This window comes from Allorhizobium ampelinum S4 (genome assembly GCF_000016285.1).
Taxonomy (GTDB): domain Bacteria; phylum Pseudomonadota; class Alphaproteobacteria; order Rhizobiales; family Rhizobiaceae; genus Allorhizobium; species Allorhizobium ampelinum.
The window spans coordinates 1-57,671 of sequence record NC_011984.1; the positions used below are offsets into that span (position 1 = coordinate 1).

A 57,671-nucleotide genomic window follows, 5' to 3' on the forward strand; every position below is an offset into this window, starting at 1 on the left:
TAACTATTGGTTAACTTTAAATATCTTGCAAAACACGATGGAATCGGTTGACCTATCCACGGTAAATAGGTGTGTTTACGAAAATTACCGTGTGTACGAGAGGAAGTCGTGGAAAATCCGGCTCAGCTTCAGAAGGCTATTCATAAACTGATCGGCGCTCATGCCCGAGACCTGTCGGGGGCCTTGCATGAGCATCGTGTGAAGCTGTACCCGCCGGAGGCGCGCAAAACCCTGCGCTCCTTCTCGTCGACGGAAGCCGCCAAACTTATTGGTGTCAATGACGGATACCTTCGCCACTTGTCAATTGAGGGCAAAGGTCCGCAGCCCGAGATCGGAAACAACAATCGCCGCTCGTACACCATCGAGACGATCCAAGCCCTCCGCGAGTATCTCGATCAAAACGGAAAGAACGATCGGCGCTATTCACCCAAGCGCTCGGGTAAGGAGCATTTACAAGTCATCACCGTCGTCAATTTCAAGGGTGGTAGCGGAAAGACAACGACCGCAGCGCACCTTGCTCAATATCTTGCTTTGAATGGCTACCGTGTTCTTGCAATCGATCTCGATCCACAGGCCAGTATGTCGGCACTACACGGCTTTCAGCCCGAGTTCGACGTCAAGGACAACGAAACTCTGTATGGCGCAATGCGGTACGACGAAGAACGTCGTCCGCTAAAGGACGTCATCAAGAAGACCTACTTTACGAATCTCGATTTAGTCCCTGGGAATCTTGAGCTCATGGAGTTCGAGCATGACACGGCGAAAGTTCTCGGCTCCAATGATCGCAAGAATATCTTCTTCACCCGAATGGATGAAGCCATTGCCTCCGTCGCCGACAGTTATGATGTTGTCGTTGTCGACTGCCCTCCCCAACTAGGCTTTTTAACGATTTCGGCACTCTGCGCTGCGACTGCAGTGTTGGTAACCGTTCATCCTCAAATGCTCGACGTCATGTCGATGTGCCAGTTTCTTCTTATGACATCTGAGCTGCTCAGCGTCGTTGCCGATGCTGGTGGGAGCATGAATTACGATTGGATGCGCTACCTCGTCACGCGCTATGAGCCTGGCGACGGACCGCAGAACCAGATGGTGTCCTTCATGCGGACGATGTTTGGAGACCATGTTCTCAATCATCCAATGTTGAAGAGCACCGCCATCTCCGATGCGGGGATCACCAAACAAACGCTCTACGAGGTTAGCCGCGATCAGTTCACGCGCGCGACCTACGATAGGGCGATGGAGGCTCTTGAGAACGTCAACTCTGAGATTGAACAGTTGGTCCACAAGGCGTGGGGAAGATCGTCATGAAACGGTCGGCGAAAATAGAAAGTTGTCGGGCGACAACTTTTACCCCAATGCCCAATCAGTTTCTCCTGAAAGGAGCCGTCTAATGGCTCGCAAGCACCTTCTGTCGGACCTGGTTCCTGCGAAGTTGTCGGCCGACAACTCTCCGACTGAAACGCCTCCATTGCCAGAGCAAAGCACCTTTAGTGCCCGTGGTGCTATCGGCGCGGTTTCACGATCAATCGAAATGCTGAAATCGCAATCTATCAGCGAGATCGACCCCGATCTGATTGATGCTCCCGATGTCACCGATCGCCTTGACGAAAGCGAAGAGCACTTCGAGGAATTCTCGGCGCAGATCAAGGAACATGGGCAACAGGTACCGATTTTGGTTCGGCCGCACCCAGCGACCGAAGGGCGGTACCAGATCGCTTATGGGCGCCGCCGACTGCGCGCTGTGAAAGCCGCCGGGCGGCTTGTCAAAGCGGCCATTCGGCAGATGACTGACGAGGAGCTTATTCTGGCGCAAGGCCAGGAAAACAGTGCGAGGAAGGACTTATCCTACATCGAGAAGGCTCTGTATGCCGCTGAGCTTGAGAGCCGAGGATATTCAAGGCAATTGATCATGGCGGCCCTCGGTGCGGACAAAGCTGCTGTATCCCACCTGATTTCCACAGCTGCCCGTATACCAGCCGATATTATTCGGATGATTGGCCCTGCGCCTAAAGCTGGACGCGATCGCTGGGTGGAACTCGCGAGCCGCTTTGAGCGGAAGGGTGTTTTGGAAAAAGTGCGCACGCACCTGCTAGGGCCACTGAAGGAAAAATCTTCTGACGAGAGGTTTGTGCGAGTGTTTGAGGAACTCGCTCCAGCTAAGAATTCCGCGCCGCGCGCCCGCGTATGGACGGCGGAGGATGGGGTGAAAGCGGCAAAGGTCAGAGACGACGACAAGTCTCTTACGTTGATCATTGACAAGCGTGCGGCGCCGGAGTTCGGCAGCTACGTGATGACGATGCTACCTGAACTCTATCGATCCTACGTGAATGCCCGCAATGGCACCAACGGCGAAGAAGGGAGCAACTGAGCAAAGAAAAAGCCCTCCGAAACAGCGTTCCGAAAGGCCTCTCTCAGTTTGGTCGCTAAGAGAATCGCATTTCCCGGAATCGCAGTCAAGACATAACTGTCGTTTCGACAGGCGCTTTTGCTTTGCCTTTTGAAAGGTGAAGACAATGACTGCTATAAATGTAACGACGCCCTTTGGGCGGCGGCCGATGACGCTCGGCCATATTGCAAGCCAGATGGCCGCAAAAGCGGTCGCGCCGGACACTGTCGCCCACAAGTGGCAGGTCTTCCAGCACATCCGTGAAACCCGAGAACTGATCGGCGCCACGGACCGATCGCTCACGATCTTGAACGCGCTGTTGACGTTTCACCCGGAAACGGCACTGACCGGAGATGCTGAGCTCATCGTGTGGCCGTCTAACGAGCAACTGACGGCACGGGCCAACGGCATGCCCGCTACGACGCTGCGTCGGCACATCGCCGTGCTCGTCGACTGCGGATTAATCATACGTCGAGACAGTCCCAACGGCAAGCGGTTCGCTCGCAAGGGCAGAGGAGGGGAGGTCGAGCAGGCCTACGGCTTCGATCTGTCGCCGATCGTCGCCCGAGCGGAAGAGTTCCAAGACCTCGCCCTAGCGGTTCAGGCCGAAAAAAAGGCCTTCCGAGTCGTGAAGGAGCGCCTCACACTGCTGCGGCGTGACATCGTCAAGATGATCGAAACAGGCATTGACGAGGGTGTCCCTGGGAACTGGGGACGGGTCACTGAGACCTATCAGGGCATTATCGGCCGGTTGCCTCGCTCTGCGCCTCGCCAGCTAGTAGAGAGGATAGCGCAGGAGCTTCAGGAGCTCTGGACGGACATCCGTGACGTATTGGAAACATTCACAAAAACACAGAATCTGGATGGCAATGAGTCCCATTCCGGTCGCCACATACAGAATTCAAATCCAGACTGTAAGTTTGAATCTGAATATGGCTTTCGAGAAAAAGATGAAGCGGGCGGCGACGCTGCGGAAACCGACAATGTGCGGAGCTTGCCGAAACGCGAGCTGCCCTTGGGGATCGTGCTAGATGCCTGCCCCGAAATGCGGGAACTGGCGCAAGGAGGGATAATCCGGCATTGGCGCGACTTGCTGGCAGCAGCGGAGCTTGCCCGGCCGATGCTGGGTATCAGCCCGAGCGCTTGGCGAGAGGCGCGAGAAACCATGGGTGAGCAGCACGCCACCATCACGCTGGCGGCGATCTATCAGCGGGCCGGCCAGATCAACAACGCTGGCGGTTATCTACGCAGCCTGACCGATCGGGCGAAGGGCGGGAAGTTTTCGACCTGGCCGATGGTCATGGCGTTGCTCCGGGCGAAGTTGGACGAGCGGAAACACGCGGCCAGCGCCGGAAAGCCGCGAACGGATGAATATCCCGAAGACGATAGCCGTGTCCACGTGTCGGAATCGCTTCTGAGAAGCCTTCAGAAGCCGAGATCGTGGTGACCTCGCTACTCAGCGCCGGTCAAGTCGACGTCGGCGATCAATCCGGAACGTCGGGCGCGATCGATGAGGTTCTTCACGGAGGAGGGCGACCATTTGGAGCCGCCGCGTGGGGTGCGCTCATGCAGCTTTTCCAGCTGGGTGCCGATTTCGCGCAGCGTCAGGCCCGTGTTGGAGGAATGGATGCCTGCGACCAGCGTCATCAGCCGGTCCTCGGGCAGACGGGGAGGGGACTTGCGAAGCAAAGCCGGATCGGCCATGCGTTCCGCCACCAGCCACCTCACCGCGCGACGAAGACGTTCGGGCGTCCAGTCAAGGCCGCGCTGCTTGAGCATGCGGGCGATATCGTCCCACGTGTGATCCGGCCGCATGCGCCGAACGGTCGGAAGCCATTGGTTTGCGGAGGCCTGGACACGCTCGCCGTAAGCCGCTTTCTGCGCTGCGGTCATCCTCGCCAGCATATCAGGGCGTTTCTCGCGGATGCCGGGGTTGCCGGGCAACTTCCCCTTGGACTTCGCCGCTCTTATGCCAGCCTTCGTTCGTTCGGAGATCAACGCGCGTTCGAGCTGCGCCACAGCGCCGAGCACCTGCAGCGAAAACATTCCCTGTGGCGTCGATGTGTCGATGGGATCGTGCAGAGATCGGAAATGCGCTCCTCTCTCAGTCAGATCCTCAATGACCTCGAGAAGATGGCTGACGGAACGCGCAAGGCGATCGAGCCGTACCACAACGAGCGTGTCGCCGGCGCCGATCTCGCGAACGAGTTTGGAAAGGGTAGGGCGGGCACGCGAGGCGCCGGATCCGTGTTCCTGGACGATCACATCGCACCCGGCCGATCGCAGGTCGATCTCCTGGGCTTCCGTCGCCTGCTCGTCCGTAGAGACGCGTGCATAGCCGATCAGCCGGCCCTGTGGTGGACGGGAAGCCCGATTGTTCGTGTTAGCGACCATTTGCAGCGCCTCAGGAGTGTGAAGGGCAGTTTTCCAAATGCAGAGGATAAGGATAAACGATCATTTGTGGACGTCTCTATTCAATGGGGCGGAATTTTTCGCATGCGGCACCGTCCCGTGACGTCTTCCTCGTTGCCGTATATCTTGGGGCGGCACACCGCGAATTGGACCGCCGCTTGGAGGGTCAGTTCGCCCTCAGCCGGAACGGATCTAGGAGATCTCAGGTAATGGGAAATGACGGTATGAAGCAAGTTGCGAAATGCTCATGCGGCAAGTTGTCGGCTGTTGCGACGGGCGAACCGCGCAAGGTTTCCGCCTGTCACTGTAAATCCTGCCAGCGCCGGACAGGCTCGCCATTTGGGGTGGCTGTCTTTTTCGAGCGTTCTGAGGTTGTCATCGCGGGGGAATCGCGAACATACGTCCGATCCGGGGATAGCGGAATGAATTTGACGTTTCACTTCTGCTCAGACTGCGGATCGTCCGTTTACTGGCTGCCGGAGTTCCGACCCGGCCTGGTTGCCGTTGCCTTGGGTGCTTCGAGGATGCAGAGCGGTTCGAACTGGACCAGAGCGTCTACAACGAGTCTGCTCATCCCTGGGTAAGTCTGCGAACCAAATAGCATCGCCGGATAGGGGAGGGCCAAGCGATAACCCCTGCAGCCTAGGTTAAATTCATGCGAGAGCGATCCCGCCGTCGTTGATATCTGCGGGCCATCTCCGGAGACGCATGTCCCAGCTGCTTCTGGACACAGCGCTATCGACTCCGGCAGGGGAGGCGAGACGCGCCCGGAGCGGGTGAGATTCGACCGCATTGAGTGGAAGAGCTCACTCCATTTGGTCCAGCTTCTCCAACAAACCCTAAAGCATCTCGGCCGAGCCGTGGGTAAACGAGCTCGTCGTGAAGCTTCGATGACGCCATCGACCATGATGCACCCGGATCGCGGAGGATAGCCCCGAACACGTCCGCCCGGTTGTGGAGAACCGGGATAGGCCTCAAACCGCCTCGTGAGAGGTTGGCAAAGGCAACCTGGTTGGCGAAGGTGGTCTCGCCCCCACCCCGGGTGACCCTCGATCATGTAGGACGCGTCCTCGACAAGGACGCCTCCAAGAATGCTGTCCAGACGGGAAATGCCGGTTGATATTTTGGAAATTCGTTCATCGCGAAGGTCGTCCAGGATGTGGGGTTCGGCCGCACCGTAAAACCGGACGCGATTTTGCAGCAGTCGGGCCACACAAAAGGCTTTATTTCTTGACGTGGGGAGCTAAGGTTCCCACGAGGGTAGGGCTCTTTCCATTCATTTTTATCAATACCATCCCGGGATTTGTGATGCCGATGACAGACAAAAACGAAACCGGCGATGGCGATGGAGCCGACGGTCACTTCCAGCGACCCGAAGCGGTCGTCGGAGCGGATAAGCCGGCGCACGACCCAGCCGCGTTCCTGGCTGCTATCATCGAATCGTCCGAGGACGCCATCGTCAGCAAATCCCTTCAGGGGATCATCACCACCTGGAACAAGGGCGCCGAGCGGCTTTTCGGATACAGCGCCGCAGAAGCTGTCGATAAGCCGGTTACGATTCTCATTCCGGAGGATCGGCTTGACGAGGAGCCGGCGATCCTGGCGCGGATTCATGCCGGGGAGCGCGTCGACCATTTCGAAACAATCAGGCGTCGCAAGGATGGCACCTTACTCGACATTTCGCTGACGATCTCGCCGATCCGCAACGGCGACGGCCAGATTATCGGAGCCTCGAAGATCGCCCGTGACATTTCGGACCGAAAACGCGCAGCCGAACGCCAGGATCTTCTGCTTCGGGAGATGCATCATCGGGTCAAGAACCTGTTTGCCATCACCGGCAGCATCATCACGTTGGCGGCCCGCACCGCGCAGACGCCGGGCGAACTCGCGTCCTCAATGAAAGACCGTCTCGTGGCGCTCTCGCAAGCGCACGAGATGACACTTCCGAGCTTCACAGGCGACGAAGCATTTCAGGAGCGTTCCACGACCCTCTTCGAACTTTTGTCCAGCCTGCTTTCACCATACGGCGAGGGTGAGGAAGGGCGGTGGCGCCTTCATGGTGAAGACGCACCGATCAGCGCTGAGCGCGTAACGAGCCTTGCATTGCTGTTTCATGAATATGCGACCAATGCCGTGAAATACGGATCACTCTCCAGTGTACAAGGTCGATTGGACGTGACGCTCGGCGCACGCGAGGAGAGCTTCGAGATTTCATGGTTGGAATCGGGCGGACGATCTTCCGGCAAACCAGAACCAACAAATGCGGGGTTCGGCACGAGGCTGGAACAGATGATCATCTGCACCCTCAATGCAGAAGTTTCCAGAGATTGGCAGCCGCACGGCCTCCTGATCAAACTTTCAATGCCCCGCGCCGCTTTCGCCGCGCCAGTTTAGGCTTAGGCCTACGCAGACAGGTTGGTCACAGTGGAGTGGCCGATAGCAGGCGTGAGGCCGATCGTCTGCCAAATGCTGCGCCGCACAATATCCACTTGAATTTTTGTGCGATGCGGCCTATGTTGTTGTTACAAGGCCGCCCACCTCCTCCCGGGCCGCTTTGTCCGACTGGCAGCACTCCTCCTCCCAAGTTGTCAGTCATAATCGAAAGCCCGGTGCACCTCCTCCCGCACCGGGTTTTTTCGTTTCCTCGGGAGGCATGCTGGTCACCGATCTGATCGAGCGAGGGGAGGGGCCACGCTGGTTTTTAAAGCCCCGCGGCCTTCGTTAGGTTGACCCTGAAGCGGTCACGCCGCCGCTGATATCTGCGGGTCATCTCTGCAGACGCGTGACCCAACTGCTTTTGCACATAACGCTCATCGACTTCGGCCGAAGAGGCAAGACCCGCCCGCAGCGAATGGCCGGAGAACTTGAAGCCGCGCTCGATCTCACTGAGGTCCCCGCGAACGCCAGCGGCCATTGCCGCGCGTTTCACCAGTCGCGCCACTTCCTTGTCGTTGAGACGCTCGGCGCCGACGGATTTGCCCTGACCCGTCACGCGGCGGAAGAGGGGACCGTGTGCAAGCTTGGCGAACTTGACCCAGGTCTCGACCGCGGCGACCGGACAGGTGGCCTCGGATGAGCCACGGCCGACCTCGACCTCGCGCCATCCAGTTTTACCGCGCAAGGTGACAAGCATTCCTTTGTCGAGGATTTCGATCCAGCCGCGGCCATCTTCGGTTTGGTCCGGCTTGAGGTCGAGACCAACGATCTCTGAACGCCTTAGTCCCCCGGCATAGCCGATCAGCAGCATGGCGCGGTCGCGCAGGCCGCGGAGTGAGCCGCGATCGAGCGTCTCGATCATGGCGATGATATCCTCGGCCATCACCGCCTCCTTCTGCAGGGGTGGCCGGGCATGGCTATTGCGAATTCCGGCCATCACGGTTGCGATATGCCTGTCCTTGCGATCAATTGTGAGGCCGCGCTGCGAATAATTCCAGGAAAGCGAGGAGAGGCGCCGCTCGATAGTTGAGACGGAGTTGGCCTTAGAGCCTCGCTCAGCTGTGCCGGAAGCGCAGGCTGTGATGTAAAGCCCGACCGTTTGTGGATGCGGAGGGAGGGGGACGAGGTTCGAACGTCGGCACCACGCGGCAAAATGCTTCCAATCCGAGGCATAGGCTTTGCGGGTGTTGGCGGAACTGGCGGCTTCGACATAGGTCCGAGCCCGATCGGCGAGGCTGACAAGATGGGCTGGTGGATGATCGTCGCCGGCGAGGGAGGGGAGGGGGCTTTCCGCCGAAACTTGCGGCGCGGAAACATCACGGCCGGCCCCCGTGCTGAGAGACGGCGCTGAGGTCTCCTCGACCTGAACTTCGGTGTTTTGCTCGATGATGTGGGCCATTTCTTCATAATGAGCATAATGTCCGATAATGCAAGATTATCGGACATTATTTCTCACCGACAGGGCGTGCGGTTTTACGCGATATATCTGGCATAAACCGCGCTCATGGTTTATGCTCTGCCGCATGGATTCGCTTGCGCCAGCCACCGCGCCAACTTTGACATGGTCGCCCCGCCTGCCGAGCTGGACGCGGCCGCGAACGCACGATATCACGGAATCTGACGCCTCCTTCGCCGCCGGTATCGCGCTGAAATCCCTCGACGATTTGATCCGCACCGAGCCGCCGTGGCTCGGCTGCTGGCGCGACCGCCTTGCCTTGAAATCAGCCGCTGTCGCGGCCCGAACGCTCGGTCGCAACGAGGAAGAAACCGGTATCCGCGACGCGGTTTTGTTGACGTCCGCAGGTGATGATCCAGGACCAGCTGGAAAGCTGTTTCTGGCCACACGAATGCTGGCGCGTCAATCCGGGACTGTCACCACACCGTTCGTTAAGGAGCTTGTCGCGCTGCTGGGGATGAAGTGGGACGACAGCCTTGCTTCGATCCCCGAGATCGTCGATTCTGCAAATCAGTCCGGGCGAGCAGCAACCTTCGCGGTGGCGGACCTGATAACGGCGATCTATGCCGTTCGCCCGGACGCCGAGGTAATGGCCCTTAGCCTCGCCGAACTCGTGCTGGCGAACAAGCTGAAATGGCCGAAACCCGTGCCGCTGCTGTTGCCCGAGCGGTTTGGCCCGGCGTTCCGCACTATCGGTGGTCGCGGTCGCGTCCGGCCGGGTGAGCCAGCCTATCCGAAAGCAATCTGCCTGGCATTGGTGGACGGCGTTGAGGCCGCGCTACGGTCTGCAGTGGACATCGACCGCCGCGCTGCGCGGTTGTTGACCGTCGCTCCGAAAGTACGAACCAAAGGCGCCGAGCCGGTCATCCGCCGATTGCTGGCCGACGATGCGATCTCAGCCTCGGCGCCTGACAGCACCCTGTCGCGCTGGGCAGCCAACCGGTTGTTTGAGCGGCTCGAAAGTTTCGAAGCGGTGCGCGAGCTGTCCGGCCGCTCCTCCTTTCGAATATTCGGGTTATGACGATGGCCGGATCAGCTGCACTCAAATCATCACGCCGAAAGGCGAACGCCGCGGAGGAACCTCTTTATGATCGTGAACTGGATCAGTTCCCGCCGGAGATGCGCTGGCGCGAATGGATGCTGCGGGTCGAGGCGGTGATCTTTGCCTCGGCCGAGCCGATCACGCGCGAGAACGCTGGCACGGGTGGTCGGACAAGACTGCAGCATCGATCTGCTGATCGACGATCTGCGCGAGGAGCTGAGTTCCCGGCCTTACGAGCTGGTGTCGGTCGCCGGCGGCTGGCAGCATCGTACCCGGCCGCGGTTCGCGGAAACTGTCCGCGCGTCTTCGGCGCCGACCAGGGGAGGGGCCGCCGCGCTGTCAGAGTTCGAGGCGATGGTGCTGATGGCGGTGGGATATTTTCAGCCGGTCACGCGCGGCGAACTGTCGAAGATTTTTGGCAAAGAAGTCAGCCGCGATACCATCGGCAACTTGCGCGGTGCAGGCTTTATCGGCTCCGGGCCGCGTAGCCCGACGCCGGGCGCGCCCTATACCTATGTGACGACGCCGCACTTTCTGTCGGCGTTCGGTATGGAGACGCTGCGCGACCTTCCGAATATCGAAGCGCTCGAGGACGCCGGCCTGCTGAGCCGACATGCGGTTCAAAAAGAAATCGCCGCCTCGGAAGGCGGCGAAAGCGACGCGGACGAAGGAGCGTCCTTTATTGAATGATACCGGTCGTCTGCAGCCGCTTCGTCATCGCAATCGGGCTGACGAGCATTGCCGTCGAAGCCAGCGCCATCGACAGGCCGAGCTTCATTGGAAGAAGCAGCAACTGGTCGAGCAATGCTGTATCTGGATAGGCGCCTGCCGCGCTATCAATCGTCCGCTCGATCGGCCGGACGACCGCCTTGGCGGCATCTTGTACTTCCGTGCTGACCGGTTCAATACCGGGAATGCCTGTGGGGATCGGTTCACCAAGCTTCAGGTCTGACATGGTCGCGTCCTTTCGCGGTTGACGATCCATAAGTGCTGCAGCGAACAAAGGTTCCGTGCAGCATCGACCTCCAGGCGGTTCATCTGCCATCAGAGACATCACGTCACTCCAGATCGAGGGACTGCTTCAGTTCATCGATCCGTTTTGACGCTTCCGCCTTGGTTAGATCCTCGGCACAGGTATCGGGCTGATGCGCCTGCTCCGACAAGGTCTTCAGATAGGAGCGTTGGGCGCCGGTCAATCGGCTCATCGCCGCTGACCCAGTCGTCCGGGTCTTTCTGCGTGTTGGAAGAGGTATCGGTTTTCGGGTTGTCACTCATAACGATCTCCTGAATTCGTTCTGCAAACGTTCTTGGCTGGTTGATGGTTCCGGTTTGTGCTTGATCGGCGTAAGGAACTCGGCTGCCGGCCCTTCGTATCGCTTGCGAATTGCCAAGCTGAGGAGAAGACAATTGCCGATCATTGCCACCGCGGCTTGGTCTATCCCGAAAAAGGTGGCCGACCGGTTTGCGCAGGGAGGAAGCAGCCTCACCCGATATGCATCGGTCTTCGACGGCGTCGAGGTCAATTCGACCTTCTACCGCCGGCACAAGACGTCGACATTCGCAACGTGGGAACACTCCGTACCCGACGCATTCCGGTTCGCAGTCAAAATTCCTAAGGAGATTACCCACACTAGCGCGATGAGAGACATCGCCGAGCCGTTCGACACTTTCCTCGAAGACATCGCGCCTCTTGGAGAGAAGCGTGGACCACTGCTCTGTCAGCTGCCGCCATCGCTGACCTTCGATGTTGAGGTGCTCCAAACAGCGTTCAAGACGATGCGGGATGCCGATGATGGGCCGATCGTCATCGAGGTACGGCACAAGAGCTGGGCATCGGCCGAAGCGCTGGATCTGCTGAAGACCTATAGGATCGACCGGGTTCTGGCCGATCCTGCGCCGGTATGGCCGGTGGAAGATTTCGACACACCGCCGAAATACGTTCGCCTGCATGGCAAGCCAAAAATCTACTACTCAAGCTATACCGACGACGAAATCAAGTCGTTCTCAGCCCTGCTGGCGCCGGATAGCTGGTGTGTGTTCGACAATACTGCCTCGGGTGCCGCGATCGAAAATGCGCTGAACATGGCTGAAATACGTTGAGGCTCTCCGGCCCGAGCGCGAAGCAATAGAAGCAGCATTCGGATCGTACCGTCGGCGATGACAGTCGAGCGGAAGCACTCTAGCCTTCATCACACGGTGGCCCCTGATTCTCAATCTTTGCCGCGTGGGCCGCTTCGTCTTGCAGCAGGATGCAGGCTATTATCGCCGTCGATGCTTGGAAGTTCCCGCACGTCGGCATGATCCGGAGACTTACCAGCGCCGCGTTGGCTTTGAAATGACAGAGACTACATGTGTATATGATTATTAAGCAGGAGCACGGAACGATGCGTTTCTTCGTTAGCTACAATGGTGCAGACAGGAAGTGGGCTGAATGGATCGGGCATGAGGTCGAGGATGCGGGGCACGCGGCCGTCCTCCAAGCATGGGACTTTTTACCTGGCACAAATTTTGTTCTCCAGATGCAGGAGGCCGCTAAAACAACGGATAAAACGATCGTCGTACTATCGCCAGATTACCTAAACTCGCAGTTCGCCGCATCGGAGTGGGCCGCAGCCTTCCGGACGGATCCAGAGGGATTGAAGCAGAAGTTGCTCCCAATAATGGTCCGTCAATGCGAACCGCAAGGGTTACTAAGCTCGATTGTCTACGTCGATGTTTGTGAACTGGGTGAGGGTGAAGCTCGAGAGGCAGTTCGTAACGCCCTTGCTGGGAATCGGGCAAAGCCTTCGGCAAACCCAGTATTCCCCGGGACTAATAGACAAGAGGCTGCAAAGTTTGTCACCTGTCACCGTCGCTGGACAGACAGGTGCAACTCGACAAAACATACCGAGCTTACGAGTCCGCCACACGGATCTGGATCGAAAAAACTTTTTGCGAGACAGTTTCAGCACAATTCGGAGCGTGTTCGAACGAAACAGTGCGGACGCTCGCCGGCGAGAACCTCGCATTCACGTTGATATAGAGATGAATACTAATACCGACCTTCGCGCTGAATTTTTTCGTCGACGCAATGTCTGTTAATGCTTGTCGAGTGTGGTTAGGTGGCTTTCACGGGAGTGTCCGTCGTCGAATGATTTGAGACTTCCTCGGCTTTGGAAGAATGGAGTTTCCGGCTCGGTTTGCGCGTTGATTTAAGCTGCTTTCTTTTGGTGGTTCAAGCGGCGTTGTCTGATGGTGTCTCTTTTGATCTTTTCGCGTTCGAGCAGTATGGTCTGGCCGCGCCCGGAGTAGACGTCGGCTGGGGTAAGATTGTCGAGGCTTTCGTGATAGCGCCGATGGTTCTAGTGCTCGACAAAAGCCGCGACCTGAGCTTCGAGGTCCTCCTGGAAGAAGTAGTTTTCGAGCAGGATGCGGTTCTTCAGCGTCTGGTGCCAGCGTTCGATCTTGCCCTGCGTTTGCGGATGGCCGGGAGCGCCGTGGACCTGCCCGATCTTGTATTTCTCCAGCCATTCACCGAGATCGGAAGCAACGTAACACGGGCCGTTGTCGGACAGCAGGCGCGGCCGGTGTTCGACCTTGACCTTGTCGCATCCTGATGCCGCAAGCGCCAAGTCGAGCGTGTCGGTAACATCCTCGACTTTCATGCTGGTGCACAGCTTCCAGGCGATGATGTAGCGCGAGAAGTCGTCGAGGATGGTCGACAGGTAGAACCATCCCCAACCATGACCTTCAGATAGGTGAAGTCAGTTTGCCACATCTCGTTCGGGCGCGTGGTCTTGTCCTTGAACTCGTCGTTGGCCTTGATGACGATATAGGTGGGCGACGTTATCAGATCGTGGGCCTTGAGCAGGCGGTAGACCGAAGCCTCTGATACGAAATAGCTTTCCGTGTCGGTGAACTTCACGGCCAGTTCGCGCGGCGACAACTCGGCATGATCCAGCGCCATTTCGATGATACGGTCCCTGACATCGTCGGGAAGACGGTTCCATACCCGTGACGGGGCGGATGTCCGGTCTTCCAGCCCCTCGACGCCGTAGGTCAGGAAACGATCATACCAGCGGTAGAAGGTCGGCCGAGGAATGCCGAGCTTGTCGAGGGTCTGCTTGGCAGGCAGGTGGGATTCTTCCACGAGCCGGATAATCTCAAGCTTCTCGGTGGCGGGATATCTCATTCGTCGCCGCCCCCATCCCCGATCATGCTTTTTTTAAGCAGGCGGTTTTCCAGGGTGAGGTCGGCCAGAGCCTCCTTCAGGTCGCGGCTTTCACGGCGCAGTGCTTTCACCTCGTCAGTGGTTGCCGAACGGGCGGTGTCGCCCGCAAGCCGCTTCTTGCCAGCTTCGAGGAATTCCTTGGACCAGCTATAATACAGGCTCTCGGCAATCCCTTCACGTCGGCAGATTGCGGCAATGCTGTCCTCGCCACGAAGGCCTTCCAGCACGATGCGAATTTTCTCTTCCGACGAATGGTGCTTGCGCGTGGCGCGGCGGATGTCCTTGATCGTCTTCTCGGTCGTCGATGTCTGCGGCCCGGATTTTTGTCTCATCTTCGCTTCCTTTGAATGAGCTACGATGAGCCGAAAATCCTCTCTTCTCAATTAAGCCAGTTCTGTCTCATGGGCGCTGATGTCGGACAAATCGGTAGACGGTCGGCCATGACGGATGTAGTTGATTATCGCCCAGCCAACGTCTTTCAATAGCGGCAGTTGTATGCGGTGCCCGGTCTTGGTCTGCCTCACCCAGAGCCGATTGCCCGGCCAGTCGAAATCATCCAATTCCAGACGCTTGACGTCGATGCTCCGCAGACCGAGCCGCGTGACCAACGTAATAATCGCGTAGTCCCTTTTGCCGCTGGGATTGCCTTGATCGATGGCATCCAAAATCCTGGCCACATCGGCGGGATCCCACACCGATGGAACTCTGGCATGCTTGCTGGACTTCACCGCCGGGACAGCCTTCAATACGTCGGCATTGACCTGCCCCTGGCGCTCCGCGTATCTGAGAAAAGAGCGGACCGCGCACAGCTTTTGTTCGACCGTCTTTGCTTGGTATCCGGACAAGGTGGCAACAAACGCCTCGACTGTTCTGGCATCGCATTCAGTAAGTCGGCCGCGCGTGTCCACAAACGAAAGAAACTCTCCGGCCAGCGTCCCATACGTGCGCACCGTCGAAACTGCACAACCCTCGGCACGTAACGCGGCCTGGAATTTACCGATCAGCTCAGCCTGATGGGCTGCGAGCTTATCGCCCCGGCGATCATAGCGACGCAACACAGCGCCGTGAGCCACAAAGTCTCCCAGCATCTGAGCGACCCGAAACAAATAGACGTCCGTCTGCCGGGAGCGTGCCTGATTGCTCCTTCGCAAAAAAATCGCATGCGGCGTCGACCCACGCCATCGCGATCTCCAGGCTGAACTCCTCGACTCCCAGATCCGCGAAAAATGTTTCCAAGCGACGCCAACACTGGCGATACCAGATCATCGTCGAGTCTTTATACCCAAGACGCAGCAACTCGCGATCCAGGTCAACAACCAATGCAGATAAAGCCACCATCACCAATATCTCCAATCACAGGCCCGACACCGTGCCAGGCCAGGTGATCAATTTATCGGTGATTATGCGCAGTGTTTACGTGCAGGAGCCCAACAAAACCGCCCCTGCAACCAAGCACTGTGCATTTTACAGCGCTGGTCATAAGGTGGCGTGCTGTCACCGCTCGTGTCCAACATCATGCTCCACGAGTTTGATAAGTGGCTGGAGGCGAAATACCTGAACAATAAGGCCCGCAAGGATCGCTGGGCATGGAACTTCGGCATCAAGCAGGGCCGCCCCATCACGGATCGCGAGAAACGGCAATGGAAACCGGCTGTTGCCTATTGCCGATACGCTGACGACTTTGTCGTGATCGTAAAAGGAACCAGAGCTCAGGCAGAGGAAATCCGTGAGGAGTGCCGGGCGTTTCTGGAAGGCGAGTTGAAGCTGACGCTGAACATGGAGAAGACCCATGTCACCCACATCAATGACGGCTTCGTGTTTCTGGGACACCGGATCATTCGCAAGCGAGGAGCGCATGGACGGATGTCCATCGTCACGACGATACCCAAGGAAAAGGCCAAGGAGTTTGTTCGCAGGCTCACTGAAACCTTATCCGGCAATCATAGTGTCAGTACGGTCGACATGATCGCTGGCCTGAACCGCCAATTGGTGGGATGGGCGGCGTTCTACAAGTTCACCGACTTCACGGCGTACGTCTTCCGGCGCATCGATCATGTCGTGTTCTGGAAAATGGCGCATTGGCTGGGCACAAATACCGATCCCGCATCAAACCCTTGATGTTGAAATGGTTCAGGGTCCCGGAACCGGACAAGGCGAAAACCTGGCTCGTGTTTGGTCGCAACGAACGCGGTGAACCCGTCGGAAAAGCGTTGAAAAGGCTTGTCTCAAGCCCCAAAGCGCAATTCCGATGGCGCAATCCGGAGGAAAATCCATACAGCTTCCGGATCGAGAACCGCAGCACCGTCACGTCGCATTACCATGACGTTGCTATGGCCATGGGCCAAGCTTGAATAGAGAGCCGTATGCGCTGAAAGGTGCAAGTACGGTTCGGGGAGGAGAAGCGCATCTGCGCTTCTCCTCCACTTCCGATGGCTCGCGGTTTTGTCTATCCCCTGGCCGTCAGGCAATTGCTTGCAATTGCCGTGAGGCTCTGCGCCGTCGTGGACTGGTTCAGCCGGAGGGTTCTGTCGTGGCGGCTGTCGATTACGACGGAGGCGGACTTCTGCATCGAAGCGGTCGAGGAGGCGCTGGCTCGCTATGGAAAGCCTGAAATATTCAACACCGATCAGGGTTCGCAGTTCACCTCGATGGACTTCACGGCGGTGCTGAAGAACGCGGAAATAGCAATCTCGATGGATGGCAAGGGTGCGTGGCGGGACAACGTAGTTCGTCGAGCGGCTCTGGCGTTCGATCAAATACGAGGAAGTCTACCTCCACGCCTACAAGACCGTGTCGGAGGCCCGCACTGGCATTGGCCGATATCTGAGCTTTTACAATAGCCGACGCCCACATTCATCCCTTGACCGCCAGACGCCGGATCAGGCCTACTTCAACGCGCTGGCACCAATGATGATGGCAGCATAATCGAGGCGGAAATCCACTTACAAAACGCCCGAAACTGTTCAGACAACCCGAGCCAGCTCTTGTCACGGCATCGCTGGATGGCGGCAAGCGTGACACTCATGCCGGCCTGCGGCGACGAGTTGACTTCGATATCGGCCCGGGCGTTCTGTTTTAACGACTGAACGATCATCGCGCTCAATTTCCCGCGTTTCGGCCAAGTGGCCTGAAGAAGGCCCGCGCCGTTATCGGCAACTGTGATACGGCAGCCGGTGTCATCGACGACGCAGCGCAGGGTAATTTCTCCCCATCTTGGCCGATGAAAGCGTGCTTCAGCGCGTTGGTCAAAAGCTCGTTGACGACGAGGCCCGCAGGCATCGCGACATTGACCGACGCGGGCCAGGTGTCGACCTTCATGTCCAGCCTGATCCCTTCCACGGCGTGCGCGGTCATCACCGAGGCAGCGATCTGGTTGACGTAGGAGCCAAGGTCGATCGTCCCGCATTTTTCCTCGTCCGACAGCGAGCGATAAAGCAGGGCGAGTGCCTCGATCCGCCCTGCAAGCTGCGCAAACCGCTCACTTGCTTCGCTGTGCTGAACGTTGCGCGCCTCCATCCTGATCAGTGCAGTGATCATCTGAAAATTGTTTTTGACCCGGTGCTGCAGTTCGCGCAGAAGAACGTCTTTTTCCGCCAGCATCTCACTGACACTTTGATCCGATGAGGCCTGGTTGCGAGCAGCAAAGGCGACCAGGCGAAAAAGTGGAGCACCGTCATCGTCGACGATCGTGTTCGACCATACATCGATCGTCAGGCTCTCGCCCGGCCCGCCGGCCAAAAAGAACGCCCCGATATACTCTTCTCCGGACGTCACCGCGGATGTCAGCGATCCTTCGCCTGCGACTGCGCCGGCATTGAGATCGACATTCGACCAGGATTTTCCCTGAACCTGGTTCGCGGTCAGCGACGTCAGCCGCTCAAACTCCAGATTGACATAGATCAGCGCCTCGCTTTCTCCAAGCTCGGATACAGCGACGGCGAACGGCACATGATCGAGAAACTGTCGAAACCGGTGGTCATCCAGGGCTTCGGCAAGTTGGCGTAGGCTAGCTATACCTTCTGGGGAAAGGTTCTTGTCTTCGGGCTCACTCATGGAAACGTGCTCAACAGAGGGGCAGGATGGCTCTGCATAGCACGATGGATCTCCGGTCGCTTCAAAAACCTTTGGCGAAAATACAAGCGTCGAAATGTCACCTACAGCCTACCCGACCATTCGTTTGATGACAGAAACAATATCGGCATGAGCATATGGTTTTGGGAAAAAGCAACTGCGTGAAGGAATATCCGCAGGTCCGACCCGCTTGTGTCCGGAGGTGATGATGATTTCGATCGGCGGCCAGCGACTTCGCACCACGTGTGCAAATTCGATGCCGTTCAATTCTCCGGGCATATCGATGTCGGTGAAGATCGCACGAATATCGTGGGGCTCGCTCAGGACAGTCAATGCGTCACTGGCATTGGCCGCCTCACAGACGTCAAAGCCCGCATCGATCAGATCGTCTGCTATCGTCATGCGGATAATGGGCTCGTCTTCCACAATCAGAACCTTGATTGGCACCATGCTTCTTCTCATCCCTCCTGGGGTGGCGGATCGTCCGGGTACCTGCCTGAAGTCGCCTTTGTTCCTCTAATTGTCGCTATATGCGAGGTGTCCGCTTGGGGGAAATCTTCGCACCATTGTCGCCATTCGGCGAGCCTTCTCAAGACATTGCACCTCTTGACGAGGCTGAGTTAACCAGTATACGTTTAGTCAGTTTCGATTCGAAATAGCCGGTACCGGCCTCACGCTCGATGATCATGAGGATCAGAATGTATCTCGACATACAGGTTTCGCTGGATTGGCAACAGCGTGGAATGAATGCACGCGTGCTCGGGGTGAAGATTGATGCCAATCCTGTCCTGCCTTACGTCTCTGGTTCACAAGAAGCTGGAAAAAAGGAAGAATGGATACAGAAGGCTGAAGCTTGGTCATTCGGTTGGTGCATCGAGGATGCAAGCCGATCGGCCGGTGATAGGCGGCACCTCTTGGAAAGGTTCGAGCTGATCCCGCCGTCGCGAGAAATTCATCAGTTTTAAGCAAGTCAAGCTTCACTGAAAACCGTTCGCCAAGCAGTTCGGCGGCAGCATCGTGGGTCTTGTCTGCACAACTACAAACGGTGTCGCTGAACACGATCACGTGGAAACCGAGATCGATAGCGCCGAATACCGTCGCCAGCACGCAGACGTCGCTCTTTCCGCCGGTAGCAACGATGGTCTCGACGCATTTCCGCCGCAAGTGGATGAATGGCCTGCCATCAACCCAGGGGGAGTAGGTCATCTTGTCGAAAGTCCGCGCGGGGGCACTAGCCTCAGCAAGGATGGCGTGAAGCCCGCGAGTTCGGTGGCAGATCCTCGCAGCCTGTTGGACGAACCAGCCATGGCCGCATAACTTAAACATGGAGTAATCGCGGTGCGGTTCGCTCCATGGCCATTTTCTAAGCAATGGCTGGCAGGGGTGGTTGCCCCCGATAAGATGGAGATACGCTGACAGCTGAGGGGATTCCTGCGATCTGCATAGAAGCTCGACACACGCGAAAGGTCCTGAACGAGACGCTGAACAAGACTGACGCCAATGATGCGGTTGACCGATATCTGATGGTCTGGAAAAGCACGTTTAGCTTTTCAGCCGCGCTGATGAAGTCAGAATTGCCAATCAGCCGTTGCAGCCAAAGCACCAAACGTATTGGCCACACGGTTCGTTATCGAGCGGGCAGGCGACTGATGACGAACCAGGATATTTGCCTGCATCGGCGCGACTACAGGGCCGTTCGCGTCCGACCTAAAGCGCGAAACGAATTCCCGGAGGTTGCTCGCCTCGGTGGCCAAAGTGGCGCTGGCGGCATTCGTCTCCTCGACCATCGCGGCGTTCTGCTGGGTGACCTGGTCCATTTTGTTGACCGCGGTATTGACCTCCGAAAGGCCGACCGACTGCTCGCGCGCCGATGTAGCAATCGAATCCATATGCTGATTAATCGTCACGATGTATCCTTCGATCGCCTTCAGTGCCTCGCCGGTGTCGCTGACGAGCTTCACGCCTTGCTCAACCTCGATGCTGGAATTGCGAATGAGGTCCTTGATCTCCTTGGCAGCCTTCGCCGATCGCTGCGCTAGTTCACGTACTTCCTGGGCAACGACTGCAAATCCTTTTCCAGCCTCGCCCGCACGCGCTGCTTCGACGCCGGCGTTCAGGGCAAGAAGATTGGTTTGGAAAGCGATATCGTCGATGACACCGATGATATTGGAGATCTGTCCCGACGATTGCTCGATCTTACCCATCGCATTCACGGCGGAGGCGACGACCGCGCCAGACTGGCGGGCACTGTCGTTTGCCTGAATCGCGACCGTTCTTGCCTCGTCAGCACGCTTGGTCGAATTCGTAACATTGGTCGTAATCTGGTCGAGGGCGGCTGCGGTCTGTTCGAGCGATGCCGCTTGCTGCTCGGTCCGCTTAGACAGGTTGTCGGCACTTGCGCTGATTTCGCGCGAGCCACCGTCGATTGCTGTGGTTGTCTGAGCAACCGCACTCATTGTCTCGCACATTTGGCCGACGGCCTGATTGAAGTTGGAACGAAGCGATTCAAAATCGGTGGGAAGGGGCCGCTCGATCTGATAGGTCAGGTTGCCGTCGGAGAGATGCCGCAGACCTTCGGCGAGTGACCGTGTGGCCTCGGCCATTTCGTCTGCTCGCTTGCGCTCGATTTCTGCCGCACGTGCGCGCTCGTGCCTCCGTCTGATGGCGATGATGGGCAGCCTCGCTTTCGAGATTGCGCGAGCGTTCGGCATTTTCCTTGAACACCCGAACAGCCGACGCCATCGCGCCGATCACCTTGGAGAAGGAACGCGCAAACATCAGGAAACCGATCAGCGACAGAAGCGACACAACCACGCTGCCAATTACGGTTGCCCAGAGCGAACGGGTGCTTGCTGACAGAATGTCCGTGGCGTCGGCACCGATTTCGAAGACGCCAAGGCGGTCACCGGAAAAGTTTGTGAAGGGAATAGCCTGGACGACGATATCGCGCCCGCCGGAAGAGATACGCTCGAATGCAGGCTTGCCGTCGAATGCTGCCTGAATTTCTTCCGGCGTCAACATGGACTTACCGTCCTGGGTCGAGGCCTGGATTTGAAGCTTGCCTTCTGAAACCACGTTGACAGCAATCTTGCCACCGATCCGGTCGGCAATCGGCCCGAAATAAGGGTTGGACAGCTCGGTGCCGACATCGACTATGCCGACGACTTTGCCATCCTTGACCACTGGAGCTGAGGCATACATACCGATGCTGGCGCGGCCGGGCTCGATACCAGACACAACCCTGCCGGTCGAAAGAGCCTTGACGATCACTATCCGGCGGCCCTTCATGTCATCGTCGAATTTATCGGGCGCGTGAAGGCGAGCGATCGCAAAACCGTTTGCATCGACGAATGTCACGAACTGCAGGCCGCCTTCTTTGGAAATCGACGGCAAACCGGAGCCGTACTTGGTCAGAAACTGCTGGCGCCCCTTGGTAAGAATTAGATTTGCGGTGTCCGGATCACTTGCAAGCGCCAGGGCAACGGCAGCCGCAGCTCTTTGCGTTGCTGCCATATCGGTTTGAATCACCGAAAGGGCGCTTCCGGCTTTGCTATAAAGAGCCTCGTCATTGGCTGTCGATTGCCGGTACCAGGCCTGCCCGCCGATCATGGCGCTGGCAAACAGCACCGCGCCAAATCCATACACCGTCATTTTGACCCAAATGGGTTTACGAACCGATACGTTCATCGTTTTTCCCCGCAACAATGATCGAGTGAGATTTACCAAAAAAGCGTTCAGTTTTACTTAATGAATTATCTGGATCCTCTGTGAGGAGGAGGACGCCATCGCTTTCCACGAAAGGGGAAATGGGTGTATGTTTGGCGAACGGAACGCAGTTCAGATACGAATTGTCTTATTGAGATCGAGCGTGAAATCTGGCGTCGACATGGAACCTCAAGCAACCGCATCTCGTCATTCAGGCCGCCTTCAACTAGGCAGTGTGGACGGATTTGATCAAGATGAAGCCTGCGGCGATTGCGACGATGGAGGAGAAATTTTGTTTGGTCTTCTCGCATCGTAGCGCAACGCGCTTGAAGCGCTTGAGTTTTCCGATTGCTTGCTCGATGCGGGCGCGACCTTTGTAGAGCGCTTTGGGAAAGAACGTCGGCTTTGATTTTTGCCGTTGAACGATAAGGAATGACGGGAACCGCACCCCGCCTTCTTGCGGCCTGGCGGTTAGCCTTGCTGTCATAGCCCTTGTCGCCCATGGCGGCGCGGGGATCTACATCGGGGCCAAGGCCAAGCAGGATTGGAAAGTGCGGAGCGTCACCTTTCTCGCCCCCGGTCAGATCAAAGGCGATGGGATGTCCGTCGAAATCGGTCTTCAGGTGGATTTTGGTCGAGAAGCCGCCTCGCGAGCGGCCAAGCGCTTGGCCATATTGCCCCCTTTTGCTCCTGCTACCGAAACATGCGGCGCACCACGGTGCTGTCGAACATCTGAACCAGATCGGCCGACGTGCTCAGGCTGGCAAGGTGCTCGAAGAAAATCTCAAAAACACCCGCCTTGCTCAATCGGGAAAAGCGCTTCCAGACACTGTTCCAATGTCCATAGCGCTCCGGCAGACCGCGCCAGGTGATATTGTTGACGGAGAAATAGTGCAGGGCCTCCAAAAACAGCCGGTCATCTCGACCCTTGTCGCCCCGCCGCGGAAGCGAGGCGCGGAAAACCTCAAGTGCGACCGTCCAGTCCGCTTCTGTCATCTTCGTCAGCATCGCCGATCTCCTCTGAAACCGGCAACCCATGAATCATTCAAATACGGATTTGGGAATCGCAGAAATTAAACTTGCGGCAATCCGTCCACACCGCCTAGTGGAACTATCATCTTCACGGATCCCAGATTGGGGGCTTAGATTACGTTGATTGTTGCGTTCTCATTGCGTTATTCCATGTTATCAAACGCATTTGTCCGTCCTCAAAATTGCCCGTTATCCATCTGCTTGTAAACATGCATATTGGATATGACACTTTTGTGACAATGTGACTTGCAATGTTGCTAATAGTGGGAAACCATAGTCGGCTAATCAGATAGAGTGATTTGCAGCTGTCTGCTGATCGAGTTTCCTCCTGCAATCTGAGGACTAACATGGCACTTATTGGCGGGCTCATCGCCCTCGCCGGACATATTGCCCTTCTCCTGTGGGGTACGCGGATGGTCCAAACAGGGATACAGCGCGCGTTCGGGCCAAATTTGAAGTCAGTCCTTGGTCACGCACTGAGTAATCGAGTAAAGGCGTTTCTTGCTGGCGTAGGTGTGACCGCGGTTCTACAAAGCAGCACAGCCACGGGCCTTATGGCTTCAGGGTTTGCGGCCGGTGGTCTTGTCGATCTGGTCCCAGGCCTGGCCATAATGCTTGGAGCGAATGTCGGGACGACGTTGATCGTGCAAGTTTTGTCTTTCGATGTTGCTGCAGTTTCGCCTGCTCTAATCCTGGTCGGCGTCTTGATGTTTCGCAGGGTAGCAAACCCGCAGGTTCATGATCTTGGCCGGGTCTTCATTGGTCTCGGGTTCATGCTACTGGCGCTCCACCAACTCCTCGTTCTGATGACTGGGTATGAAGGCTCGAGAATCCTTGTCAGCATCCTGGAAAACATTTCCTCCACGCCAGTCCTCTGTGTCCTCTTGGCGGCGATTGTAACCTGGGCAGCGCATTCAAGCGTCGCGGTCGTGCTTCTCATCGTATCGCTGGCGAGCAGGGGACTGATCGACCCGTACCAGGCATTTGCCCTTGTGCTCGGAGCAAATCTGGGAACGGCAATCAATCTAGTCATCGAAGGTCATTCAGGCCCGGATCTTTCGGTAAAGCGCCTTCCGATCAGTAACCTGATCACACGAATTTTCGGGGTCATCGCAGCCTTAATGCTCCTACAACCCATTACTGATCTCTCGGACCGGCTTTCACACGACACCGCCAGAGCAGTCGCTGACTTTCACACAGCCTTCAATTTGGTGCTGGCATTCGTCTTCATGCCATTTCTACGCCCTTATGCTGATCTGATCACTCGGCTATTGCCGCGCGGACTGAACCAAGCGGATCCGGCTCAACCAAAATATCTCGATCCAGCCGCTAAAGAGACGCCTGTAGTGGCCTTAGGTGCCGGTGCACGGGAAGCGCTTCGCCTCGTGGATGTTTTGACGGAAATGTTGAAGGGCGCGAAGGCGGCCATGTCCAGCACGGATAGGAAGTCGTTGGCCGGGTTGCGTGCGATGAACAATGTTATCGAACGCCTTAACCTCGCACTTAAGGCCTATCTGACATCCATTGATCCCGAAGAGCTTGGTGAAGCCGATACGCGGCGGTTAAACGAAATCCTCCTGTTTTCCATGAATATGGAGCATGCGGGTGATGTTTTTAATGAAAACCTATTGCCTCATCTCGCCAAACGCATCCGCCGGGGATTGAACTTCTCAAAAGAAGGCCAGCGCGAGCTCAACCACCTCTTTGACCGACTCCTAACCAATCTTCAGACGGCTGCCGGCCTTTTCATGACGCAGGACGAGCGCGCAGCAAGGCTTCTAGCAAACGAGAAAGTGATCTTTCGTAGGGCCGAGCGAGAAGGGACCGACGCTCACTTTGAGCGACTGCGTAGCGGCGGCATCGATACGGCCGAGACAAGCTCGCTTCATCTTGACCTGTTAAGAGACTTCAAGCAGATCAATTCGCATTTGGTTGCTGCCGCCGCTTATCCCGTCCTGGAAGGGAAGGGGCAGCTTCTACAAAGTCGGACGGCGGGGCCGGATGGAAAGACACGTTGGGATGCCAATGTCTAAAAAGAGGCCGAAAACATATCTCGGGAAGTTGGCTGAGGAAGCCGAAAAGCTGTTCTCTGGACGAGCAATCGAGCAGTACGCCGCGATTTGCTATCGGCGTCATCCGGTGTCCGCAGAAGTCGAAGTACTGTTGATTTCTGCGCGAGACAGCGGTCGTTGGATCATTCCAAAAGGTTGGCCGATTGAGCAGAAGCTTCCCCATCAGGTCGCGGAGCGGGAAGCTTGGGAAGAGGCCGGCATAAAGGGCAAGGCTAAAAAGCGAGCCTTTGGTTATTACACCTATCTCAAAACATTGGAGGGCGGTGACAAGGTGCCGTCCGTCGTCCAAGTCCATCTGCTTAAGGTTGGTTCGATCGCGAACAACTTTCCGGAGCAAGGTCAGAGAGTTGCTGTCTGGCTTTCGCCTCACGACGCTGCCTTAAGGATCAGGGAGCCTGAGCTACGAAGTATGCTGGGATGCGTGGCTGCCAAATTGAATAAGCCAGGGAAGGTCAGGGAGGCTTCGCTTATTGGTGCTTTGGTTGAATGAAGCCGGTTGGCGCTGCCATTACGAGGTACGCATGCCGTCGGTGGGCACTGTAAACTTATGGACCTCGGGTCAAGTTAGGGCACGAGGTCTGCAATCAGGCTACCTGAAGATGAGCGATCTCGCTCCACATCTGCGTCGCGGCTACTCGCAGCTCGCGATAATGGAGAGATGAAGTGTCGTGGCGGGGAATTTGGAAGAGGTTGGCGATCGGGTCGTGGATGGAAACGAAACGCTGAAGGTGTCGTGCCGACTTGAAGCGCTTCATGATCCGCTCCCGCCTTCGGATCGGCTGATGAGAGTTTTCTGCCCGATTGTTCAGTCCCTTATGTGAACGATGCTCGACGGCGGGCATGATCTCCCGCTTCGCCGCACCGTAGGACCGGAGCTTGTCGGTGATCATCACGCGAGGCGAACGGCCTTGTCCTTTCAGGAGTTTTCGCATCAAACGCTTTGCAGCCTTGGCATTGCGGCGGCTCTGGACAAGGACGTCAAGGACGAAACCATCCTGATCGACGGCGCGCCAGAGCCAATGTTTCTTGCCGCCAATGGAGATGACGACTTCATCGAGATACCATTTGTCGCCAAGCTTTCCGGCCGATCGCCGCCGGATTTCATTGGCAAAGCGCCGCCCGAATTTCTCGGCCCAAAGGCGGACTGTCTGGTGCGAGACAGTTATCCCGCGCGCCGCCAGTAAGTCTTCGATCATGCGCAAGCTGAGCGGGAAGCGAAGATAAAGCCAGACGGCATGAGCAATCACTTCAGCTGGGAACCGGTGGCGGCGATAAAGGGGATCACGAACGGTTTGGGTCATGCCGCAAAATCGCACAGGGCAATCGCCGAGGGGTTAACGTTACGATGCCCCATCCATCGCGTCGCGAGCATTGATGGCCAAGTTGAGAACAGCGTTCTCCATCTGCGTCGGATCAATCGACGTGTTCCACAGGCCGCCTGAGACGATCGTCTCGATCTCGATCGCTTCGCCGATAGAGCGACGCAAGAGATCATCCATGTTCGTTAACAACCGGCCGAGATGAACGACTTTCGGCGCGAGAGGCTGTCGTCGCCCAAATGCCAGAAGCTGGCTTGCCAGCTTGCCTCCTCTGATCACACCGGCAAGAGCATTAGTGACACGCCGCTCGGCGCGCTCGTTTCCGGCCACGTCCTTGGCCAGAAGATTGAGATTCCCCGAAATGACCTGGAGAAGATTGTTGAAGTCGTGCGCAACGCCGCCGGTCAGCTTGCCGATCGTCTCCATCTTTTGGGATTGCTGCAAGGCGTTTTGCATTTCGAGTAGCTGGGCTGTTCGCTCTTCGACCCGAGCCTCGAGCTTAGCGGCGCTGATTTCGAGGGCTGCTTCTGCTTCCTTCTGGTCATGAATGTCGGTATTGGTGCCGATCCAGTGAGCGACACCGCCCCCCTCGGGCTTGATCGGGACGGCGCGTGCAATATGCCATCGATAGGCGCCATCATGGCGGCGCAGACGGAATTCCACCTGATATTGCCTGGCAGCGGCACGAGCTTCTGTCCATTCCTGCGCGGCGATATCGATATCATCGGGATGCACCATCGCGGCCCACCCGTTGCCAGTCAATTGCTCCGCGCTCATGCCGCTATAGGCAAACACCTGATCATTGAACCAGTCGAGCGATCCATCGGAACGCGCCGTCCAGACGTGGTTCGGCATCGATTGCGAAAGCGTCCTGAACCGTTCCTCGCTTTCAAAAACACGTTTCTCAGCAGCTTTGCGGATGGTGATGTCAAGAAAAAGGGCGGCGAAACGTTCAGGCCCTACCTTGCGGGCATGCGCCTCATACCAGCGGTTTCCCAGTGCCGGGATGTAGACCTCGAACTGCCTGGCCTGTCCGGTGTCGACGATCTCTCCATACGTGGCGATCAATTCGTCCTGAACGCCTGGTATCGCTTCGCGCACCGGCTGTCCGATCGTCTGGGCGGCAATCAGCCCCGTCTGTCGCTCGAATGCCGGGTTGATGTCGATAAAGACAAAGTCTATGACCCTACCTTCGGCGTCCCGCACCACCTCGGCGGTGAAGAAGCCTTCATGCATCTGCTCGAACAGCCCGCGCCAGCGCTCTTCGCTCTTTTGCAGCGTGACTTCCGCCTGCTTGCGGTCGGTGATGTCGAAAGCGATTCCGACGAAGCGTCTCCGGCCGCTGCGTTCACTGGATATCACCTGGCCTCGCCGTGCGATCCAACGGGTGTCCCCCGTCTTCGGATCGATACGGCGGTACTCGGCATATTCGAGCGGGTTGCTTTGTCCCAGTCGCGCAGGGCCGGAAACCGCGCGGTCATCTGGGTGAAGCAAGCTGATAAGAAGATCATCCGTGATGCGGATATCGGGGTCTAGACCCCAGACTTTCCGGTATTCCTGCGAGACATGGAGTTCGCCGCTTGCCGGAAACCATTCGAATGTGCCAACACCGCCGGCCTGTTGGGCGATCTCCAGCCGCTGCTCGACACGAACCCTCTCCGTCGTATCTTTCAAGATCACCAGAACGCCGGCCGGTATCCCATTCGCATCGAGGAGGGGGCTGAAGTCGAGATTGAGCCAGACATCTTCTGGGCCTGCGCCCCGTTCAATGACGGCATGACGGTCGCGAAAAGAGAGAGTTCGTCCGCCCAACACGACCTTGACGACCCTGCTGTTGAGCGCTGCCAGTTCGGGCCAGGCCTCTGAAATCGGCCGGCCGGGAAACGCGGAGTGCCGCTGACCCGCGAAATCGGCGTAGGCACTGTTATGGAGGACCCAGCCGTCCTCACCCCAGAGAATTGCCATCGGAACGCCGGCACTGAGGACCAGACTCAGCGTCTGCTCAAGCACCGTAGGCCACGCCGCGCGCGGCCCTAACCCCGTGAAACTCCAGTCGATCGTGTCGATCGACCGGGCCAGGTCCCCACGCCGTCCGTTAGAAGGAGCTTGAGCATTCAGTTTCGGCATCTTGATTTCGCGCATTGATAAGAGCCGCGCTATACCAGACATTCACAAGAATGTATAGGATAATGGCTCTAATTAGGAGCGCTCACTGCGACCGATCAAGATCTCGATCAACAGAACAGGTGGCTTTACCATATAGAGCTGGCTCGGGAAATCTGCACAGCTAGGATAAGTGGAGTTTCTGCCTGACTTCGGCTTAGGTGCCGGGAACAGGAGATACCCTGACAAGACGACCGCGCCGGAACCATAGCCCGGCTTTCAAGGCAAAGGTGGCGCTCGCCGCCATCCGAGGCGAGCAGACGCTAGTGGAATTGTCCCAGCGGCAATGTAAACTTAGCGCTTCGCAGTCATGATTTGGGGTTGAGGTTTTGGTTTAGGCGGCTTGAATGCCAGCGATTTGGTACCATGTTTGCATGGCTGTTTCTCGCAATTCGCGATGATGGGTGGATGGAATGTCGTGGCGGGGAACGTGAAAGAGGTTGGCAATCGGATCGCGGATGGAAACGAACCGTTGAAGGTGCCTCGCTGACTTGAAGCGCCTCATAATCCTTTCACGCCGTCGGACAGGCTGATGAGAATTCTCGGCCCGATTGTTCAGGCCCTTGTGCGAGCGATGTTCGATACCGGGCATGATATCACGCTTCGCCGCACCGTAGGATCGAAGCTTGTCGGTGATTATCACACGCGGCGCACGGCATTGCCCTTTCAGAAGCTTTCGCATCAAACGCTTTGCCGCCTTGGCATCGCGGCGGCTTTGCACCAGCACGTCGAGAACAAAACCGTCCTGATCGACGGCGCGCCAGAGCCAATGTTTCTTGCCGGCGATCGTGATGACAACCTCGTCGAAGTGCCATTTGTCACCGAGCCTGCCGGCTGAGCGCCTCCGAATGTCATTGGCGAAATGCCGGCCGAACTTCTCCGCCCAGAGCCTCACGGTTTGGTGAGAGACGATGAGGCCACGGGCAGCCAGCATATCCTCGACCATCCGCAGGCTCAGCGGAAACCGGAAATAGAGCCAAACGGCATGGGCAATCACCTCGGCTGGAAATCGATGGCGACGATAAAGAGGATCACGGGCAAATCTGGTCATGCCACAAGATCCCAAATGTTGATCGATGCCAGGTTAACTTTACAGTGCCCCATTGATTACTTCCAACGCCGAGAGGAGATCGTTAGACGGTATTAGGCCGAAGCGGAGCGGAACCCCGCTTCGGCTGCGAAAGTCGGAAATTCGCCTCAGCCTTCTGCCTTCTCATTGACGACAGAGGTGGCGATACCAGTCAACGCAATATCGGTCGCCTGTTCCTCGTCGAGCGTCGTCTGTAGCAGTTTGGCTGCATCCTTCAGGCCAAGCTCAAGCGCCCAGGCGCGCAGGGTGCCGTAGCGTGACATCTCGTAATGCTCGACCGCCTGTGCGGCGGCAAGCAGACCGGCGTCGAGGGCGGGAGAACCTTCGTATTCTTCCAGGATTTCGTCTCCCTCGTCGGTGATGCCCAGAATCGCATCGCAGGTCTTGGCTTCAGGCTTCTTGCCGATGATCTTGAAGACTTGCTCCAGACGCTCGACGTGGACCTTGGTCTCGCCGATGTGCTTTTCGAAAGCGTCCTTGAGCTGCTTGCTCTTGGCAGCCTTGTGCAGCTTTGGAAGGGTTTCGACAATCTTGTTCTCGGCGAAGTAGACGTCTTTCAACGTGTCGTGAAACAGTTCGTCGAGGGTTTTGATAGCTTTGGCCATGATGGCGCTCCAAATGATGAGAGGAAAAAAGAAGCCAACCCTTTGTGGAGAGGGCCGGCAATGTTAACGGACGTGGCGAACGGAGGTCTCGGTGGCATAAAGGTTATGCTTGGTGCCGTAGACCCCACCGAACCAGGCGGCGATTGCACCGATCAGGAGAGCAATGAAGCCGAGGATCGCACCGGCCGAGACGGCTTTGGTCGCGGTCTGTGCAGCTTCAAGCGCCTGGGCCTTGGCAGCCTGCACGTTGTCATTATAAGTCTTCATGTACTGATCGACCTGAGTGCGGGCCTGATCAACCGGAATGTTCTGGGCCTTGGCGATCGCGTCCGCGGCACGGTTGCGGGCATCGTCCGCCTTTGCAGTGTCGCCGGTGACGGCGGCCTGAACTGCGGAGATGGCAGCATTGCGCAGCGCTTCCGGATCATTGCCGCCCGAGGCGTCGCGGATCTGCTGTTCAATCCCGGCCATTGGGTTTGCCGAGTTGGCCATCGCTGGGGCTGCTGCGGTCACCGCTGTCGCCGTCGTGCTGCCAACGCCGCTGACAATGCTCGACAGACCGCTGAACGCACCGCCGACCAGAGCGCCGACGGAGGTGGTCAGCAAATAGAGAATAACCAGCGTGGTCACCGCCCAGGTGGTCAGACCCTGGTAGCCGCCGGTCGAATTGCTCGGACGGCCGGAAAGACGGCTGGCGATGTAGCCACCGACGAAGGAGGCGATCAGACCGGCGACCACAAACCACAGACCGCCGGCGATCGAGAATGTGCTGGCATCGGGGTTATCGTAACGCGCCGGGTCGATAACCGCTGCGCCGATACCCACGCCAAGGAGGTTGAGAAGAAACTGGACAGCCAGTCCGACGAAAACGCCAGCAAGGATGGCGCCCCACGAGACTTTGTAGAGCGCTGCGGTCGATCCGCCATCGACGCCATAGGCGATATCGCGCGAGAGGTGGGTAGAAACGGGTTCGGTCATGGTGGCCCCTTAGGTGTTCACGGGATCGTGAGTTCCACCATAACTCGCAAATGTCGTCGATGTTCCGCTTGGGCTACCGCGCGCCGTAAATGAGAATGGCAGTGTGGGGTGACACCGCCGCTCTCATGCTTTTGAATGGATAGATCAGTCCCGACGGATACCGAGCGTGCCATCCTTGCGGACGGCGCCTTCGCGGCGTTCGTCTTCGATATCAACTGGGTGTTGAGGACCGTATCGGAAACCGTTAGTCTCGCCGCTCCAGCCGCAAACCTCTCCATCTGGCAGCCAGAATTAAGCCCCATCTCCCGCATCGGACGCATTACCGCTTGGGTGTTGTAAGGCGTGGGGAAAAACCGCGCGGGAACCGGCAACGAAGCGGAGGTGACGGCGCGCAATGCAGACGTGACGATAAGTCGGATGGGCGGCCAGCGATTTCGGACCGAGGCGGCGAGTTTCAAGCCATCCATGTCGCCTGGCATATCAACATCGGTGAACAGCATGTTGATTTTCGGATGCCGCAGCAGCACGTTCAGCGCTTCTGCCGAGTTTCGGCATCGTAGACCGTGAGTCGGTCAGCCTAGGTCACAGGCATCTTGATGCGGATCAGGCTGTCATCTTCGATCATGTCTTGGATCATGATTTTTCGACTTCCGTGCCCGCGAGAGTGTGCGGAACGCATTTAAATATGGGGCGGTTGGCGCGAACTCCTTTGCCATTTCACGTTTGAAGTCTGTCGCGAATACACGGGATATGAGCCTTGAACCAATTCACTTGCGACTCATTGCACCACGAGTGGATCATATCGTTCTTCCCAAGGAACCCCGGTAAGAGGCTGATGGGGCGTCGCGGGGCAGGCTGTGCAGAAACACCTCATTCTCTTCGGTCTTGAAGCCTCGCCCGCTGTATCAAAGGCAGACCGCGGCGCCGTCTGCACAAGAGTATGATTGACTAGGAAACTTTCCTGATATAGTTTCCTTGTCAATCACTGGAGAGCCCCATGCCGTCAATCCAACCCGCGTCGGACTTGACCGCCCATCTCGGCTACTGGCTACGCCACGTCTCCAACCACGTCTCGCAAGCCTTTGCCCGCAAGGTTGAGGCGCATGGTGTGACGGTGGCGGAATGGGTGCTGATGCGCCATCTGCTGGAGGACGAAGCCCTTGCTCCGAGCCGTCTGGCTGAGCGTATGGGCATGACACGCGGCGCCATCTCAAAGCTGGCCGACCGGCTGATCGCCAAATCGATGCTGGTGCGCGTCGCCGATCCGGAGGACGGGCGGGCCCAGACGCTTTCACTCGCGTCCGCTGGCCGCGCCCTTGTGCCGAAACTGGCGGCGCTGGCCGACCTCAACGATGCCGAATTCTTCGATCACCTGGCACCGGATGACCGCGCGGTTCTGCTCTGCACCCTGCGGGAGATCGTAGAGAAACACGGTCTCAAATCCATGCCCGTCGATTGATGACGGACACCCTCACATCTCACCACGAAAGGACACTGACATGACGACCAAATGGGAAAATGTGGCCCGCACTTGCCTTGAGGGCGCGGAATCGGGCACCATGACCTTCCCGCAGATCGTCGGCACACTGATCGAGGCCGGCTTCGACGGCTATGCGGTCGATTTGCGCCGCGCCACCGCCATCTATTACCTCCGGACGGCGAAGCCGTCGAACTGGAAGCAACGCGGACCAAACCGGTCGCCCAGCTTTTCGACTCGGCCACGGTCAAGGAAGCGATCAGCGAGGCCGAGGCCCTGGTGCCGGGCTACACCTACAAGGGCTTCTGCGCCAAGGTGGCCGGGGCGGGCTGCGCGGGCTACCTGGTCTCATTTCTGGGCAAGCGGGTGCTTTACTACGGCCGCACCGGCGAGACCCACACCGAGTATTTTCCCGGGACGCAGCCGGCGGCCAAATCATGAAGCCCACCGGCATCATGGAGGGCGGAATTATACCCGCACTCTTCCTCGGCCCTGCCGCTTGTCCTGCGCTGGGTGACCGGCAATTCGTTTGAGCGAGTCGCTCGGTTTAATCTCCTCTCGAAAAAATTTGTGCAGCGCAGCATTCGTACCCACTTATAGTCCTTGAGCCAAGACGGGCAAAGGAGACGGAAGTGACGTTACCCTCCAATTCACGGCAACTGATCGAAGTGAAAAACTTCGGAGCGAACCCCGGTAAGCTGAAGTGCTGGCTTTATCTGCCGACCATCCTGGCTCCGAAAACACCGCTCGTCGTCGTCCTACACGGGTGCACGCAGAACGCTGCAGCTTATGATCATGGCTCCGGTTGGTCGAAGCTGTCGGAAGAGAAGGGATTCGCGGTCCTGTTTCCGGAGCAGCAGCGCGCCAATAACGCCAATCTGTGTTTCAACTGGTTCGAGCCGGGCGACACCCGGCGTGATCAGGGCGAAGCTCTTGCGATCCGGGAGATGATCGGGCACGTCATCGAGTCGCAGGGGATAGATCCTGAACGTGTCTTCATCACGGGACTGTCGGCCGGAGGCGCGATGGCGAACGTCATGCTGGCGACCTATCCCGAATTGTTTGCCGGCGGCGCGATCATTGGCGGGCTTCCTTACGGAACGGCCTCAGGAGTGGGTCAGGCTTTCGAACGGATGCGGGGCCATAACCCGCCGAGCGAAAGTCAGCTTCAATCGGCCCTGATGTCCGCAGCTTCCAGCTGGGGTTCATGGCCGCCGATTTCTGTCTGGCACGGGACGCACGACCAGACGGTCAAGCCGATCAATGCCGAGCAGATTGCCCATCAATGGGGCGGCATGCATCAGATCTCCGCGACACCGGACTTGATCGAGTCCGTCAATGGCCACAGCCGTAAGGCCTGGCTCGATGAAAGCGGCAAAGCGGTCATGGAGGTTTATCTCATCAAGGGAATGGCGCACGGTGTTCCCCTGTCGTTCGCAGCCAAAGCCCCGTTGGGGCACTCCGGACCGTTCATGCTGGAGGCCGGAATTTCTTCGACGACGCGCATTGCCAGGACATGGGGCCTTGCCGACGATGCCGATGTCGCCGCAACCGAGGCGGTATTCAACCCTGACTTGAAGCACGACGCGGTTCCCTCAGGCATTGAAAATGTTATCGCCAAGGCAATGGCATATGCAAAACCAGGCGCTGTGAATAACGTCGGCGATCGACATGATCACGGCGTCGGCAAGGTTATCAACGACGCGCTTCGCGCCGCAGGGCTAATTCGATAATTTAGGCTGGCGCAGTGTGTCGAAGACACGGATCGCGTTCATCGTGTTTCCCAGCAACGGTCTGCCTCACCATGGCCCGAGGAGGTCTGTTCCATGCCGATGCTCACCATTCATCACCGCACGACCTACAGTTTTCGAGAGGACGTATCGCTGCTGGTGCACCGCCTTATGCTCCGGCCCGGAGAGGGCCGGGAGCTGAAGCTGCTGGGCCATGACATCTCGACGTCTCCTGAGGCTGAACTGAGCTGGTCGACGACGTATTCGGAAACGCGATCGCTTCGGCGACGTTTCGGACCCACAGTGACAGCCTCGTGGTGGACAGTCTGGCGACCGTCGACCTGACTGCGTCGGCATGGCCCGTGTTCGACATCGCAGCGTCTGCGATCAACTACCCATTCCTCTACGCCGATCGTGACGGGACTGATCTCGGAGCTCTCGCGGTTCAACAATTTGACGATGTCGACCAGCGGCTTCGAACGTGGATGCGCGGCTTCGTCGCTGGCGAACCGACGGATACCCTGTCCCTCCTCAAAGACATCAGTCTGGGCATCGCGTCTTCTATCTCGTACCAGAGCCGGGAAGAGGAAGGCACGCAGGCGCCGCTGACGACCCTCGATCGGGGTTGGGGCTCCTGCAGGGATTTTGCCGTTTTGTTCGCGGAGGCTGTGCGCAGCCTGGGTTTCGGCGCTCGCATCGTTTCAGGCTATCTGTTCAATCCGAACAGAGCACTCACAGGATCGACCGATAGTGGATCGACGCATGCCTGGGCGGAGGTCTTCGTCCCCGGCGCCGGGTGGATCACACTCGACCCGACGAACCGCAGCATGGGCGGCGCCAACCTCATCCCAGTCGCGGTGACCCGCGACATCGCCCACGCCGTTCCGGTTTCAGGGAGTTTCATAGGCGGGTCGAACGGCCTTCCTGTCAATGAACGTGGCCGTAGAAGTCAAAGCAATCGACCCGGCCTCAGCGGCGCGGCTGTAGAACGGTGGATTGACGTGGCTCAATTCTCGCGTTGTCGAGCTGCACCTTTGGTCTTGAACCGACCTGAACCTTTGACCCGTTAAAACTGCTACTTCAGTTGCAAAATCAGAAGCTTCATTGAGTTGCTCGACAGCCCTTGTGCATTCCGACGTAGGCAGCCTGAAAACGCTGTTTTGAAAACGGTTATTCGTACGAAGATCTGTCGAATTTAGAATTCTGGACTTACCTTCATGCCCATGCCGCATCCTACTACTGCGCCGCAATCCCGAAAGCCGTCAGAACCTCCGAGGTGATTGTACCGGTAACCTTGAGTGTTGGTTTCCACGCAGAACTCCGGTTAGGCAGATAAGGGGGGCTCAGTTCCGCGTGAAAACCAACAGGCTGCTTTTAGCGAAAAAAAACTCATGCCGAAACCGAGAATTCCATGCCTGCTCGCTGCACTTACATAATAAAACTAAGCAAGCGCTCGCTGTAGGTCCTCGTGCTCGAAGGCGCTGGCCATGCGATTGACTTCGCTATTCCGCGCGCCGATCGCCTTGGCCGTATCTCGCCAAGTAGAGGTAACGGTTGCGACCTCTTTGATAATGACGCGTGCCTGAGCCAGCGTGAGCGCAAAATATCCCGATGCAGCTTCCAGAAGATCAAGCGAGCACGTGCCTTCGTCAAGGTCGATATTGGTGGTCAGCACCCGTGCCTTGAGATCGGTTGGAACAGGATTGAGATCGTAGGCCGGCGACAGCGACCAGCCAGCTTTCCCCAACCATAAGAATCCGTGGTTGCGCAGGTGATCATCAACATTGGAGATCAGCACGTTGAAGACCACGCGCCGATAAAGAGCATGGGCGTCGCTCTTCCCTTGCGCCCCGTGCTCGGCGAGCGCATCGACAATTTCCGGATAACTGCCGCGCTCGCCATCCCTGGCGCCCATCATTGCCATCGCTGACAGAAATGGAACGCGGATGGCGCCGTTGCGGTCGAAGCGACGAGACAACATGACGGCTTTTCCGGCCACTTCGATAAGCTGGTGTTGCGGAGTGGCGATGCCGGCCTGGTCGGCGAGTCGGAGGGCGATCTCCTCCCAGGTCTCCATGCTGTACTCGTCGGTCTCTTTTGGAAACTTGGCGATGGAAAGATGGCCATGCTGATCGATGACAGATGCTTTCGGTCGAGCGCCGCCCAGTGACGAACCGGGAGCGAAAATGAGCTGGAGGTCCTCGTCAGTCTCTTCGTCACGCAAAATGCGCTCAGTAATCTGCAGAAGCCGACCAAGCTCGATGACGGCCGGAACGCCGGTCTGGATCGGAGCCTGGAAGACCTCCTCCCCGACCCACCGGAATCGAAGCGCGCCGAGACGGGTTTCGTCGGCGACGCCCAGCAGGTAGTCGCTTTCGGCGAGGGTGCGAACAGCTCGCGCCTCGCGTTCCGCACTGCGACGCTCGGCGCGCTGCATGAGCCGTCGTCCCCAGGTGTCGGGGGCGGAGTCGCCGATCGATCCGAACGTCGCCAATCCTGCCGGCGGAGCGAAGGCCCCACGGGTCAATGCAAGCGCGGGTTCCAGCGAGAAGCGATCAGGATCCTTCAGCCAGGCATCGTCATACTCGAACAGTATGGTCTCGGAGCCGCGGATGCGATTGCTCCTCGCAAGACCAATTCTACGAGTCTCTCCAGCAAGGTCGATATGAGCCTCGAAGTCAGTCATCGCGAGACGATCCCGACGCGGGCTTCAGGCGAACACGCTTCGGCAGATCCGCACTGGCAAGCGCCTGGCCGACACTGTCGTTGCTGATGTCAGCAAGCTGGGTCAGCCCGTCGAGGAGACCGAGAGCTTGAAGGACGCCCGCATAGATTCCGATGCTGACATTCGTGTCGCCCGCCTCGATCTTTTGTAGCGTGGAGCGAGAGGTAAAGGCTCGCTCTGCCACGACTGCCATCGGCAACTTACGGCGGCGGCGAGCATCCTGGATATCCGCACCAAGCTTTCGCAAAGCCCGCCTGACAGCTGCCGATGGTTGATGGGGAGTGGGCATGTGGTCCCTTCGCGCTACAGAATTTAGCTTTATGTAGCACGAAGCTGACAATATTTCCAGTTAGGCATACCGCTTTGTTCGAAGGCTGGCCCATGCGTATAGATGCTTCACTGGGCCTTTAAGACATGCGTCACCTGAGTACCTGTTCGCTCTGGACGTTACATCCTTTGTTAAACGAGAGCTTCTATTTCGGCTCGCCCTCGGCATTGGGGCCGAGAAGGAATATTAGCATGCCAAAACAAGATATTGCCTCAAGTCAGTTTCAACGAAAAATCTCGGAATTCTGTGAGGTGCGCATTGCACCGGCCACATCCAAACGGACCTTAGAGAATATCAAGCCCTACCTCGTCAGCCTGATCATTTATCGCAAGTCACCGCCCTTGCTGAATGGCCGCATCCACTGGGCGGCCATTGCGGATGCCTGCGGGATCGAAGAGGACCTGACCACGGAGCTGAAAAAGCAGCTCCGTCCCGGCCTCGACGCCATCATCCGCTGGCTCGGCGCGCCGGCGGCTTTGGAAGACGTTCGACCGTCAAAACCGAAAAGCAAAGCGGCCAAGCCCGGCATGCGCGCGCCCACATCGACCACATCGTCCACACGCAAGCCGCAACGAACGGGCAGCGACGGAACTCCGGTTCAACCTGCCTCAGCGCAAAGAGGGCCACAGCCCAAGCCGATCCAGGAATTTCCACCACCGCTGTTCGAGGCAGCGGACGATCCGGAAACCTTCCGCGACGCGCTCGTCTACCACATGCGCCGGTTCGGCGACAGTTGCTGGCAGCTCTATCGCGCCATTGTTCGCCTCGGTGAGACCTTTGACGACAAGACCCTGTTGTCCTGGGTTCAGGGTGAACGGGCGCCGAGATCCATTGCCAGCTTCGACATCCTGTCGCGTATCGAGCGTCGCTACCAACTAAGACAAGGCTACTTTAAAGAGAAGCTGCCGCACCAATCCCGATCGCTGCACGGTCACGATCTCGGTGACATCAATCCGGCCGAACGGCGGAGACTGGCCTGGCATCTGCCCGACGACTTCGGCAGCCTGCCGTTCTCGAAGCGCGAGGAAATCCTCGACTGGGTGCGGCGGGTGATCATTTCCGGCTCGACCGATTATCACCGCTATCAGGCGGCGGCGAGCAAACAACGGTATGCCATCCGCTTTCCGGGGGTCACCTATGGCGGAGGAACGTTGTCTCCCCGATCGCCCTTTCTGACGTCTGGCGCAAGCAGCGGTGTGGACGATTCATTCGAAGACCCGGACCTGCTGTCCGGTGTGGTCGATGCGCCGCCGCGGCTGGCGATGGAGATGGCCGACCTGATCCGATTCAAGACTTCGACGCTGACGGCGATCGGTTTCCAGCGCAACGGCGTCTGGGGTGAAGAGTCGGCGTCGCAGAAGGTGGAGCACCTCGGACTGATGTTCGGCGCGCTCGCTGCTTCGCCTACCGGCATCGTCAAGGGTCGCGGCGTCCCGCTCAGCCAGTTGACTTTCGGCCTGCTGATCTTTCCTGGCGTCTGGGACTGGTATCTGCAATGGCTTGAGCAGCGGCGTGGATTCTACACCAAATGGGAAGAGGACATGCTGATGGTCGCGCAGGCTCTTACCCGGGCAGAGGTGGGATGGATCCGGCAGCACCCTGAGCTTCTGAAAAATGTCAGGCCGATCGAAGGCCTGATCGCACCTGAGGAAATCGAATTCGCCGCACGTGACTGGAACGGCGCCTGCGATGCGTTTCACCGCCATGCCGCCAATCGCTCGAAGGAGGTGCAGCGGGTGATGCGCGTCCATCGCGATCCGTTCGAACCGATCATGGTGATCCTGGAATCCGACAGTCCGCTGGCGGAGTATCGCAAGATCACCGACGAAATCCTGAAGCGCATGCCGGACCGGGATCGTTATCCGCGCCCGGCCGCCGAAGCCGTTCGCTCCTTCCTGATGCTTCGGCTCGGACTGCATCTGGGCCTTCGGCAGAAGAACCTACGCCAGCTTCGGCTTTGCCCGCGTGGGCATTTTCCGACGTCCGAACGCCGGCTGGAAGACATGAAATGTGGAGAACTGCGATGGAGCGACCGGAAGGATGGCTGGGAGGTGCTGATCCCCTCTGTTGCCTTCAAGAATTCCGGCTCGTCCTTCTTCGGGCAAAAACCGTTCCGGCTGATCCTTCCTGATCTGCTTGACCTCTACAAATACCTCGAGGTCTATATCGATCGGCATCGCGGTGTGTTGCTCGGCAGTGCCAAGGACCCCGGAACGTTCTTCGTCAAGACCGTGAAGACGACGAGCTACGATGCAGCTTATGACTCGACAAAGTTCTACGAGGCCTGGAGGACGATCATCCAGCGCTATGGCATCTACAATCCCTATACCGGTCGCGGTGCGATCAAGGGCCTGCTGCCACATGGGCCGCATAACCTTCGGGATATTCTCGCGACGCACATCCTGAAGCAGACGGGATCCTACGAGCAGGCGAGCTATGCGATCCAGGATACCCCGGATGTCGTGCAGCAGCATTACGGCCGCTTCCTGCCGCAGGACAAGGCGGCGCTCGCGGCAAAGATCTTGAACCAGGCTTGGGAAGCCGCTTGATCAGAGAGGGTGGAGCACTCTGGCGCTCCGCCCACTCCGGCCGACAGACCGCGCGGGATGCTGCTTTGTCGCAGCTCGCGGAGAAAGAGGGGTAAGCTTCAGCGCAGTTCGAGCATTGTCAGCGCGTTATCGATCGCGGCCCCTGATGCGGTATTGTCGAACACGCACCAGCTGTGGCGCTGCCAGCAGTTTCGAGAACGATCTGATCTCCTTATCAGTGTAGCTCGAGTAGTAGATTTTTGGTTTGCCATGAAGACGGACGTATTTCGGCGGCGTGTCGAAATCTTCCACCGGCCATACCGGCGCAGGATCGGCCAGAACCCGGTCGATCCTATAGGTCTTCAGCAGATCCAGCGCTTCGGCCGATGCCCAGCTCTTGTGCCGTACCTCGATGACGATCGGCCCATCATCGGCATCCCGCATCGTCTTGAACGCTGTTTGGAGCACCTCAACATCGAAGGTCAGCGATGGCGGCAGCTGACAGAGCAGTGGTCCACGCTTCTCTCCAAGAGGCGCGATGTCTTCGAGGAAAGTGTCGAACGGCTCGGCGATGTCTCTCATCGCGCTAGTGTGGGTAATCTCCTTAGGAATTTTGACTGCGAACCGGAATGCGTCGGGTACGGAGTGTTCCCACGTTGCGAATGTCGACGTCTTGTGCCGGCGGTAGAAGGTCGAATTGACCTCGACGCCGTCGAAGACCGATGCATATCGGGTGAGGCTGCTTCCTCCCTGCGCAAACCGGTCGGCCACCTTTTTCGGGATAGACCAAGCCGCGGTGGCAATGATCGGCAATTGTCTTCTCCTCAGCTTGGCAATTCGCAAGCGATACGAAGGGCCGGCAGCCGAGTTCCTTACGCCGATCAAGCACAAACCGGAACCATCAACCAGCCAAGAACGTTTGCAGAACGAATTCAGGAGATCGTTATGAGTGACAACCCGAAAACCGATACCTCTTCCAACACGCAGAAAGACCCGGACGACTGGGTCAGCGGCGATGAGCCGATTGACCGGCGCCCAACGCTCCTATCTGAAGACCTTGTCGGAGCAGGCGCATCAGCCCGATACCTGTGCCGAGGATCTAACCAAGGCGGAAGCGTCAAAACGGATCGATGAACTGAAGCAGTCCCTCGATCTGGAGTGACGTGATGTCTCTGATGGCAGATGAACCGCCTGGAGGTCGATGCTGCACGGAACCTTTGTTCGCTGCAGCACTTATGGATCGTCAACCGCGAAAGGACGCGACCATGTCAGACCTGAAGCTTGGTGAACCGATCCCCACAGGCATTCCCGGTATTGAACCGGTCAGCACGGAAGTACAAGATGCCGCCAAGGCGGTCGTCCGGCCGATCGAGCGGACGATTGATAGCGCGGCAGGCGCCTATCCAGATACAGCATTGCTCGACCAGTTGCTGCTTCTTCCAATGAAGCTCGGCCTGTCGATGGCGCTGGCTTCGACGGCAATGCTCGTCAGCCCGATTGCGATGACGAAGCGGCTGCAGACGACCGGTATCATTCAATAAAGGACGCTCCTTCGTCCGCGTCGCTTTCGCCGCCTTCCGAGGCGGCGATTTCTTTTTGAACCGCATGTCGGCTCAGCAGGCCGGCGGGTGTTGTCACGTTAATCGGCTCACAGTTGGCTGCGTTTCGGGTTGGTCGTAGATTTCGACGATGCAAACATCCGATATCAGTTTCAAGCGTCACCGTTTTCCTGCGCAAATCATTGCTCATGCAGTCTGGCTTTACCTGCGGTTCAATCTGAGCCTGCGTGAAGTTGAGGAAATGTTTCTTGAGCGTGGTGTCGACGTTTCTTATGAGACGGTTCGCGTTGGATCGCCAAGTTCGGACCCCAGATCGCTCGCAACTTGCGGCGACGACAGCCACGGCCGGGCGATGTTTGGCATCTGGACGAAGTCGTTGTGAAATGCGCCGGAGAGAAGTTCTGGCTTTGGCGTGCGGTCGATCAGCATGGCACTGTTCTTGAAGAAATCTTGCAGAAGCGACGCAACAAAAAGGCGGCCAAGCGCCTGCTGGTGGCGTTGATGAAACGCTATTGCTTTGTTCCCAAACGTATCATCACTGATAAATTGCGCTCCTACGGCGCAGCAAAGGCGGACGTGGCACCCCGCCTCGTTCATTGGTCACACAAAGGCCTCAACAATCGGGCTGAAAACAGCCACCTTCCGTTTCGAAAAAGGGAACGAACCATGCAGGGCCACCGATCAACGGGAGCATTGCAACGGTTCGTCTCCATGCACTCCGCTACCCGGAATTGCTTTTCAGTTCCATCCCGCCGCCGAGCCGCACAAACAATTCGCTACCATCGCCTCGAAGCTTTCGACGCATGGAAAATTGCGGCTTGCATCCCCTGAAAATCCGAGAACCTCAACCCATTCTCGGGATGGGAAACTTAACGTGACAACACCCTTTTATCTCCTTCGCGGCCTGCGCCGAGCGCTGTGCAAATTCCCTGACTTCCTGCGCGACGACCGCAAAGCCTTTTCCGGCGTCGCCCGCGCGCGCCGCCTCTACCCCCGCATTCAGCGCCAAAAGGTTCGTTTGAAACGCGATTTCATCTACCACGCCGATGATACTCGCGATCTGGTTCGCAGATGCTTCGATGCGCCCCATGGCGTTCACGGCGTTGGCGACTACCGTGGCGGAATGCTTGGCACTGACCGTCGCATGCGCTGCGGCTTCCCGCGCTTCCTCGGCGCGCTTGGACGAGTTTGTCAGGTTCGCGGTGATCTGGTCGAGTGCTGCAGCGGTCTCTTCGAGGGAGGCAGCCTGCTGCTCCGTCCTCTTCGAGAGGTCGTCAGCGCTCTGCGCAATCTCACGCGCACCACCATCCAGCGCGTGCGTGGTACGAGCGACCGACTCGACGGTTTTCCCGAGACGCATCACCGCCGAATTCAAATCGCTGCGAAGTGTTTCGAATTCCGCGGCGAAAGGTTCGGTGATCTGAAACGAAAGGTCGCCGTCAGCAAGACGGCGCAGGCCGTCGGCAATCCCGGAAGTCGCCTCAGCAAGGCGTACGTTGGCAGCTGCTTCCGTTTCCGCTTTCATACGGTCTCGCTCAGCTTCCGCCTGCGCGCGGTGGCGTGCTGCGGTCTCCTCCAACTGCTTCTTTTCAATGGCGCCCTTCCTGAACGTCTCGATGGCTTCGGCGATAGAACCGATCTCGTCCTTTCTTCCCGCGAAAGGTATCGCGCGATCGGTCTGGCCCGCAGCGAGGTTCGCAATGGAATCCCTTACGATCTCGATCGGCCGGGCGACACAGAAGTAAGCGAAGTAGACGATGACTCCCATTATGAGAACCGAGACGCCAATGGCGATATAGCTCGTCTGCACCGTCCAGCTGTATGATGCCTGGCTGGCAGTATAAGCATCTTGTGCGCCCTTGGTGTTGAAGTCCACGAGAGCGTCGAGGTCTTCGGCGATCCGGTCACCGACGGGTCCCAACTCGGTGCTGACAGCGTTGATGGAAGCTAAAAGGCCTCGGGATTTGAAGGATCCGGTAATGCCTGATCCAGTGACCACGTAGCCGTCGAAGACATCTATCACGCGACCGATCAACGCTTCGTCCGTAGAGGTCATCGGTAGGCTCCTGTATAAGTCAGCCTGCTTCCGGAAGTCAGCGATCGCAGCCGTAATAGCGCCGTCGGCTTTCTGCAACTGGTCCTCAGACTGGGCCATTATGTAGTTTCTGTAAGCCAGTCGAAGGTCACCGAGCGCGACGTTCATTTCCTTCGCTGACGACACGTTCGGCAGCCAGTTTGTCGCTATACTGCCAACATTGGAGTTTATGGCAGAGATCTGTCCCACCGCGAATGTCGAAAATGCTAGGAAGACGATTCCCGCGAGTATCACCAAGGATGGGAGCGCCGTCTTAATGCTGGTTCGTGCCATTGTCATCTTTCTAAGTCGGCGCGCGCTGCCCGCCGTTGTTGATGCAACGCTAAAGTCATCTCGCTTGCACACTGGGCCGCGGGAGCCCGCGGCACTGAAATCAGATACTTGATGTACCAGACGGTCAAATTGCTCATGAAGTTCCACTAGGCGGTGTGGACGGATTGCCGCAAGTTTAATTTCTGCGATTCCCAAATCCGTATTTGAATGATTCATGGGTTGCCGGTTTCAGAGGAGATCGGCGATGCTGACGAAGATGACAGAAGCGGACTGGACGGTCGCACTTGAGGTTTTCCGCGCCTCGCTTCCGCGGCGGGGCGACAAGGGTCGAGATGACCGGCTGTTTTTGGAGGCCCTGCACTATTTCTCCGTCAACAATATCACCTGGCGCGGTCTGCCGGAGCGCTATGGACATTGGAACAGTGTCTGGAAGCGCTTTTCCCGATTGAGCAAGGCGGGTGTTTTTGAGATTTTCTTCGAGCACCTTGCCAGCCTGAGCACGTCGGCCGATCTGGTTCAGATGTTCGACAGCACCGTGGTGCGCCGCATGTTTCGGTAGCAGGAGCAAAAGGGGGCAATATGGCCAAGCGCTTGGCCGCTCGCGAGGCGGCTTCTCGACCAAAATCCACCTGAAGACCGATTTCGACGGACATCCCATCGCCTTTGATCTGACCGGGGGCGAGAAAGGTGACGCTCCGCACTTTCCAATCCTGCTTGGCCTTGGCCCCGATGTAGATCCCCGCGCCGCCATGGGCGACAAGGGCTATGACAGCAAGGCTAACCGCCAGGCCGCAAGAAGGCGGGGTGCGGTTCCCGTCATTCCTTATCGTTCAACGGCAAAATCAAAGCCGACGTTCTTTCCCAAAGCGCTCTACAAAGGTCGCGCCCGCATCGAGCAAGCAATCGGAAAACTCAAGCGCTTCAAGCGCGTTGCGCTACGATGCGAGAAGACCAAACAAAATTTCTCCTCCATCGTCGCAATCGCCGCAGGCTTCATCTTGATCAAATCCGTCCACACTGCCTAAAATGCTAACGGAAACGCCCTGTCAGCGCGCTGGACCCCTTTATTCGCTTTCGGTATTAAACCTGCGCGTTAATTGTATTTTCGACATCGATAAAAGAGATGACCGGCGGCTCGTAAGGGCCGGAACGTCCCGCGCTTGTGAGGTGAGGAGAGTCCGCAACGGGATAGCAGGTCGCTGGGACTGCTGGCAGGCCACTATACATTCACGGCTGAAGTGTGAGTGGCCTCTTCGGATCGCCTCCGCGCTGGGCCATCCGACATGCAACGCCTGTACGGCTCGAAGCGCAGTCAGCGCGTCCGTGTTTGTTTGGGAGTTTCGCCAAACCGCTTTCGGTATCTTCGAGAAAAGTCCGCGTGATGCTGGAAACCCCAGGCATTTGCGATCTGCGATATGTAGCCTGGAGCGAAGCCTCGCTTGAGGGCATCGTGGACGCGGTCAAGTCGACATTCGATAATGTACTGAACCGGAGTTATGCCTTTCGATTCCCTGAAAGCGATCTGCAAACTGCGAACGCTGACCCCTGCGGCGAACGCGATCTCGGACACGGTTATCGGACTTGCTAGGTTCGCTTCTATGTAATCGAGGGCGTTTCGAAGCACTCGGTTGTTTACCTGGTCGGCGGTGGGTCTCACGGCCGCCGTTGTTGGCCAGCAGGACAGCAGGTGGAAGACGAGCAGTTCCTCGACTATCGGAAAAGACAGCGGATTATGGTCTCCGTGCTGCTGGAGGTTGTCGTGCAAGCGGAGGAGCGCGGTCCTGAAGATGCGGATCTGAGGTATGTTCACGTCGACGACGGGTACGAAGGATGCGAACGTGCTACGTTCCTCCCCGTACAGCGCCTGCATTTTCTGGAATATGCTTACGGATGCGATTGTACAGCTTATCATACTGGCGCTCCGGGAAGTTCGCTCATACTCCATATCCCGAAAAGGTATGATAACGCCCTGTCCTCGGTCGATGTTGACCTCTTCCCGACCGTCCTTACGCGCCAAGCCGCCGCTTATAGGGAATCGGATAGTCACCAGATCCGAAACAACACGCGGCCGGGCTTCGAAACCTGTCGCGGACTCCGTTTTCCAAACACAAAAATCTCGAATTTTAGTCCCGCCGAACTTGAGACGGACCGGCTCTCGACCAAGAGAAGTGAATCCAACCGGGCACAAACTGTCTGACTGTAACCTGTCGTTATCATCGTGGGTTAGGAGATCGAAACGAAACCTTGTCGGAACCGTGTTCGCAACAGAATTCAAGACAGGCATCGAAAACTCGTGATAAAATGCCGCTCACGACAGCGAGCAGATCGGAGGGATAGTAGGAAAGCGGTCTCTAGCCGTGACTTACCACTAATGCAACCATTCGTCACTAACCGCCGATCATCGAAGCTATGCATTTAACGAAATTATCATAGTGAATGCGAAAACACCTCAACAGTACGACGGGCAAACTGTGGAGCGTGTTGATGATCAACACGCAATTCCCGCCCCTTCGGACCCGGCCAACTATCCGCAGCTGTACATAGCTACGACCGAGGCCTGCGGGTTTTGCCAGACTGTAGAGCGTTCGCCACGTCAGCGAGACGGCAAGCGGCAAACCGACCTATGGCTTGAACCGAATTCCTGGCAGCCGGAACCATTCGGCTGATATGTAAGTGCGCGCCTTGCAAGCTCATACCGGTAAGTCTCATACGACGTCGACGGGTATCTAGCGACAGCGCTTCGTTCGAGAAGCTTTTGGCGGGCAGGCTACCGATTGGTCGGCGCGTGAGAAGCGATCGAGGCTGTGGCGCTCGATCAGACCGATGTTTGTATAGATTGCGAGAGTCCTATCATATTTCGGCACGTACTACGTAAAATCGAAGTATGATATTGTCTAAGGAAAGTCATTGGATCATTACAGCAAGCATTAAATCAACTCCTAGGCAGTGTGGACGGATTTGATCAAGATGAAGCCTGCGGCGATTGCGACGATGGAGGAGAAATTTTGTTTGGTCTTCTCGCATCGTAGCGCAACGCGCTTGAAGCGCTTGAGTTTTCCGATTGCTTGCTCGATGCGGGCGCGACCTTTATAGAGCGCTTTGGGAAAGAACGTCGGCTTTGATTTTGCCGTTGAACGATAAGGAATGACGGGAACCGCACCCCGCCTTCTTGCGGCCTGGCGGTTAGCCTTGCTGTCATAGCCCTTGTCGCCCATGGCGGCGCGGGGATCTACATCGGGGCCAAGGCCAAGCAGGATTGGAAAGTGCGGAGCGTCACCTTTCTCGCCCCCGGTCAGATCAAAGGCGATGGGATGTCCGTCGAAATCGGTCTTCAGGTGGATTTTGGTCGAGAAGCCGCCTCGCGAGCGGCCAAGCGCTTGGCCATATTGCCCCCTTTTGCTCCTGCTACCGAAACATGCGGCGCACCACGGTGCTGTCGAACATCTGAACCAGATCGGCCGACGTGCTCAGGCTGGCAAGGTGCTCGAAGAAAATCTCAAAAACACCCGCCTTGCTCAATCGGGAAAAGCGCTTCCAGACACTGTTCCAATGTCCATAGCGCTCCGGCAGACCGCGCCAGGTGATATTGTTGACGGAGAAATAGTGCAGGGCCTCCAAAAACAGCCGGTCATCTCGACCCTTGTCGCCCCGCCGCGGAAGCGAGGCGCGGAAAACCTCAAGTGCGACCGTCCAGTCCGCTTCTGTCATCTTCGTCAGCATCGCCGATCTCCTCTGAAACCGGCAACCCATGAATCATTCAAATACGGATTTGGGAATCGCAGAAATTAAACTTGCGGCAATCCGTCCACACCGCCTAAAACGAGTGTAATGATGGCTACCACAACGCAGTTCAACCCATTGCGGCTTGTGAACGACGCTATTAACAATGCCAATATGGCAGGTCAAACACTTACCACGGACGCCATAGCGCTGCTCTGGAAGGTCGCACAGGGAAAACTCAGCAAGGGTGACGCAGCTGAACTTTCGCGAACCCTGATAGGAACCATTATCCAGAAGCGGGAGCGGCATGAGGTCCGCGTTGTCGACAAAGAAACGGCCGCGGCACTCGACGCCAAGCAGCGACCCTGTCCGAAATACGCGGACAACTCGTCACGTTACAAGCTCCAGCGTCCTATAATAGCGCCTCCATCAAGCAATAGTCGCTCGGACGTTGTGCGTGGGCACCGTTTCAAAACGTATCTCGATCACGGCCTGAATACCAGCCGCTTGACTGAGGGACCCGGTGCCTTCGGGTCCCCATCGTGCGGATACGCTAACCCTGCGTTTATCCGAGTAGCTGCCATTCGTCTTGCGGCGCTAGGTCAATGGATTGCCAACCACGCGTTCGGGTACACGAATCCGTTAGCGTTGGCTATCGGGCAACTGCTCAACGCGGCACCTTTTTCTTAGCCGCACACCCTGCAGCTTCGGCGGTGCCACCGTAGGTCGAGTTGAGACGAAACAAAAGACAGCCGCGCCCCAATTCACGAACACCCATTCACGCGAGTTGAGTTGCCGCCGAGTGCCGTCGACGACCCGCTGCGACGGCTAGCATCAGTTCCTATCATTTTTACGAAATTAGACATACCTGACGCGAAGCGAGCCGTAGCGTTAACATTTTGTCCATCGCTTGACGATGAGATGGTTAACGGACTGGAACGGAGCAATGTCCGCCGTCTCTAATAATAACAACAGCTTGCAGAGTAAGGCGATGAGAAAACGAGTGCGTTTGAACGAGCTGCGGGTTGGAATGTGGGTCGCTGAGATAGACATGCCTCCTGGCATGTCTTCTGATCATGCCGCGCCCTTCGCAATCGCATTTCCTTCGGAGTTAGAGCGCCTTACCGATCTCAGCATTCTCAGTGTCGTCAGCGATGCGAGGAAAGGACTGGATATGGCGAGAAGTCGCGTATCGACCGTCGACCTCCAGCAGGAAATAAGCGCCAGATTGCCGAGAGAGGAGATAGCTGCAGCCGCGCGGACAATCTCTAGATTAAGGCCGCATCTCAACGCGGTTTCAGAGTCTTTTAGACAGTAAATCGCAACGAAGCCTGAAATAAAGAAGGTAATATTATCAGAATGGAACATCGGAAAATCATGCAACAGTCATACAATGACATAAACGATATCAAAAGAAGTGCCTGCCCGGGGAGAGATAAACTTATGGATAGAAATGACCGTAGTTCATTGAGAATAATGTTCTCGTCGGTATGTCTCTTCCTTCTCATGCCCCATCATACATTCGCAGGCATGAAAGAAGCCCGCGAATTCCTCTCATCCGAGATTGGCTCGCTATCGGTTCTATCTCGGGCTGATCAAGAGAACGAGATGAAGTGGTTCATCGAAGCGGCGAGGCCTTATCAAGGAATGGAAATCAACGTCGTTTCCGAGACTCTGACGACGCATAAATACGAGTCGGAAGTCCTCGCTCCGGCATTCACGGCTATCACCGGCATCCGGGTCAACCATGAGCTCACGAGCGAAGGCGACGTCGTGGACAAGCTCCAGACCCAGATGCAGTCCGGTGAAAGTTCCTACGATGCGTACGTAAACGACTCGGATCTGATCGGCACGCACTGGCGCTACCAACAGGCCCGGTCACTTACAAAGTTCATGCGCGACGAGGGCAGGGACGTCACCAATCCGGACCTGGACCTGAACGACTACATCGGCCTCAAGTTCACGTCGGCACCGGACGGCGACCTGTATCAGCTACCCGACCAGCAGTTCGCGAACCTCTACTGGTTCCGGTACGACTGGTTCAACGACCAGAAGAACAAGGCCGACTTCAAGGCGAAATACGGCTACGACCTCGGCGTTCCCGTCAACTGGTCCGCCTATGAGGACATCGCCGAGTTCTTCACCGGCCGCGAGATCGACGGCAAGAAGGTCTATGGCCACATGGACTACGGCAAGAAGGACCCGTCGCTCGGCTGGCGCTTCACCGATGCCTGGCTGTCGATGGCTGGCAATGGCGACAAGGGCCTGCCGAACGGTCTTCCGGTCGACGAGTGGGGCATCAAGGTCAACGAGAAGTCCCAGCCGGTCGGCTCCTGCGTCGCCCGCGGCGGCGACACCAACGGCCCGGCTGCAGTCTATTCCATTCAGAAGTATCTGGACTGGATGAAGGCCTACGCACCTCCAAGGGCAGGCAGCATGAACTTTTCCGAGTCCGGTCCGGTTCCGGCGCAAGGCGAGATTGCGCAGCAGATCTTCATGTACACCGCCTTCACCGCGGATATGGTCAAACCCGGCCTTCCGGTCGTGACAGGCGACGGAACCCCGAAATGGCGCTTCGCTCCTTCGCCGCATGGCGTCTACTGGAAGGACGGGATGAAGCTCGGCTATCAAGACGTCGGCTCGTGGACGCTATTGAAATCCACGCCCGTGGACCGAGCTAAAGCGGCTTGGCTTTACGCCCAATTCGTCACTTCGAAAACTGTCGACGTCAAGAAAAGCCATATGGGCCTGACCTTCATTCGCGAGTCTACGATACACGACACGAGCTTTACGAAAAGGGCCTCCAAACTCGGCGGTCTCGTCGAGTTCTACCGCTCGCCGGCCCGCGTCCAGTGGTCGCCCACCGGCACCAACGTTCCCGACTATCCGAAGCTATCTGAGTTATGGTGGCAGGCTATCGGCGACGCAGCAGCGGGGACGAAAACCCCGCAGGAGGCATTGGATTCGCTATGCGCCAACCAGGAACGTGTCCTCCAGCGCCTTGAGCGTGCCGAAATCCAGGGAGCCATCGGTCCGGTGCTGTCAGAACAGCGCGATCTCCAGTACTGGCACCAGGTCGCCGTAGCGAACGGCCACCTCGCGCCGCAGCCGAAAATCCAGAACGAAAAACAAAGCCCGGTCACCGTTGACTACGACGCGCTCGTCGACAGCTGGCGAAACTAGCGACAGGGCGACGTCAGACATTGAAATGTACCACTTTAAACCCTCCCTCAAAGGTAAATCATCATGCGACGCCCTAGTATCCTAGTCTCAGTAAGCCTCTCTCTTGTTACGATCAGCATCGTCGTCTTGGGCCTGTACGCCTTCATGGTAACGGGCATGGATCGGCTCAACGCGCGCACGGCAGACGTCGCCGACGGTTGGCTCCCGCGCAGCAAACTGTCCGCGCAAGTCAAGATCGCCTTGGACGATCTGCGGATTGTTTACGGCCAGCATGCGGTGGAAGCGAACGTCCAGCGAATGAACGAGCTGGCCAAGATATCTGCAACCCGGGAAGCCGACCTGCGTGATGCGCTGGAGGTCTATGAGAAGCGCATCTCCTCAGACGTTGAGCGCGCGGCGTTTGCGCCGATCCCTCCACTCGTGGACAGTTTCGTTCAGAAAGGCGGCTACATGCTGGAGATGTCCTCCGGCAAGTCTAAAGACCTTGCCGGATACCTTTTCGGCCACGGCATGACGACCTTGGCAAAAGACATCAACGCGTCGCTCGACAAACTGATCGCATTCAGCGAGGAGGGTGCCCACGCTTCGAAGACAGACGGCGTCAAGACGTTCAGATCAGTGCAGTTCGGAAGTCTGCTCGCACTTGGTATCGCGCTGACGATCCTGGCCGGTGTGACCGCATATGTTATCCGCGGCGTCGCGCGGCCAGTGAAACTCATCACGGGCTCAATGTCCCGTCTCGCTGGAGGGAATACTCAGGCAAGCGTGCCTTTCGCCGATCGGTCCGACGAAATCGGCTTGATGGCCGCCGCGGTCGAGGTGTTCCGCAAGGAGGCGATCGAGAAGACGGCGCTGGAAATCCAAGCGGATCGAGACCGCAAACATGCGGAAGCTTCACGCGAAAGGCTTACTCACGAGGCTGAAGCCGCCGCGATGGCGCGGCTTCAGCAAGCGATCTCCGGCATCGCCGATGGTCTCCACGCAATATCGCACGGCAATCTGCAGATGAGGCTGGGCAAGCCGCTGTCGCCGGAATTCGACAAGCTACGGCTCGACCTTAATACGGCAGCCGAGCAGCTTTCGGCCACGCTGAATACGGTGAACTCCGCGGCGCATTCCATTTTGAGCCGTTCGACCGAGATCGCAGACAGCACTGCGGCCCTGTCGAACCGTACCGAAGAGCAGGCCGCGGCGCTTGTCAAGACGACTGCCTCTATCAATCAGATCGCTTCTACCATGGGGCATTCAGTCAAGCGACTCGACGACGCACGCCTGGTCGCCAGAACCGCCAACGAAAGCGCGACGAAATCGGGCTGCATCGTGGCTGAGACCATTCAAGCGATGGAGAAGATCGAACACTCCTCTGGCCAGATTTCGAGCATCACGCAGGTCATCAACGAAATCGCGTTTCAAACGAGCCTTCTGGCACTCAACGCGGGTGTCGAAGCCGCTAGAGCGGGAGAGGCTGGAAAGGGCTTCGCCGTCGTCGCCCAGGAAGTTCGCGCGCTCGCCACGCGATCGGCCGAGGCCGCGAAGGAAATCAACGGACTCATCGAGACGTCGAGCACCCAGGTCAAAGCGGGCGTCGAACTCGTCCACAAGACCGGAGCAACCTTGGGGACGATCGTATCCCATATCTCTTCCATGAAAGAAAGCATGGAGGGTATCGCATCTGCGACAGTTGAACAGGCGACGACTCTTTCAGAGGTCACGCATGCGATCAACCAACTGGACAAATTCACGCAGCAAAACACGGCCATGGTCGAGGAAACCTCAGCCGCGAGCTTCGAGCTGGCAGCGGAAGCGAGAATACTGCAAGACCTAATGGCCGCCTTCGAGCTTCCGGATACATCCATGGCCGACAGGCCTTTCCAACAGCCGGCGCGGCAACGCGCAGCCTAATGGCGAACGTCCGGCGAACGGCGATGTTCATCGAGCAGGTTGACGTCTAAGGAAGACTTGCCCTACTGAAAAAATCACCTCCCCTAAGCAGCTAGAAGGGGTGGTGAAATCCAGATGCAGCAGATACGCTGACAGGACAAGCAACCTTCCTGTTCGCCAACGCCGTCGGTACTGTCCCTGCTGGTGCCCGGCACCTAGCTACGACGTCTGTGTCTGCTCGCTGGAACTGCCAGCCACTCGGTCAGAAGGCTCGCGCCGGTCACGTGACAACAATAGGTACGGTGACCGCTTTTGACGCCTCCGCTCGCCGTGTCGCGCGCTAGCATCGTCTTTCGACTCTGGGAAGCAATCTCTGCGATTTACCAGCCCAAAATTGCATCAGACATACCAATCTCAGCCAACAGTACAAACTAGAATTGTTAAAGCGCAAGAATTGTCGTTATTGCTCAAGATTTCTGCGTGTCTAATGGAATATTTACATCGCGTAAATATCTTTACCCAAGAATTCGCATCAGCATTAGCTGCTGCGAGCTTGCGGATGGTCCGGCCGAGCGACGGGGAGCATTTTGGGGTAAATGGGATGTTAGGATTTGGTGGCGCCGACGCAAAGGCAGTCCTTGAGGCCCTCAGCAAGTCTCAGGCCATTATCGAGTTTAAGCTCGATGGTACGATCATCACCGCAAACGAGAATTTCTGTCGGGCGCTTGGATATCAGCTGTCCGAAATCGTGGGCAAGCACCACAAGATCTTCGTCGATCCGACCGAAGTCAACAGCTCCGATTACATCGATTTTTGGGCAAGGCTGGGACGCGGCGAATTTGACCGTCGCCAGTACAAGCGTATCGGCAAAGGCGGCATGGAAGTCTGGATCGAGGCTTCCTACAATCCGGTGTCGAGGGGCGGCAGGCCCTATAAGGTCGTCAAATTCGCGACAGATATCACCGAACAAAAACTTAAAGCCGCCGAAGATAGTAGAAAGCTCGACGCGATCTCCAGGGCTCAGGCCGTCATCGAGTTCACGCCCGGCGGGGACATCCTGACGGCAAACGAGAACTTCCTTCAGACCCTTGGCTATCAACTCTCTGAGGTTCAGGGCAAGCATCATTCCATGTTCTGCGAGCCGGGCTACACGAGGAGCGAGGATTACCGCCGCTTCTGGGCAAGGCTCGCCGGCGGCGAATTCGTTGCAGATGAGTTCATGCGTCTCGGCAAGGGGGGCAAGCGCGTCCACATCCAGGCGTCCTACAACCCGATCTTCGACATGAATGGCAAAGTGTTCAAGGTGGTCAAGTTTGCGACCGACGTGTCTGAGCGTGTCAACAGCGTCGAGCAACTGGCCAGCGCACTCCAGGCTATGGCTGGCGGTGACCTGACGCAGGAACTCCGCTCACCCTTCATGCCCGCCTTGGAAAGACTGCGCAGCGACTTCAACGAAACGTCTTCGAAGCTCCGCACGACGCTGCAAACTGTCCGACATCAGCGCCCATGAGACAGAACTGGCTTAATTGAGAAGAGAGGATTTTCGGCTCATCGTAGCTCATTCAAAGGAAGCGAAGATGAGACAAAAATCCGGGCCGCAGACATCGACGACCGAGAAGACGATCAAGGACATCCGCCGCGCCACGCGCAAGCACCATTCGTCGGAAGAGAAAATTCGCATCGTGCTGGAAGGCCTTCGTGGCGAGGACAGCATTGCCGCAATCTGCCGACGTGAAGGGATTGCCGAGAGCCTGTATTATAGCTGGTCCAAGGAATTCCTCGAAGCTGGCAAGAAGCGGCTTGCGGGCGACACCGCCCGTTCGGCAACCACTGACGAGGTGAAAGCACTGCGCCGTGAAAGCCGCGACCTGAAGGAGGCTCTGGCCGACCTCACCCTGGAAAACCGCCTGCTTAAAAAAAGCATGATCGGGGATGGGGGCGGCGACGAATGAGATATCCCGCCACCGAGAAGCTTGAGATTATCCGGCTCGTGGAAGAATCCCACCTGCCTGCCAAGCAGACCCTCGACAAGCTCGGCATTCCTCGGCCGACCTTCTACCGCTGGTATGATCGTTTCCTGACCTACGGCGTCGAGGGGCTGGAAGACCGGACATCCGCCCCGTCACGGGTATGGAACCGTCTTCCCGACGATGTCAGGGACCGTATCATCGAAATGGCGCTGGATCATGCCGAGTTGTCGCCGCGCGAACTGGCCGTGAAGTTCACCGACACGGAAAGCTATTTCGTATCAGAGGCTTCGGTCTACCGCCTGCTCAAGGCCCACGATCTGATAACGTCGCCCACCTATATCGTCATCAAGGCCAACGACGAGTTCAAGGACAAGACCACGCGCCCGAACGAGATGTGGCAAACTGACTTCACCTATCTGAAGGTCATGGTTGGGGATGGTTCTACCTGTCGACCATCCTCGACGACTTCTCGCGCTACATCATCGCCTGGAAGCTGTGCACCAGCATGAAAGTCGAGGATGTTACCGACACGCTCGACTTGGCGCTTGCGGCATCAGGATGCGACAAGGTCAAGGTCGAACACCGGCCGCGCCTGCTGTCCGACAACGGCCCGTGTTACGTTGCTTCCGATCTCGGTGAATGGCTGGAGAAATACAAGATCGGGCAGGTCCACGGCGCTCCCGGCCATCCGCAAACGCAGGGCAAGATCGAACGCTGGCACCAGACGCTGAAGAACCGCATCCTGCTCGAAAACTACTTCTTCCAGGAGGACCTCGAAGCTCAGGTCGCGGCTTTTGTCGAGCACTAGAACCATCGGCGCTATCACGAAAGCCTCGACAATCTTACCCCAGCCGACGTCTACTCCGGGCGCGGCCAGACCATACTGCTCGAACGCGAAAAGATCAAAAGAGACACCATCAGACAACGCCGCTTGAACCACCAAAAGAAAGCAGCTTAAATCAACGCGCAAACCGAGCCGGAAACTCCATTCTTCCAAAGCCGAGGAAGTCTCAAATCATTCGACGACGGACACCCGCTGCGTAATCATTGGAGGCTTGTTCGGAGGTGAGGCTGAAACACATGGATCCTCGCATGAGCCAAAAACCCTATCTGACCATTTCTGGTTACAATCCGGCCGCCTTGGTGAGATTGGCGCTGAAGCCATGGCGTTCCGCCACCTCTTTTACAACTACGCTCGGCCGCAGACCCTCTCACACGATACGAGCTTTGAACGAATCCGGCCATTTGCGATGCGCCGAGTGTCAAGCCGACCATCAACAAGCCGGGTCGCAAGATCTACCGGCACGATCGTTCCGCACTGGCGGCGCCAGATCGTTCGAGGGAACGGAGTGGTTCCCTTGGGCTGCGGCAGGCCAGTTAGCACCAGTGATGCGACAATCCGCCGAATTCATGCGACGGGTTTAGTGAGCACCTGTTGCACGGCGCGAGCAAGGTGATCGCGCTCGTAAGGTTTTTGGATAATGACCTCGCTCCCCTTACGCCCTGCGATCGCCAACTCATCGCCATAGCCCGTCGCGAAAATGAAAGGCGTGCCGGCTTCCCCAAGCTTCGTCGCGAGATCGAAACTCGTTCCGCGACCGACGTTGATGTCCAGCATCGCGAACTGAAAGCTATGTTTTGCGAGTAGCTGCTCAGCTTCGGTAATCGTCGAGGCGAGGGCCACGTGAACGGCGCCCAGTTCGTGCAGCATGTCCTCTGCCTCTAGCGCAATTAGCATATTGTCCTCGACCAGCAGGACATGCGTTCCTTGAAGGAGTCGGGCAGGAGTAACGTCGGTCTTCTTGGTGGCGTCATTGTTGAATGTGGTCGGAGCGGGTGTCTCGTCCTCGTCCGCGATGAAGACATAATGATGCGGGATGAAGAAATCGGCTTCAAGTCCTGCCAACAGGAAGCGGAGCTCCGCTGTGCCCTGTAGATCGAACGGGATTGTTCGTTCGACAATGACAGATCCGAAGCCGCGACGTGTCGGGGCAACCACGGCCGGGCCGCCGATTTCCTTCCACTTGATATAGACGCCTTCGCCATCGACTGCTTCGACGGTCACCTCTACACGACCTGCGGCGGAAAGCGCTCCATGCTTGCAACTGTTGGTGACGAGTTCGTGCACGACCAGTGCTACGGTGGAGATCGCCTGCGCCTGGAGCAGAACATTAGGGCCCTTCAAGCTGAGGCGGCCCCTCGCATTGTCATGTGCAGCAATTTCATCCTCGAACAGCCCGGCCAGCGGAGCAGGGCCCCAGCTCTGACGCGTAATCCTGTCATGCGCTCTCGCCAGCGCCTGTACCCGGCCACTGAGCGAGTCGACATAGCTGGTGACATCGACGGCAGCTTGGCTCGTCTTTGTCACCAGGCTGCGGATCAGAGCGAGGATGTTGCGAACGCGGTGATTGAGCTCTGCGATGAGCACCTCCTGACGTTCGGATGCACGCCTTCGCTCGTCGCTGGCACCGTCCGAATAGCGCAAGATGACTTCGATCAGTGCCTGTCTGATCGCTTCACCGATGCGCTGGTCGCGGTCGCAAAAGCGGGGAGCCCTGCCACGGACCAGTCGGGCGAATGCCGCAAAGCTCTTGCGGGGAGACATACGCTCACCATCGGTGCTGGCTTCCAAGAGCTTTGCGGGATCGCCGCCCCACCTGATCTCGCTGATGCGCTCTCGGCGAAACAACAAAATATAGTCGCGTGGGACACGTGAGATAGGGATCGACATCATGCCGGCGGCGCGATCAGCCGTTGCGCTGCACGGCGCATGCACGGAAGCCAGGTCGTCGGTCGTGAAGACCCGGCTCGGCGATGCTGCGTTCAGATGATGCGCGAGCGCGATGACATTCTCTTCAGACGGCGTGGAGCCGTGAAGATGGGCTTTACCGCTACGATAAATGGCGACACCATCGCAATCCACCATGTCGCGCGTCATGTCCTGCAGCCATTGCGCGTTTTCCATCAAAGTCTCGTCGCCGGCGATCATGGTGATGACGCGATCAGCTAAAGCCCGTGCGCGTTGCTCATGCTCTTCACTTCCGCGCCGCAGGCGGCTCTCGAGCATCATCGAATACATCGCGCCGAACAGCTCGGAAGCGGTCCGCATGATAAAGCTTGGCAGGCGCGGCCCATTCGCGTGGCATGCGATAAGACCCCAAAGCTTTTCCTCGACGACGATCGAGATCGATAGCGAGGCACCGATCCCCATGTTGCGCAGATATT

At 57.5% G+C, this 57,671-nt stretch carries 45 protein-coding genes and 13 pseudogenes (1 of these 58 running past the window's edge); 28 read left to right on the forward strand and 30 right to left on the reverse strand.

The features are described 5' to 3' along the window. Window positions 1-108 precede the first annotated feature (108 nt). From repA to repC, 3 genes are all read left to right on the forward strand, one after another. Window positions 109-1,308, forward strand: a complete 1,200-nt coding sequence (gene repA, locus AVI_RS23480) for a plasmid partitioning protein RepA (RefSeq protein ID WP_012650473.1) — start codon at window positions 109-111, stop codon at window positions 1,306-1,308. A gap of 82 nt (window positions 1,309-1,390) precedes the next feature. Next, window positions 1,391-2,368 carry a plasmid partitioning protein RepB gene (gene repB, locus AVI_RS23485; RefSeq protein ID WP_012650474.1) on the forward strand — a complete coding sequence of 326 codons (978 nt, stop codon included), beginning with the start codon at window positions 1,391-1,393 and terminating at the stop codon, window positions 2,366-2,368. Window positions 2,369-2,513: 145 nt separating this feature from the next. Beyond that, window positions 2,514-3,833: a plasmid replication protein RepC gene (repC, locus tag AVI_RS23490; RefSeq protein WP_041699296.1), complete on the forward strand. Its 1,320-nt coding sequence runs from the start codon at window positions 2,514-2,516 to the stop codon at window positions 3,831-3,833. A 5-nt stretch (window positions 3,834-3,838) separates the two neighbouring features. Here repC and AVI_RS23495 read toward each other — a convergent pair whose 3' ends face one another. Further along, on the reverse strand, window positions 3,839-4,780 hold the full coding sequence (locus AVI_RS23495) for a recombinase family protein (RefSeq protein WP_012650476.1): 942 nt from the start codon (window positions 4,778-4,780) through the stop codon (window positions 3,839-3,841). Window positions 4,781-5,022: 242 nt separating this feature from the next. On the opposite strand from AVI_RS23495, the gene AVI_RS29860 reads away from it, so the two are divergent. Beyond that, a complete protein-coding gene (locus tag AVI_RS29860; RefSeq protein ID WP_335337354.1) occupies window positions 5,023-5,382 on the forward strand; it encodes a GFA family protein in 360 nt (119 codons plus the stop codon). 58 nt (window positions 5,383-5,440) lie between these two features. Here the strand turns inward: AVI_RS29860 and AVI_RS31540 are convergent. Next, window positions 5,441-5,577 (reverse strand): annotated as a pseudogene (locus tag AVI_RS31540) (integrase); the annotation flags it as partial. A gap of 535 nt (window positions 5,578-6,112) precedes the next feature. Here AVI_RS31540 and AVI_RS23500 point away from each other — a divergent pair. Continuing rightward, complete coding sequence (locus tag AVI_RS23500; RefSeq protein WP_012650477.1) at window positions 6,113-7,192, forward strand: sensor histidine kinase; 1,080 nt, start codon at window positions 6,113-6,115, stop codon at window positions 7,190-7,192. A gap of 307 nt (window positions 7,193-7,499) precedes the next feature. Here the strand turns inward: AVI_RS23500 and AVI_RS23505 are convergent, their stop codons facing one another. After that, window positions 7,500-8,633, reverse strand: a complete 1,134-nt coding sequence (locus AVI_RS23505) for a site-specific integrase (protein WP_012650478.1) — start codon at window positions 8,631-8,633, stop codon at window positions 7,500-7,502. A 124-nt stretch (window positions 8,634-8,757) separates the two neighbouring features. On the opposite strand from AVI_RS23505, the gene AVI_RS23510 reads away from it, so the two are divergent. Both AVI_RS23510 and scpB read left to right on the forward strand, forming a co-directional pair. Next, window positions 8,758-9,711 (forward strand): DUF1403 family protein, encoded by a 954-nt coding sequence (locus tag AVI_RS23510; RefSeq protein WP_041699298.1) that lies wholly within the window; start codon window positions 8,758-8,760, stop codon window positions 9,709-9,711. Window positions 9,712-9,713: 2 nt separating this feature from the next. Next, a pseudogene (gene scpB / locus AVI_RS23515) lies at window positions 9,714-10,422 on the forward strand (SMC-Scp complex subunit ScpB). On the opposite strand, the gene AVI_RS23520 reads toward scpB, so the two are convergent. Together AVI_RS23520 and AVI_RS23525 are read right to left on the reverse strand one after the other, a co-directional pair. Beyond that, the gene (locus tag AVI_RS23520; protein ID WP_139191523.1) at window positions 10,412-10,687 is read right to left on the reverse strand and encodes a hypothetical protein; all 276 of its coding nucleotides are present in this window, start codon (window positions 10,685-10,687) and stop codon (window positions 10,412-10,414) included. The pseudogene scpB and the gene AVI_RS23520 sit on opposite strands and share 11 nt — an antisense overlap. Before the next feature lie 103 nt (window positions 10,688-10,790). Continuing rightward, a pseudogene (locus AVI_RS23525) lies at window positions 10,791-11,007 on the reverse strand (DUF3072 domain-containing protein). Between the two features lie 132 nt (window positions 11,008-11,139). Between AVI_RS23525 and AVI_RS23530 the strand changes: the two are divergent. Together AVI_RS23530 and AVI_RS23535 are read left to right on the forward strand one after the other, a co-directional pair. After that, a complete protein-coding gene (locus AVI_RS23530) occupies window positions 11,140-11,832 on the forward strand; it encodes a DUF72 domain-containing protein (RefSeq protein WP_012650483.1) in 693 nt (230 codons plus the stop codon). Window positions 11,833-12,116: 284 nt separating this feature from the next. After that, window positions 12,117-12,749 (forward strand): toll/interleukin-1 receptor domain-containing protein, encoded by a 633-nt coding sequence (locus AVI_RS23535; RefSeq protein WP_080517069.1) that lies wholly within the window; start codon window positions 12,117-12,119, stop codon window positions 12,747-12,749. Window positions 12,750-12,923: 174 nt separating this feature from the next. On the opposite strand, the pseudogene AVI_RS23540 reads toward AVI_RS23535, so the two are convergent. The 3 genes and pseudogenes from AVI_RS23540 to AVI_RS31250 all read right to left on the reverse strand — a co-directional run bounded on the left by AVI_RS23540 (window position 12,924) and on the right by AVI_RS31250 (window position 15,280). Next, window positions 12,924-14,274, reverse strand: a pseudogene (locus AVI_RS23540) (IS3 family transposase). A gap of 51 nt (window positions 14,275-14,325) precedes the next feature. Continuing rightward, entirely contained in the window at window positions 14,326-15,015 is a 690-nt protein-coding gene (locus tag AVI_RS23550; RefSeq protein WP_244427805.1) for a tyrosine-type recombinase/integrase, read from the reverse strand. Then, window positions 14,984-15,280 carry a hypothetical protein gene (locus tag AVI_RS31250; RefSeq protein ID WP_049777436.1) on the reverse strand — a complete coding sequence of 99 codons (297 nt, stop codon included), beginning with the start codon at window positions 15,278-15,280 and terminating at the stop codon, window positions 14,984-14,986. The genes AVI_RS23550 and AVI_RS31250 overlap by 32 nt, the downstream gene beginning before the upstream one ends. 144 nt (window positions 15,281-15,424) lie before the next feature. Here AVI_RS31250 and AVI_RS23555 point away from each other — a divergent pair. Further along, window positions 15,425-16,293, forward strand: a pseudogene (locus AVI_RS23555) (reverse transcriptase domain-containing protein); the annotation flags it as partial. Window positions 16,294-16,365: 72 nt separating this feature from the next. Continuing rightward, window positions 16,366-16,867: pseudogene (locus AVI_RS23560) on the forward strand (transposase); the annotation flags it as partial. A gap of 85 nt (window positions 16,868-16,952) precedes the next feature. On the opposite strand, the pseudogene AVI_RS23565 reads toward AVI_RS23560, so the two are convergent. Continuing rightward, window positions 16,953-17,995: pseudogene (locus AVI_RS23565) on the reverse strand (sensor histidine kinase); the annotation flags it as partial. Window positions 17,996-18,103: 108 nt separating this feature from the next. Beyond that, window positions 18,104-18,463, reverse strand: a complete 360-nt coding sequence (locus AVI_RS23570; protein WP_041699302.1) for a response regulator — start codon at window positions 18,461-18,463, stop codon at window positions 18,104-18,106. A gap of 293 nt (window positions 18,464-18,756) precedes the next feature. Here AVI_RS23570 and AVI_RS31860 point away from each other — a divergent pair, with 293 nt between their 5' ends. Beyond that, window positions 18,757-18,978, forward strand: a complete 222-nt coding sequence (locus AVI_RS31860; RefSeq protein ID WP_417883971.1) for a hypothetical protein — start codon at window positions 18,757-18,759, stop codon at window positions 18,976-18,978. A 79-nt stretch (window positions 18,979-19,057) separates the two neighbouring features. Here AVI_RS31860 and AVI_RS31865 read toward each other — a convergent pair. From AVI_RS31865 to AVI_RS29305, 5 genes and pseudogenes are all read right to left on the reverse strand, one after another. After that, window positions 19,058-19,339, reverse strand: a pseudogene (locus AVI_RS31865) (cysteine hydrolase family protein); the annotation flags it as partial. 242 nt (window positions 19,340-19,581) lie between these two features. Beyond that, entirely contained in the window at window positions 19,582-20,616 is a 1,035-nt protein-coding gene (locus tag AVI_RS31870; RefSeq protein ID WP_417883956.1) for a methyl-accepting chemotaxis protein, read from the reverse strand. Continuing rightward, window positions 20,519-21,700, reverse strand: coding sequence for a cache domain-containing protein (locus AVI_RS31875; RefSeq protein ID WP_417883957.1), 1,182 nt, complete (start codon window positions 21,698-21,700; stop codon window positions 20,519-20,521). The genes AVI_RS31870 and AVI_RS31875 overlap by 98 nt, the downstream gene beginning before the upstream one ends. Window positions 21,701-21,765: 65 nt before the next feature. Further along, on the reverse strand, window positions 21,766-22,461 hold the full coding sequence (locus tag AVI_RS31880) for a transposase (RefSeq protein ID WP_417883973.1): 696 nt from the start codon (window positions 22,459-22,461) through the stop codon (window positions 21,766-21,768). Then, entirely contained in the window at window positions 22,412-22,726 is a 315-nt protein-coding gene (locus AVI_RS29305) for a transposase (RefSeq protein ID WP_012650490.1), read from the reverse strand. Before AVI_RS29305 ends, AVI_RS31880 begins: the two co-directional genes overlap by 50 nt. Window positions 22,727-23,097: 371 nt before the next feature. On the opposite strand from AVI_RS29305, the gene AVI_RS23600 reads away from it, so the two are divergent. Next, window positions 23,098-24,783, forward strand: coding sequence for a Na/Pi cotransporter family protein (locus AVI_RS23600; RefSeq protein WP_012650491.1), 1,686 nt, complete (start codon window positions 23,098-23,100; stop codon window positions 24,781-24,783). Next, on the forward strand, window positions 24,776-25,312 hold the full coding sequence (locus tag AVI_RS23605) for an NUDIX hydrolase (protein ID WP_012650492.1): 537 nt from the start codon (window positions 24,776-24,778) through the stop codon (window positions 25,310-25,312). Before AVI_RS23600 ends, AVI_RS23605 begins: the two co-directional genes overlap by 8 nt. A 94-nt stretch (window positions 25,313-25,406) precedes the next feature. Here the strand turns inward: AVI_RS23605 and AVI_RS23610 are convergent, their stop codons facing one another. The 6 genes from AVI_RS23610 to AVI_RS29315 form a co-directional block, all read right to left on the reverse strand. Then, window positions 25,407-26,123 (reverse strand): IS6 family transposase, encoded by a 717-nt coding sequence (locus tag AVI_RS23610; protein ID WP_041699307.1) that lies wholly within the window; start codon window positions 26,121-26,123, stop codon window positions 25,407-25,409. Window positions 26,124-26,162: 39 nt separating this feature from the next. Next, the gene (locus tag AVI_RS29310) at window positions 26,163-28,283 is read right to left on the reverse strand and encodes a PAS domain S-box protein (protein WP_187152414.1); all 2,121 of its coding nucleotides are present in this window, start codon (window positions 28,281-28,283) and stop codon (window positions 26,163-26,165) included. A 355-nt stretch (window positions 28,284-28,638) separates the two neighbouring features. After that, window positions 28,639-29,355, reverse strand: coding sequence for an IS6 family transposase (locus AVI_RS23620; protein ID WP_012650495.1), 717 nt, complete (start codon window positions 29,353-29,355; stop codon window positions 28,639-28,641). A gap of 146 nt (window positions 29,356-29,501) precedes the next feature. Beyond that, the gene (locus tag AVI_RS23625; RefSeq protein WP_012650496.1) at window positions 29,502-29,999 is read right to left on the reverse strand and encodes a YciE/YciF ferroxidase family protein; all 498 of its coding nucleotides are present in this window, start codon (window positions 29,997-29,999) and stop codon (window positions 29,502-29,504) included. A gap of 63 nt (window positions 30,000-30,062) precedes the next feature. Continuing rightward, a complete protein-coding gene (locus AVI_RS23630) occupies window positions 30,063-30,977 on the reverse strand; it encodes a hypothetical protein (RefSeq protein WP_012650497.1) in 915 nt (304 codons plus the stop codon). A gap of 17 nt (window positions 30,978-30,994) precedes the next feature. Beyond that, the gene (locus AVI_RS29315) at window positions 30,995-31,504 is read right to left on the reverse strand and encodes a response regulator transcription factor (RefSeq protein ID WP_071206036.1); all 510 of its coding nucleotides are present in this window, start codon (window positions 31,502-31,504) and stop codon (window positions 30,995-30,997) included. A gap of 470 nt (window positions 31,505-31,974) precedes the next feature. On the opposite strand from AVI_RS29315, the gene AVI_RS23640 reads away from it, so the two are divergent. The 4 genes and pseudogenes from AVI_RS23640 (at window position 31,975) to AVI_RS23655 (ending at window position 35,171) form a co-directional block, all read left to right on the forward strand. After that, entirely contained in the window at window positions 31,975-32,436 is a 462-nt protein-coding gene (locus AVI_RS23640; RefSeq protein WP_012650499.1) for a MarR family winged helix-turn-helix transcriptional regulator, read from the forward strand. A 297-nt stretch (window positions 32,437-32,733) separates the two neighbouring features. Beyond that, on the forward strand, window positions 32,734-32,895 hold the full coding sequence (locus tag AVI_RS31765) for a DUF1398 domain-containing protein (RefSeq protein WP_322267445.1): 162 nt from the start codon (window positions 32,734-32,736) through the stop codon (window positions 32,893-32,895). Window positions 32,896-33,086: 191 nt separating this feature from the next. Next, window positions 33,087-34,187: an extracellular catalytic domain type 1 short-chain-length polyhydroxyalkanoate depolymerase gene (locus AVI_RS23650; protein WP_012650501.1), complete on the forward strand. Its 1,101-nt coding sequence runs from the start codon at window positions 33,087-33,089 to the stop codon at window positions 34,185-34,187. 93 nt (window positions 34,188-34,280) lie between these two features. After that, a pseudogene (locus AVI_RS23655) lies at window positions 34,281-35,171 on the forward strand (transglutaminase family protein). A gap of 454 nt (window positions 35,172-35,625) precedes the next feature. On the opposite strand, the gene AVI_RS23660 reads toward AVI_RS23655, so the two are convergent. Beyond that, window positions 35,626-36,870: a type II toxin-antitoxin system HipA family toxin gene (locus AVI_RS23660; protein WP_012650503.1), complete on the reverse strand. Its 1,245-nt coding sequence runs from the start codon at window positions 36,868-36,870 to the stop codon at window positions 35,626-35,628. Next, complete coding sequence (locus AVI_RS23665) at window positions 36,863-37,198, reverse strand: helix-turn-helix domain-containing protein (RefSeq protein ID WP_012650504.1); 336 nt, start codon at window positions 37,196-37,198, stop codon at window positions 36,863-36,865. The genes AVI_RS23660 and AVI_RS23665 overlap by 8 nt, the downstream gene beginning before the upstream one ends. 230 nt (window positions 37,199-37,428) lie before the next feature. Between AVI_RS23665 and AVI_RS23670 the strand changes: the two genes are divergently transcribed. Further along, window positions 37,429-39,786 carry a hypothetical protein gene (locus AVI_RS23670; protein ID WP_012650505.1) on the forward strand — a complete coding sequence of 786 codons (2,358 nt, stop codon included), beginning with the start codon at window positions 37,429-37,431 and terminating at the stop codon, window positions 39,784-39,786. 126 nt (window positions 39,787-39,912) lie between these two features. Here AVI_RS23670 and AVI_RS23675 read toward each other — a convergent pair whose 3' ends face one another. After that, window positions 39,913-40,578, reverse strand: coding sequence for a DUF72 domain-containing protein (locus AVI_RS23675; RefSeq protein ID WP_012650506.1), 666 nt, complete (start codon window positions 40,576-40,578; stop codon window positions 39,913-39,915). A 132-nt stretch (window positions 40,579-40,710) separates the two neighbouring features. Between AVI_RS23675 and AVI_RS23680 the strand changes: the two are divergent. Next, window positions 40,711-40,927 (forward strand): annotated as a pseudogene (locus AVI_RS23680) (DUF3072 domain-containing protein). Window positions 40,928-41,030: 103 nt separating this feature from the next. Next, the gene (locus AVI_RS23685) at window positions 41,031-41,306 is read left to right on the forward strand and encodes a hypothetical protein (RefSeq protein WP_139191523.1); all 276 of its coding nucleotides are present in this window, start codon (window positions 41,031-41,033) and stop codon (window positions 41,304-41,306) included. On the opposite strand, the gene AVI_RS31555 is transcribed toward AVI_RS23685, so the two are convergent. After that, a complete protein-coding gene (locus AVI_RS31555; RefSeq protein WP_244427807.1) occupies window positions 41,296-41,514 on the reverse strand; it encodes a hypothetical protein in 219 nt (72 codons plus the stop codon). The two genes, AVI_RS23685 and AVI_RS31555, sit on opposite strands and share 11 nt — an antisense overlap. Between AVI_RS31555 and AVI_RS23690 the strand changes: the two are divergent. Then, window positions 41,455-42,155, forward strand: a pseudogene (locus tag AVI_RS23690) (IS6 family transposase). The gene AVI_RS31555 and the pseudogene AVI_RS23690 overlap by 60 nt on opposite strands. A 13-nt stretch (window positions 42,156-42,168) precedes the next feature. On the opposite strand, the gene AVI_RS23695 reads toward AVI_RS23690, so the two are convergent. Then, window positions 42,169-43,908, reverse strand: a complete 1,740-nt coding sequence (locus AVI_RS23695; protein WP_049777441.1) for a HAMP domain-containing methyl-accepting chemotaxis protein — start codon at window positions 43,906-43,908, stop codon at window positions 42,169-42,171. A 28-nt stretch (window positions 43,909-43,936) separates the two neighbouring features. Between AVI_RS23695 and AVI_RS29320 the strand changes: the two genes are divergently transcribed. Further along, window positions 43,937-44,251 (forward strand): transposase, encoded by a 315-nt coding sequence (locus AVI_RS29320; protein ID WP_012650490.1) that lies wholly within the window; start codon window positions 43,937-43,939, stop codon window positions 44,249-44,251. Next, the gene (locus tag AVI_RS23705) at window positions 44,202-44,717 is read left to right on the forward strand and encodes an IS5 family transposase (RefSeq protein ID WP_148213984.1); all 516 of its coding nucleotides are present in this window, start codon (window positions 44,202-44,204) and stop codon (window positions 44,715-44,717) included. Before AVI_RS29320 ends, AVI_RS23705 begins: the two co-directional genes overlap by 50 nt. Window positions 44,718-45,004: 287 nt before the next feature. Here AVI_RS23705 and AVI_RS31955 read toward each other — a convergent pair whose 3' ends face one another. The 3 genes from AVI_RS31955 to AVI_RS29330 all read right to left on the reverse strand — a co-directional run bounded on the left by AVI_RS31955 (window position 45,005) and on the right by AVI_RS29330 (window position 47,412). After that, window positions 45,005-45,604, reverse strand: a complete 600-nt coding sequence (locus AVI_RS31955; protein WP_470207172.1) for a helix-turn-helix transcriptional regulator — start codon at window positions 45,602-45,604, stop codon at window positions 45,005-45,007. Between the two features lie 1,027 nt (window positions 45,605-46,631). Then, entirely contained in the window at window positions 46,632-47,147 is a 516-nt protein-coding gene (locus AVI_RS23715; RefSeq protein WP_148213984.1) for an IS5 family transposase, read from the reverse strand. Next, entirely contained in the window at window positions 47,098-47,412 is a 315-nt protein-coding gene (locus tag AVI_RS29330; protein WP_012650490.1) for a transposase, read from the reverse strand. The genes AVI_RS23715 and AVI_RS29330 overlap by 50 nt, the downstream gene beginning before the upstream one ends. Window positions 47,413-48,888: 1,476 nt before the next feature. On the opposite strand from AVI_RS29330, the gene AVI_RS23735 reads away from it, so the two are divergent. The 4 genes and pseudogenes from AVI_RS23735 (at window position 48,889) to AVI_RS23755 (ending at window position 55,404) form a co-directional block, all read left to right on the forward strand. After that, window positions 48,889-50,595, forward strand: a complete 1,707-nt coding sequence (locus AVI_RS23735; protein ID WP_049777466.1) for an ABC transporter substrate-binding protein — start codon at window positions 48,889-48,891, stop codon at window positions 50,593-50,595. Between the two features lie 63 nt (window positions 50,596-50,658). Then, complete coding sequence (locus AVI_RS23740) at window positions 50,659-52,497, forward strand: HAMP domain-containing methyl-accepting chemotaxis protein (protein ID WP_012650513.1); 1,839 nt, start codon at window positions 50,659-50,661, stop codon at window positions 52,495-52,497. Between the two features lie 580 nt (window positions 52,498-53,077). Then, window positions 53,078-53,968: pseudogene (locus AVI_RS23745) on the forward strand (PAS domain-containing protein); the annotation flags it as partial. Between the two features lie 85 nt (window positions 53,969-54,053). After that, window positions 54,054-55,404: pseudogene (locus AVI_RS23755) on the forward strand (IS3 family transposase). 450 nt (window positions 55,405-55,854) lie between these two features. Here the strand turns inward: AVI_RS23755 and AVI_RS23760 are convergent. Continuing rightward, a protein-coding gene (locus AVI_RS23760) for an HWE histidine kinase domain-containing protein (protein ID WP_012650515.1) crosses the window boundary here: on the reverse strand, window positions 55,855-57,671 show its 3' portion. 754 nt of this gene lie beyond the right edge of the window; 1,817 of the gene's 2,571 nt are visible here — the last part of the coding sequence; its start codon lies off the right edge, out of view — the gene reads right to left on this strand; its stop codon occupies window positions 55,855-55,857.

Coding starts and splice junctions, on each gene's coding strand:
- repB (WP_012650474.1), top strand. CDS start 1,391: ATGGCTCGCAAGCACCTTCTGTCGGACCTGGTTCCTGCGAAGTTGTCG.
- repC (WP_041699296.1), top strand. CDS start 2,514: ATGACTGCTATAAATGTAACGACGCCCTTTGGGCGGCGGCCGATGACG.
- AVI_RS23495 (WP_012650476.1), bottom strand. CDS start 4,780: ATGGTCGCTAACACGAACAATCGGGCTTCCCGTCCACCACAGGGCCGG.
- AVI_RS29860 (WP_335337354.1), top strand. CDS start 5,023: ATGAAGCAAGTTGCGAAATGCTCATGCGGCAAGTTGTCGGCTGTTGCG.
- AVI_RS23500 (WP_012650477.1), top strand. CDS start 6,113: ATGACAGACAAAAACGAAACCGGCGATGGCGATGGAGCCGACGGTCAC.
- AVI_RS23505 (WP_012650478.1), bottom strand. CDS start 8,633: ATGGCCCACATCATCGAGCAAAACACCGAAGTTCAGGTCGAGGAGACC.
- AVI_RS23510 (WP_041699298.1), top strand. CDS start 8,758: ATGGATTCGCTTGCGCCAGCCACCGCGCCAACTTTGACATGGTCGCCC.
- AVI_RS23520 (WP_139191523.1), bottom strand. CDS start 10,687: ATGTCAGACCTGAAGCTTGGTGAACCGATCCCCACAGGCATTCCCGGT.
- AVI_RS23535 (WP_080517069.1), top strand. CDS start 12,117: ATGCGTTTCTTCGTTAGCTACAATGGTGCAGACAGGAAGTGGGCTGAA.
- AVI_RS31250 (WP_049777436.1), bottom strand. CDS start 15,280: ATGGTGGCTTTATCTGCATTGGTTGTTGACCTGGATCGCGAGTTGCTG.
- AVI_RS23570 (WP_041699302.1), bottom strand. CDS start 18,463: ATGGTGCCAATCAAGGTTCTGATTGTGGAAGACGAGCCCATTATCCGC.
- AVI_RS31860 (WP_417883971.1), top strand. CDS start 18,757: ATGAATGCACGCGTGCTCGGGGTGAAGATTGATGCCAATCCTGTCCTG.
- AVI_RS31870 (WP_417883956.1), bottom strand. CDS start 20,616: ATGGCCGAGGCCACACGGTCACTCGCCGAAGGTCTGCGGCATCTCTCC.
- AVI_RS31875 (WP_417883957.1), bottom strand. CDS start 21,700: ATGAACGTATCGGTTCGTAAACCCATTTGGGTCAAAATGACGGTGTAT.
- AVI_RS29305 (WP_012650490.1), bottom strand. CDS start 22,726: ATGCTGACGAAGATGACAGAAGCGGACTGGACGGTCGCACTTGAGGTT.
- AVI_RS23600 (WP_012650491.1), top strand. CDS start 23,098: ATGGCACTTATTGGCGGGCTCATCGCCCTCGCCGGACATATTGCCCTT.
- AVI_RS23605 (WP_012650492.1), top strand. CDS start 24,776: ATGTCTAAAAAGAGGCCGAAAACATATCTCGGGAAGTTGGCTGAGGAA.
- AVI_RS23610 (WP_041699307.1), bottom strand. CDS start 26,123: ATGACCCAAACCGTTCGTGATCCCCTTTATCGCCGCCACCGGTTCCCA.
- AVI_RS29310 (WP_187152414.1), bottom strand. CDS start 28,283: ATGCGCGAAATCAAGATGCCGAAACTGAATGCTCAAGCTCCTTCTAAC.
- AVI_RS23620 (WP_012650495.1), bottom strand. CDS start 29,355: ATGACCAGATTTGCCCGTGATCCTCTTTATCGTCGCCATCGATTTCCA.
- AVI_RS23625 (WP_012650496.1), bottom strand. CDS start 29,999: ATGGCCAAAGCTATCAAAACCCTCGACGAACTGTTTCACGACACGTTG.
- AVI_RS23630 (WP_012650497.1), bottom strand. CDS start 30,977: ATGACCGAACCCGTTTCTACCCACCTCTCGCGCGATATCGCCTATGGC.
- AVI_RS23640 (WP_012650499.1), top strand. CDS start 31,975: ATGCCGTCAATCCAACCCGCGTCGGACTTGACCGCCCATCTCGGCTAC.
- AVI_RS23660 (WP_012650503.1), bottom strand. CDS start 36,870: ATGACTGACTTCGAGGCTCATATCGACCTTGCTGGAGAGACTCGTAGA.
- AVI_RS23665 (WP_012650504.1), bottom strand. CDS start 37,198: ATGCCCACTCCCCATCAACCATCGGCAGCTGTCAGGCGGGCTTTGCGA.
- AVI_RS23670 (WP_012650505.1), top strand. CDS start 37,429: ATGCCAAAACAAGATATTGCCTCAAGTCAGTTTCAACGAAAAATCTCG.
- AVI_RS23685 (WP_139191523.1), top strand. CDS start 41,031: ATGTCAGACCTGAAGCTTGGTGAACCGATCCCCACAGGCATTCCCGGT.
- AVI_RS31555 (WP_244427807.1), bottom strand. CDS start 41,514: ATGAGCAATGATTTGCGCAGGAAAACGGTGACGCTTGAAACTGATATC.
- AVI_RS23695 (WP_049777441.1), bottom strand. CDS start 43,908: ATGAATCATTCAAATACGGATTTGGGAATCGCAGAAATTAAACTTGCG.
- AVI_RS29320 (WP_012650490.1), top strand. CDS start 43,937: ATGCTGACGAAGATGACAGAAGCGGACTGGACGGTCGCACTTGAGGTT.
- AVI_RS31955 (WP_470207172.1), bottom strand. CDS start 45,604: ATGATAAGCTGTACAATCGCATCCGTAAGCATATTCCAGAAAATGCAG.
- AVI_RS29330 (WP_012650490.1), bottom strand. CDS start 47,412: ATGCTGACGAAGATGACAGAAGCGGACTGGACGGTCGCACTTGAGGTT.
- AVI_RS23735 (WP_049777466.1), top strand. CDS start 48,889: ATGTTCTCGTCGGTATGTCTCTTCCTTCTCATGCCCCATCATACATTC.
- AVI_RS23740 (WP_012650513.1), top strand. CDS start 50,659: ATGCGACGCCCTAGTATCCTAGTCTCAGTAAGCCTCTCTCTTGTTACG.